Annotated in this window: 43 protein-coding genes (1 of these 43 running past the window's edge); 32 read left to right on the forward strand and 11 right to left on the reverse strand. The window is 74.1% G+C overall.

Annotation, left to right across the window (positions count from 1 at the left end):
* Nucleotides 1–25: 25 nt before the first annotated feature.
* On the forward strand, nucleotides 26–340 hold the full coding sequence (locus tag ACFCLZ_RS25390) for a hypothetical protein (protein WP_380279542.1): 315 nt from the start codon (nucleotides 26–28) through the stop codon (nucleotides 338–340).
* A 91-nt stretch (nucleotides 341–431) separates the two neighbouring features.
* Here the strand turns inward: ACFCLZ_RS25390 and ACFCLZ_RS25395 are convergent, their stop codons facing one another.
* The gene (locus tag ACFCLZ_RS25395) at nucleotides 432–5,105 is read right to left on the reverse strand and encodes an ATP-dependent helicase (protein WP_380279544.1); all 4,674 of its coding nucleotides are present in this window, start codon (nucleotides 5,103–5,105) and stop codon (nucleotides 432–434) included.
* A gap of 199 nt (nucleotides 5,106–5,304) precedes the next feature.
* Between ACFCLZ_RS25395 and ACFCLZ_RS25400 the strand changes: the two genes are divergently transcribed.
* The 7 genes from ACFCLZ_RS25400 to rny all read left to right on the forward strand — a co-directional run bounded on the left by ACFCLZ_RS25400 (nucleotide 5,305) and on the right by rny (nucleotide 13,134).
* Nucleotides 5,305–6,882, forward strand: coding sequence for a S8 family serine peptidase (locus tag ACFCLZ_RS25400; RefSeq protein WP_380279546.1), 1,578 nt, complete (start codon nucleotides 5,305–5,307; stop codon nucleotides 6,880–6,882).
* A 77-nt stretch (nucleotides 6,883–6,959) separates the two neighbouring features.
* A complete protein-coding gene (locus ACFCLZ_RS25405) occupies nucleotides 6,960–7,508 on the forward strand; it encodes a GNAT family N-acetyltransferase (protein ID WP_380279548.1) in 549 nt (182 codons plus the stop codon).
* 42 nt (nucleotides 7,509–7,550) lie between these two features.
* Complete coding sequence (locus ACFCLZ_RS25410; RefSeq protein ID WP_380279550.1) at nucleotides 7,551–7,745, forward strand: DUF3046 domain-containing protein; 195 nt, start codon at nucleotides 7,551–7,553, stop codon at nucleotides 7,743–7,745.
* Between the two features lie 78 nt (nucleotides 7,746–7,823).
* Nucleotides 7,824–9,125, forward strand: coding sequence for an AI-2E family transporter (locus ACFCLZ_RS25415; protein ID WP_380279552.1), 1,302 nt, complete (start codon nucleotides 7,824–7,826; stop codon nucleotides 9,123–9,125).
* 189 nt (nucleotides 9,126–9,314) lie between these two features.
* On the forward strand, nucleotides 9,315–10,433 hold the full coding sequence (gene recA / locus ACFCLZ_RS25420) for a recombinase RecA (protein WP_380279554.1): 1,119 nt from the start codon (nucleotides 9,315–9,317) through the stop codon (nucleotides 10,431–10,433).
* Nucleotides 10,434–10,680: 247 nt separating this feature from the next.
* Nucleotides 10,681–11,463, forward strand: a complete 783-nt coding sequence (gene recX / locus ACFCLZ_RS25425; RefSeq protein ID WP_380286282.1) for a recombination regulator RecX — start codon at nucleotides 10,681–10,683, stop codon at nucleotides 11,461–11,463.
* A gap of 219 nt (nucleotides 11,464–11,682) precedes the next feature.
* Entirely contained in the window at nucleotides 11,683–13,134 is a 1,452-nt protein-coding gene (gene rny, locus ACFCLZ_RS25430; RefSeq protein ID WP_380279556.1) for a ribonuclease Y, read from the forward strand.
* Here the strand turns inward: rny and ACFCLZ_RS25435 are convergent.
* From ACFCLZ_RS25435 to ACFCLZ_RS25455, 5 genes are all read right to left on the reverse strand, one after another.
* Entirely contained in the window at nucleotides 13,115–14,899 is a 1,785-nt protein-coding gene (locus tag ACFCLZ_RS25435; RefSeq protein ID WP_380279558.1) for an FAD-dependent monooxygenase, read from the reverse strand. The genes rny and ACFCLZ_RS25435 overlap by 20 nt on opposite strands.
* A gap of 146 nt (nucleotides 14,900–15,045) precedes the next feature.
* Complete coding sequence (locus ACFCLZ_RS25440) at nucleotides 15,046–15,897, reverse strand: amino acid ABC transporter permease (RefSeq protein WP_380279560.1); 852 nt, start codon at nucleotides 15,895–15,897, stop codon at nucleotides 15,046–15,048.
* Nucleotides 15,894–16,544, reverse strand: a complete 651-nt coding sequence (locus tag ACFCLZ_RS25445; RefSeq protein ID WP_380279562.1) for an amino acid ABC transporter permease — start codon at nucleotides 16,542–16,544, stop codon at nucleotides 15,894–15,896. Before ACFCLZ_RS25445 ends, ACFCLZ_RS25440 begins: the two co-directional genes overlap by 4 nt.
* Before the next feature lie 61 nt (nucleotides 16,545–16,605).
* Complete coding sequence (locus ACFCLZ_RS25450; RefSeq protein WP_380279564.1) at nucleotides 16,606–17,514, reverse strand: glutamate ABC transporter substrate-binding protein; 909 nt, start codon at nucleotides 17,512–17,514, stop codon at nucleotides 16,606–16,608.
* A 130-nt stretch (nucleotides 17,515–17,644) separates the two neighbouring features.
* A complete protein-coding gene (locus ACFCLZ_RS25455; protein ID WP_380279566.1) occupies nucleotides 17,645–18,418 on the reverse strand; it encodes an amino acid ABC transporter ATP-binding protein in 774 nt (257 codons plus the stop codon).
* Nucleotides 18,419–18,845: 427 nt separating this feature from the next.
* On the opposite strand from ACFCLZ_RS25455, the gene ACFCLZ_RS25460 reads away from it, so the two are divergent.
* Both ACFCLZ_RS25460 and ACFCLZ_RS25465 read left to right on the forward strand, forming a co-directional pair.
* On the forward strand, nucleotides 18,846–19,598 hold the full coding sequence (locus ACFCLZ_RS25460; RefSeq protein WP_380279568.1) for a response regulator transcription factor: 753 nt from the start codon (nucleotides 18,846–18,848) through the stop codon (nucleotides 19,596–19,598).
* Between the two features lie 6 nt (nucleotides 19,599–19,604).
* Complete coding sequence (locus tag ACFCLZ_RS25465) at nucleotides 19,605–21,077, forward strand: sensor histidine kinase (protein WP_380279569.1); 1,473 nt, start codon at nucleotides 19,605–19,607, stop codon at nucleotides 21,075–21,077.
* Here ACFCLZ_RS25465 and ACFCLZ_RS25470 read toward each other — a convergent pair.
* Entirely contained in the window at nucleotides 21,056–22,063 is a 1,008-nt protein-coding gene (locus tag ACFCLZ_RS25470) for a TAXI family TRAP transporter solute-binding subunit (protein WP_380279571.1), read from the reverse strand. The genes ACFCLZ_RS25465 and ACFCLZ_RS25470 overlap by 22 nt on opposite strands.
* A gap of 73 nt (nucleotides 22,064–22,136) precedes the next feature.
* Here ACFCLZ_RS25470 and miaB point away from each other — a divergent pair, with 73 nt between their 5' ends.
* Both miaB and ACFCLZ_RS25480 read left to right on the forward strand, forming a co-directional pair.
* Nucleotides 22,137–23,639: a tRNA (N6-isopentenyl adenosine(37)-C2)-methylthiotransferase MiaB gene (gene miaB, locus ACFCLZ_RS25475; RefSeq protein WP_380279573.1), complete on the forward strand. Its 1,503-nt coding sequence runs from the start codon at nucleotides 22,137–22,139 to the stop codon at nucleotides 23,637–23,639.
* An 82-nt stretch (nucleotides 23,640–23,721) separates the two neighbouring features.
* Nucleotides 23,722–24,420 (forward strand): class III extradiol dioxygenase subunit B-like domain-containing protein, encoded by a 699-nt coding sequence (locus ACFCLZ_RS25480; RefSeq protein ID WP_380279575.1) that lies wholly within the window; start codon nucleotides 23,722–23,724, stop codon nucleotides 24,418–24,420.
* Nucleotides 24,421–24,433: 13 nt separating this feature from the next.
* Here the strand turns inward: ACFCLZ_RS25480 and ACFCLZ_RS25485 are convergent, their stop codons facing one another.
* Nucleotides 24,434–24,709, reverse strand: coding sequence for an antitoxin (locus ACFCLZ_RS25485; RefSeq protein WP_380279576.1), 276 nt, complete (start codon nucleotides 24,707–24,709; stop codon nucleotides 24,434–24,436).
* 136 nt (nucleotides 24,710–24,845) lie between these two features.
* On the opposite strand from ACFCLZ_RS25485, the gene miaA reads away from it, so the two are divergent.
* From miaA to hflX, 5 genes are all read left to right on the forward strand, one after another.
* The gene (gene miaA, locus ACFCLZ_RS25490) at nucleotides 24,846–25,805 is read left to right on the forward strand and encodes a tRNA (adenosine(37)-N6)-dimethylallyltransferase MiaA (protein ID WP_380279578.1); all 960 of its coding nucleotides are present in this window, start codon (nucleotides 24,846–24,848) and stop codon (nucleotides 25,803–25,805) included.
* Between the two features lie 272 nt (nucleotides 25,806–26,077).
* The gene (locus ACFCLZ_RS25495) at nucleotides 26,078–26,581 is read left to right on the forward strand and encodes a hypothetical protein (protein ID WP_380279580.1); all 504 of its coding nucleotides are present in this window, start codon (nucleotides 26,078–26,080) and stop codon (nucleotides 26,579–26,581) included.
* A gap of 70 nt (nucleotides 26,582–26,651) precedes the next feature.
* A complete protein-coding gene (dapF, locus tag ACFCLZ_RS25500; RefSeq protein WP_380279581.1) occupies nucleotides 26,652–27,611 on the forward strand; it encodes a diaminopimelate epimerase in 960 nt (319 codons plus the stop codon).
* A gap of 204 nt (nucleotides 27,612–27,815) precedes the next feature.
* Nucleotides 27,816–30,185, forward strand: coding sequence for a RelA/SpoT family protein (locus ACFCLZ_RS25505; protein WP_380279583.1), 2,370 nt, complete (start codon nucleotides 27,816–27,818; stop codon nucleotides 30,183–30,185).
* An 85-nt stretch (nucleotides 30,186–30,270) separates the two neighbouring features.
* On the forward strand, nucleotides 30,271–31,779 hold the full coding sequence (hflX, locus tag ACFCLZ_RS25510) for a GTPase HflX (protein WP_380279585.1): 1,509 nt from the start codon (nucleotides 30,271–30,273) through the stop codon (nucleotides 31,777–31,779).
* A 70-nt stretch (nucleotides 31,780–31,849) separates the two neighbouring features.
* On the opposite strand, the gene ACFCLZ_RS25515 is transcribed toward hflX, so the two are convergent.
* Entirely contained in the window at nucleotides 31,850–33,034 is a 1,185-nt protein-coding gene (locus ACFCLZ_RS25515; RefSeq protein WP_380279587.1) for a trypsin-like serine peptidase, read from the reverse strand.
* A 327-nt stretch (nucleotides 33,035–33,361) separates the two neighbouring features.
* Here ACFCLZ_RS25515 and ACFCLZ_RS25520 point away from each other — a divergent pair, with 327 nt between their 5' ends.
* The 5 genes from ACFCLZ_RS25520 to ACFCLZ_RS25540 are packed head-to-tail and all read left to right on the forward strand — an operon-like array spanning nucleotide 33,362 to nucleotide 41,164.
* Nucleotides 33,362–35,209 carry an IucA/IucC family protein gene (locus tag ACFCLZ_RS25520; protein ID WP_380279589.1) on the forward strand — a complete coding sequence of 616 codons (1,848 nt, stop codon included), beginning with the start codon at nucleotides 33,362–33,364 and terminating at the stop codon, nucleotides 35,207–35,209.
* Nucleotides 35,101–35,802, forward strand: a complete 702-nt coding sequence (locus tag ACFCLZ_RS25525; RefSeq protein WP_380286283.1) for a GNAT family N-acetyltransferase — start codon at nucleotides 35,101–35,103, stop codon at nucleotides 35,800–35,802. The genes ACFCLZ_RS25520 and ACFCLZ_RS25525 overlap by 109 nt, the downstream gene beginning before the upstream one ends.
* 15 nt (nucleotides 35,803–35,817) lie before the next feature.
* On the forward strand, nucleotides 35,818–37,215 hold the full coding sequence (locus ACFCLZ_RS25530; RefSeq protein ID WP_380279590.1) for a lysine N(6)-hydroxylase/L-ornithine N(5)-oxygenase family protein: 1,398 nt from the start codon (nucleotides 35,818–35,820) through the stop codon (nucleotides 37,213–37,215).
* Nucleotides 37,193–39,019 (forward strand): IucA/IucC family protein, encoded by a 1,827-nt coding sequence (locus ACFCLZ_RS25535; RefSeq protein ID WP_380279592.1) that lies wholly within the window; start codon nucleotides 37,193–37,195, stop codon nucleotides 39,017–39,019. The genes ACFCLZ_RS25530 and ACFCLZ_RS25535 overlap by 23 nt, the downstream gene beginning before the upstream one ends.
* A gap of 12 nt (nucleotides 39,020–39,031) precedes the next feature.
* The gene (locus tag ACFCLZ_RS25540) at nucleotides 39,032–41,164 is read left to right on the forward strand and encodes an ATP-dependent DNA helicase (protein ID WP_380279594.1); all 2,133 of its coding nucleotides are present in this window, start codon (nucleotides 39,032–39,034) and stop codon (nucleotides 41,162–41,164) included.
* A 90-nt stretch (nucleotides 41,165–41,254) separates the two neighbouring features.
* On the opposite strand, the gene lexA is transcribed toward ACFCLZ_RS25540, so the two are convergent.
* The gene (lexA, locus tag ACFCLZ_RS25545; protein WP_380279596.1) at nucleotides 41,255–42,040 is read right to left on the reverse strand and encodes a transcriptional repressor LexA; all 786 of its coding nucleotides are present in this window, start codon (nucleotides 42,038–42,040) and stop codon (nucleotides 41,255–41,257) included.
* A 441-nt stretch (nucleotides 42,041–42,481) separates the two neighbouring features.
* On the opposite strand from lexA, the gene nrdR reads away from it, so the two are divergent.
* The 10 genes from nrdR (at nucleotide 42,482) to ACFCLZ_RS25595 (ending at nucleotide 56,211) form a co-directional block, all read left to right on the forward strand.
* Nucleotides 42,482–42,979 carry a transcriptional regulator NrdR gene (nrdR, locus tag ACFCLZ_RS25550; protein ID WP_380279598.1) on the forward strand — a complete coding sequence of 166 codons (498 nt, stop codon included), beginning with the start codon at nucleotides 42,482–42,484 and terminating at the stop codon, nucleotides 42,977–42,979.
* A gap of 214 nt (nucleotides 42,980–43,193) precedes the next feature.
* Nucleotides 43,194–46,091, forward strand: coding sequence for a vitamin B12-dependent ribonucleotide reductase (locus tag ACFCLZ_RS25555; protein WP_380279600.1), 2,898 nt, complete (start codon nucleotides 43,194–43,196; stop codon nucleotides 46,089–46,091).
* Nucleotides 46,092–46,223: 132 nt separating this feature from the next.
* A complete protein-coding gene (locus ACFCLZ_RS25560) occupies nucleotides 46,224–46,463 on the forward strand; it encodes an RNA polymerase subunit sigma-70 (RefSeq protein ID WP_380279602.1) in 240 nt (79 codons plus the stop codon).
* Between the two features lie 3 nt (nucleotides 46,464–46,466).
* Nucleotides 46,467–47,030 carry a Clp protease N-terminal domain-containing protein gene (locus tag ACFCLZ_RS25565; RefSeq protein ID WP_380279603.1) on the forward strand — a complete coding sequence of 188 codons (564 nt, stop codon included), beginning with the start codon at nucleotides 46,467–46,469 and terminating at the stop codon, nucleotides 47,028–47,030.
* Nucleotides 47,031–47,046: 16 nt separating this feature from the next.
* On the forward strand, nucleotides 47,047–47,199 hold the full coding sequence (locus ACFCLZ_RS25570; RefSeq protein WP_380279605.1) for a hypothetical protein: 153 nt from the start codon (nucleotides 47,047–47,049) through the stop codon (nucleotides 47,197–47,199).
* A gap of 251 nt (nucleotides 47,200–47,450) precedes the next feature.
* Nucleotides 47,451–48,887, forward strand: coding sequence for an ABC transporter substrate-binding protein (locus ACFCLZ_RS25575; RefSeq protein ID WP_380279607.1), 1,437 nt, complete (start codon nucleotides 47,451–47,453; stop codon nucleotides 48,885–48,887).
* A gap of 200 nt (nucleotides 48,888–49,087) precedes the next feature.
* A complete protein-coding gene (locus ACFCLZ_RS25580; protein WP_380279609.1) occupies nucleotides 49,088–50,080 on the forward strand; it encodes a carbohydrate ABC transporter permease in 993 nt (330 codons plus the stop codon).
* Nucleotides 50,077–50,994 carry a carbohydrate ABC transporter permease gene (locus tag ACFCLZ_RS25585; protein ID WP_380279611.1) on the forward strand — a complete coding sequence of 306 codons (918 nt, stop codon included), beginning with the start codon at nucleotides 50,077–50,079 and terminating at the stop codon, nucleotides 50,992–50,994. Before ACFCLZ_RS25580 ends, ACFCLZ_RS25585 begins: the two co-directional genes overlap by 4 nt.
* Nucleotides 50,995–51,147: 153 nt before the next feature.
* A complete protein-coding gene (locus tag ACFCLZ_RS25590; protein WP_380279613.1) occupies nucleotides 51,148–54,342 on the forward strand; it encodes an Ig-like domain-containing protein in 3,195 nt (1,064 codons plus the stop codon).
* A 231-nt stretch (nucleotides 54,343–54,573) separates the two neighbouring features.
* Nucleotides 54,574–56,211 carry a DUF4153 domain-containing protein gene (locus tag ACFCLZ_RS25595; RefSeq protein ID WP_380279615.1) on the forward strand — a complete coding sequence of 546 codons (1,638 nt, stop codon included), beginning with the start codon at nucleotides 54,574–54,576 and terminating at the stop codon, nucleotides 56,209–56,211.
* 113 nt (nucleotides 56,212–56,324) lie between these two features.
* On the opposite strand, the gene ACFCLZ_RS25600 is transcribed toward ACFCLZ_RS25595, so the two are convergent.
* A protein-coding gene (locus ACFCLZ_RS25600; RefSeq protein ID WP_380279617.1) for an MFS transporter crosses the window boundary here: on the reverse strand, nucleotides 56,325–57,671 show its 3' portion. Its footprint extends 201 nt past the window's final position; the window shows 1,347 of its 1,548 coding nt (coding positions 202–1,548); its start codon lies beyond the right edge, outside the window — the gene reads right to left on this strand; it ends in the stop codon at nucleotides 56,325–56,327.

The following is a 57,671-nucleotide window of genomic DNA, read 5'->3' on the forward strand; positions in this document are numbered from 1 at the left end:
CCCGCGTTGAGCGAAGGAGGCGGTCGTGCGCAGTGCGGCGGTGACGTGTGCCGGGGCCCGAATACGGCTCCGGCGGGTGCGGTTGTGGCCGTTCCGGCGGGGCCTTCCGATCCTGGTGGTCCTGGCCGGCGGGCTCGGCTGGTGGCTGTGGGCCCTGTGGACCGGCACCGGGCAACTGCCCGGCGGCGCGGTACCGGCCCTGCTGGCGGCCGGCGGCTGGGGGCTCGGGCTGATCCCGGTCCACGCCGACTGGCGGTCCACCGGGCCGGCGCGGCACCGGGCGGACCAGTCGCTGGCCCCGGTGGAGGCACGGTGGGAGGCCGGGCCTCCCGCGCGGTGACAGGACGCGGACGAGGGCCGTGGGACCGATCGGTCCCACGGCCCTCGTCGTGCTTCCGGCCGCCGGCCCCGGCTCGGGGAGCCGGCGGGCCTCAGGGGCGCAGCCGCAGACCGCGCGGGGTGGCGTGGAAGCCCGCCTGCTCCAGCGCGGTGCCGAGCGCCGACCCGAGGGCCGGCTCGCCGTTGGCCCGTTCGACGGTGACGCTGCCCAGCGCCCCCGCCCGGGCCGCCCCGGCCAGCGCGGCCGCCGCCGCGGCGAGGGTCGCCTCGTCCTGCGCCCAGGCCAGCAGCGACTTGCCGCCGCGCTCCACGTACAGGCACAGCTCGCCGTCGACCAGCACCACCAGGGCGCCGGCCTTCCGGCCGGGTCGGTGCGCCTTGCCCGCCGCCTCGGCGGACCCGGCGGGCGGCTCGGGCCAGGGCAGCGCGGCGCCGTAGGCGTTGGCCGGGTCGGCGGCGGCCAGCACCAGGGCCTGCGGCGGTTCGGTGATGGGGGCGGCCGGCCACTCGGCGCCCCGGGCCCGCTCCAGCCGCCCGCTGACCGAGCGCAGCCGGTCGGCCGCGCCCTCCATGGCGAACTGGGCGCCGCCCAGCCCCTCGACGAAGTAGCCCCGGCGGGTCCGGCCGCGCTCCTCCATGGCGGAGAGCACCCGGTAGACCCCGGCGAAGCCGCCCGGGATCCGCTCGGCGGCGACCGTGCCCCGGGTGAGCAGGCCGTGCCGGTCCAGCAGGTTCTGCGCCTGGGCGGTGGCCCGGACGGTCGGGTCGGCGGCGAACGGGGGCAGCAGCGACCAGCGGCCGCCGACCGTCGGGGGGCCGCTGCGCAGCGCGCCGCCGATCCGGCCGAACGGGCGCCCCGCGCCGCCGAAGCGGCCGCGCGGGGTGGCCCGGGGCGCCCGGTGGGCGGTGGCGCCGGCGGTCCGGCCGGAGCCGAGCAGGGCGCGCAGCGGGGCCAGGGTGTCGTTGCTGACGTACCCGGCCCAGACGAGGTCCCACAGGGCCTCGACGGCCTCCGGCTCGGGCGTCTGCGGGAGGTGGGCGACCAGTTGCCGGAAGAACAGGCCGTAGCCGCCGGTCAGCGCCTCCAGGAGCGCGGTGTGCACCGGGGTGACGGTGGGCGGCACCGGTTCGGGGCGCAGCAGGTGGGCGTTCTCGGCCAGGTGCAGGCTGATCCAGCCGTCCTTGCCGGGCAGTGCGCCGGCGCCGGCCCAGCCGACCTCGCCGGCCGCCATCAGTTCGTCGAGCAGTCCGGGGGAGTAGTCGGCGAGCCGGGCCGGGAGGATCAGCTTCTCCAGGGCGGAGGCGGGCAGGGCGGTGCCCTGGAGCTGTTCGACCACCCGGAGCAGGCCGTCCGGGCCGCGCAGCCGGTGGCCGGCCAGGTGCTGCCACTGCGGCAGGAAGGCGGCCAGGGCGCGCGGCGGGACGGGTTCGACCTCCTGGCGCAGGGCGGCCAGCGAGCGGCGGCGCAGCCGGCGCAGGACTTCCGCGTCGCACCACTCGACGGCGGCGGTGTGGCCCTCCACCGGCCTGAATTCGCCCTGGACCAGGCGGCCGGTGGCGGTGAGGCGGTGCAGGGTGCCGGTGACCACGGCGGTGCCCAGGCCGTAGCGGGCGGCGGCCTCGGCGGCGGTGAACGGGCCGTGGGTGCGGGCGTGCCGGGCGAGCAGGTCGCCCAGCGGGTCCTTGACCGGTTCGGTGAAGGCCTCGGGCACGCCGACGGGCAGCGGGGTGCCGAGGGCGTCGCGCAGCCGGCCGGCGTCCTCGATGGCGGCCCAGCGCTGCTCGCCGCCGATCCGGACCTGGATCACCCGGCGGGCGGCCTCCAGTTCGAGGGCCCAGAGCGGTTCGGCGCCGCGCGCGGTCAGCTCGGCCTCGCCGAGCGGGCCGAGCAGGCGCAGCGCGTCGGCGACGCCCTCGGCGTCCTTGATCCGGCGCTCGGGGGTGAGCCGTTGGAGTTCGGCCTCCAGTTCGGCGAGGACCTGGGGGTCGAGCAGTTCGCGCAGCTCGGCCTGGCCGAGGAGTTCGGACAGCAGCCGGGAGTCGAGGGAGAGGGCGGCGGCACGGCGTTCGGCGAGCGGGGAGTCGCCCTCGTAGAGGAACTGGGCGACGTAGCCGAAGAGCAGGGAGCGGGCGAACGGGGAGGGTTCGGGGGTGGTGACCTCGACCAGCCGTACGGCGCGGGATTCGAGGTCCCCCATCAGCTCGACCAGGCCGGGGACGTCGAAGACGTCCTGGAGGCACTCGCGGACGGCCTCCAGGACGATCGGGAAGGAGCCGTACTCGGCGGCGACCTCCAGCAGTTGGGCGGCGCGTCGGCGCTGCTGCCAGAGCGGGGTGCGCTTGCCGGGGTTGCGGCGGGGGAGCAGCAGGGCGCGGCCGGCGCACTCGCGGAAGCGGGAGGCGAACAGGGCGGAGCCGCCGACCTGGTCGGTGACCAGCTGTTCGATCTCCTGCGGGTCGAACAGGGCGGCGTCGGCGCCGACCGGGGCGTCGTCGGTGACCGGCTTGTCCGAGGGGAAGTCCAGCAGGTCGGCGTCCGGCAGGCGGAGCACGATGCCGTCGTCGGCGTGCATGACCTGCGGGTCGAGGCCGTGCTTCTCGCGCAGCCGGGCGGCGAGGGCGAGCGCCCAGGGGGCGTGCACCTGGGCGCCGAAGGGGGAGTGCACGACGATCCGCCAGTCGCCGAGCTCGTCGCGGAAGCGCTCGACCACGATGGTGCGGTCGTCGGGGAGGTGGCCGCAGGCGGCGCGCTGCTCGGCCAGGTAGTCGAGCAGGTTGCCGGCGGCCCAGTCGTCCAGGCCGGCCTGCTGCAGCCGGGCGGTGGCGGCCTGCGGGTCCAGCGCGCCGAGTTCGCGGGTGAAGGCGCCGAGCGCGCGGCCGAGTTCGAGCGGGCGGCCGAGGCTGTCGCCCTTCCAGAACGGGAGCCGGCCGGGGATGCCGGGGGCGGGGGTGACCATCACCTTGTCGTGGGTGATCTCCTCGATCCGCCAGGAGGTGGTGCCGAGGGTGAAGACGTCGCCGACCCGGGACTCGTAGACCATCTCCTCGTCGAGCTCTCCCACCCGGCCACCGCCCTTCTTCGGATCGGTGCCGACGATGAAGACGCCGAACAGGCCGCGGTCGGGGATGGTGCCGCCGGAGGTGACGGCGAGCCGCTGGGCGCCGGGGCGGCCGCTGACGGTGCCGGCCACCCGGTCCCAGACCAGGCGGGGGCGCAGTTCGGCGAAGGCGTCCGAGGGGTAGCGGCCGGCGAGCATGTCGAGCACCGCGTCGAAGGCGGACTGCGGGAGGGTGGCGAACGGTGCGGCCCGGCGGACCGCGGTGAGCAGCTCGTCGACCTGCCAGGTGTCCATCGAGGTCATCGCGACCAGCTGCTGGGCGAGCACGTCGAGCGGGTTGCGCGGGATGCGCAGCGCCTCGATCCGCCCGGCCCGCATCCGTTCGGTGACCACGGCGGACTGCACCAGGTCGCCCCGGTACTTGGGGAAGACGACGCCGGTGGAGACCGCGCCGACCTGGTGGCCGGCCCGGCCGACCCGCTGGAGGCCGGAGGCGACCGAGGGCGGGGACTCGACCTGGACCACCAGCTCGACGGCGCCCATGTCGATGCCGAGTTCCAGGCTGGAGGTGGCGACCACGGCGGGCAGCCGGCCGGCCTTGAGCTCCTCCTCGACCAGGGCGCGCTGCTCCTTGGAGACCGAGCCGTGGTGGGCGCGGGCGATCACCGGCGGGGCGCCCCTGGCGGCGCCGGCGTTGCCCATCAGCAGGGCGGGGGCGTGGTCCTCGGGCAGGGCGGTGCCGGTGGCGCGTTCGAGGGCGATCTCGTTCAGCCGGTTGCAGAGCCGCTCGGCGAGGCGGCGGGAGTTGGCGAAGACGATGGTCGAGCGGTGGGCCTGGACGAGGTCGACGATCCGTTCCTCGACGTGCGGCCAGATGGAGGCCTGGCGCTGCGGGTCGCTCTCGGCGGCGCCGCCGAGAGCGGGGGCGGCCGGCAGGTCGTCGAGGTCCGGGACCGGGACGACCACGGAGAGGTCGAACTCCTTGGCGGCGGGCGGCTGGACCACCTCGGCACCGCGCCCGGGGCTGAGGAAGCGGGCCACCTCCTCGACCGGCCGGACGGTGGCGGACAGGCCGATCCGGCGGGCCGGGCGGTCGAGCAGGTCGTCGAGCCGCTCCAGGGAGAGCGCGAGGTGGGCGCCGCGCTTGGTGCCCGCGACGGCGTGCACCTCGTCGAGGATCACCGTGTCGATGCCGCGCAGGGCGTCCCGGGAGGCGGAGGTGAGCAGCAGGAAGAGCGACTCGGGGGTGGTGATCAGGATGTCCGGCGGGTGGGTGGCGAAGCGGCGGCGGTCGGCGGAGGGGGTGTCGCCGGAGCGGATGCCGACCTGGATCTCCGGTTCGGGCAGGCCGAGCCGGACGGCGGCCTGGCGCAGGCCGGCCAGCGGGGCGCGGAGGTTGCGTTCGACGTCGACCGCGAGGGCCTTGAGCGGGGAGATGTAGAGGACCCGGCAGCGGCGCTTGGGCTCGGCGGGGGGCGGGGTGCTGCTGAGCCGGTCCAGGGCGGACAGGAAGGCCGCGAGGGTCTTGCCGGAGCCGGTGGGGGCGACCACCAGGACGTCGGTGCCCCGGGCGATGGCGCGCCAGGCCTCGGCCTGGGCGGTGGTGGGCGCGGAGAAGGCGCCGGCGAACCAGGCCCGGGTGGCGGGGGCGAAGCCGGCCAGCGGGTCGGCCGGGGACGGGGGCGGGGTCGGGTGCGCGGTCGCCATGCCCCCATGGTGCCGGGTGGCACCGACAAGGGAGGGGTGTTCGGCGGGGTGGTGGCCGTTCGGGGCAACCGGGAAGGCAGAACAGACAAACGGATCATATGGTGATGATTCAGTCGCTGTGATGCTCCTGTGAAGACCAGCCCTCCTGCGGCCGGCCGCCCCGGCGCGGCCGCCGGGACCGACGAGCGGAGACCGTGCCATGGCGCAGGCGGACCCGTCCGGCCGCGGTCCCGTCGCGCCGCCCGGCCGCGGTCCCGCTCCGGTGCCCGTCCGGATGGCCGGTCCGGGCGGGGCCGCCCGGCGCCGCGGCCGGGGGCCGTTGCGCGTCCTGCTCGCGATGCTGGTCACCGCGCTGGTCGCGGGCGGCGCCGTGCCGTACGTCGGGGGACCGGGGCGGGCGTACCTCAGCTACCTGGTCCTCGCGGAGCGGGCGGACGCCGACGGGGCCGACCGGGCGGCGGAGCGGACCCGCGCGGCCGGCGGGCAGGTCGTCCAGGAGTACCCGCAGATCGGGGCGGTGCTCGCGTACGCCGCCGAGGGCTTCGCGGAGAAGGTGCGCGGGCGGCCCGGGGTGGCCGCGGTCGGCGCCACCCGCACCTCGCCGGTGCCCGGCCCGCCCCGCTCGGTGGACGGTGCCGGGGACTTCCGGGCCGGGGCGGACGACGGGGGAGGCGGGGTGGACGGTGCGGACGGCACCACCGTCACGGTCCCCGACCCGGGCGAGCGCGACGCCTGGAACCTCGCGCTGCTCGGCGCCGCCCCCGGCGCGGGCGCGGACACCGCCCCGGGTCCGCCGCGCGGGCCGGCCGCCCCCGGCGCCGCCGCCCTGCGCGACGTGCTGGTCGCCGTCCTCGACTCCGGCGTCGACGACACCCACCCCGACCTGCGCGCCGCCGTCGACCCGAGGAGTTCCGTCTCCTGCGCCGACGGCCGGCCCGACGCCCGCACCGGCTCCTGGCGCCCCGAGGCCGGGGTCGGCGAGAGCGGCCACGGCACCCACGTCGCCGGGATCGTCGGCGCCGCCCGGGACGGCCGCGGCGTCAGCGGGGTCGCCCCCGGCGTGCGGATCGGCGCCGTCCGGCTGCTCGGCCCGCTCGGCCAGTACTACGCCGAGAACATCGTCTGCGGCCTGCTCTGGGCCGCCGACCACGGCGCCCGGGCGATCAACAACAGCTACTTCGCCGACCCGTGGAAGTACAACTGCCCCGAGGACCTGGACCAGGCCGCGCTGACCGCCGCCGTCGGCCGGGCCGTCGAGTACGCCCGCCGCCGGGGCGCGGTGGTGGTCGCCTCGGCCGGCAACGACGCCCAGGACCTCGGCGCCGCCCGCACCGACGAGCGCAGCCCCAACGACCGCAGCACCGGGCCCCCGCAGTCCCGCTCGCTCGGCCCCGAGTGCGTCCGGCTGCCCGGCGAACTGCCGGGTGTGGTCACGGTGACCGCCGTCGACCGGGACGGCCGCCCGTCCGTCTACACCAACCACGGGCGCGGCCGGGTCTCGCTGGCCGCCCCCGGCGGGGACCCGGACGGCGGTGCCCGGGGGGCGGTGGTCTCCGACTGGCCCGGCGGCCGGTACGCCGCGCTGGCCGGCACCTCGATGGCCGCCGCGCACGTCAGCGGCGCGGTCGCGGTGGCCGCCGCGCTGCACCCGGACTGGGACTCCGACCGGCTCGCCGCGCTGCTGGCCGCCACCGCGGACGCCGCCTGCCCGCCCGGGCCGCACGCCTGCGGCGACCGCGAGTACTACGGCGCCGGGGCGCTGGTCCTGCCGCGCTGAGCGGGTGGCCCGCAGCGCCGGGCGGGCGGCCGGGAAAACCGGGTGACGGGCGGGGGCGGACGGGCCAGGATCGGGGGATGGACGTCTTCCTCACCACCGAGCGGCTGGTGCTGCGCCGCTTCACCGCCGCCGACGTGGACGCGCTGGTCGAGCTGGACGCCGACCCGGAGGTCACCCGCTACCTCACCGGCGGGCGGGCCACCCCGCGCGAGGTCGTCGAGTCCAGCCTGCTGCCGCGCTACTTCGACCACTACCGCCGGTACGGCGACTTCGGCTGGTGGGCCGCCGAGGAGCGGGCGGGCGGGGCCTTCCTCGGCTGGTTCGAGTTCCGGCCGCCGGCCGGCCGCACCGAGGTCGAGCTGGGCTACCGGCTGCGCCGCCCGGCCTGGGGGCGCGGCTACGCCACCGAGGGCTCCCGGGCGCTGATCCGCCGGGGCTTCACCGGCCTCGGCGTCGAGCGGGTGGTGGCGTACACCATGGCGGTGAACCGCGGCTCACGGCGGGTGATGGAGAAGGCCGGGCTCTCGTACGTGCGGACCTTCCACGAGGACTACCCGGAGACGATCCCGGGCAGCGAGCACGGCGAGGTCGAGTACGCCCTGACGGCGGCCGACTGGCGCCCGTAGGGACCGCCCGGACCGCCCGGGCGGTCCGGGATACTGGTGGGCATGAGGCTGACGGAGTTCTGGCGGCGGATGTACGCGCACTTCGGCGAGGCGTACGCGGAGTCCTTCGCGAGCGACCACGTGATGAGCGAGCTCGGCGGGCGCACGGTCCGCCAGGCGCTGGAGGCGGGCCGGGAGGCCAAGGACGTCTGGCGGGTGGTCTGCGACACCCAGGGCGTCTCCTCGGTGCTCCGCTGACCCGGCCGCGCCCGGCGACCCTCGCCCGACCCTCGCCCGATGCTCGAACGCGCGTCGGGCATGGGTCAGACTGTGCGGGTGGCAAGCAGTGCAGAACAGCAGAATTCGGACAGGTCGGCGCAGGTCGCCGACGAGGCCGCGGGCCCTACGCCCGCCTCCCCGGCCTCCCCGGCCGCCCCGACTCCGGAGCCGGAGCCGGCGTCGGCCCGCAGTGCGGGGGGCGGGCTCTGGGGTTCCGGGATGCCGCGCTGGCTGCCCCGGGCGATGGTGCTGGCGCTGCTCATGGTGGGGCTGTTCCAGCTCGCCGACTGGGCCTTCCACGAGCTGATCGACCTCTTCGTGATGCTGCTGGTCTCCTTCTTCCTGTCGCTGGCGCTGGAGCCGGCGGTGGACCGGATGGCCGCCCGCGGGGTGCGCCGCGGGGTCGGCACCTTCCTGGTCTTCGTCGTGCTGGCGATCGCCGTCGGCGGCTTCCTGACGGCGCTCGGCACCCTGCTGGTCGACCAGGTGGCGAAGATCGCGAGTGACCTCCCGCACCTGCTCGACAACCTGATCGCCTGGATCAACCGCACCTTCCACCAGGAACTCTCGCTGGACGAGCTGCAGAAGAAGCTGCTCAAGGACTCGGGCGCGATCGAGAGCTACGCCCAGTCGGCCGCGGACAACGTCTGGGGCGTCTCCTCGACCCTGATCGGCGGGCTGTTCCAGGCCTTCACGGTCGGCCTCTTCACCTTCTACTTCACCGCCGACGGCCCCCGGGTGCGGCGGACCGTCTGCTCGATGCTGCCGCCCGCCAAGCAGGCCGAGGTGCTGCGCGCCTGGGAGATCGCGCTGGCCAAGACCGGCGGCTACCTCTACTCCCGGGCCCTGCTCGCGGTCGCCTCGGCGCTCGCGCACTGGGTGATGTTCGCGCTGCTGGACCTCCCGTACGCGGCGGCGCAGGCGGTCTGGGTCGGCGTCATGTCGCAGTTCGTGCCGACCATCGGCACCTATCTGGCGGGGGCGCTGCCGGTGCTGGTGGCGCTCACCACCGACGAGCCGGTGGACGCGCTCTGGGTGCTGGTCTTCGTGGTGGTCTACCAGCAGATCGAGAACTACCTGCTGCACCCGCGGATCACCGCGAAGACGGTGGACGTGCATCCGGCGGTGGCGTTCGGCTCGGTGCTCGCGGGCGCGGCGCTGCTCGGCGGGGTCGGCGCGCTGATCGCCATCCCGGCGGCGGCCACCCTGCAGGGCTTCGTCGGCACGTACGTCCGGCGCTACGAGGTGACCGACCCGCGGGTCGACCGCGGCGAGCAGCGCCGGCAGCGGCGGGAGCTGCGCCGGGAGGCGGCGCGCCGGCTGCGGCGGATGGTCGGCGGGGACTCGGGGCGGAGGTAGTCCGGGCGGCGGTCCGAACCCGGGGTCGATCATGGCTCGAACAGCTTAGGCTTGATTCGAACACGTGTTCTTTGTACTCTCCGGCGCAGAGTTCTCCCCAGGCAGAGCCCGGTCGGAGCCGATTGTCGGTGGGACGCGCTAGCGTCGAGGACGATGAAGCGCACAGCACAGAACCCGAGGGTGGAAGCCATGGCAGGTACGGACCGCGAGAAGGCGCTCGAGACGGCGCTCGCCCAGATCGAGCGGCAGTTCGGCAAGGGCTCGGTGATGCGCCTCGGCGAGAAGGCCAACGAGCCGATCGAGGTGATCTCCACCGGGTCCACCGCCCTGGACGTGGCTCTCGGGGTCGGCGGCATCCCGCGCGGCCGGGTGGTCGAGATCTACGGCCCCGAGTCCTCCGGCAAGACCACGCTGACCCTGCACCTGGCGGCCAACGCCCAGCGGGCCGGCGGCACGGTCGCCTTCGTCGACGCGGAGCACGCGCTCGATCCCGAGTACGCCAAGAAGCTCGGCGTGGACACCGACGCCCTGCTGGTCAGCCAGCCGGACACCGGCGAGCAGGCGCTGGAGATCACCGACATGCTGATCCGCTCCGGCGCGATCGACCTGGTGATCATCGACTCCGTGGCGGCGCTGGTCCCGCGCGCGGAGATCGAGGGCGAGATGGGCGACTCGCACGTCGGTCTGCAGGCCCGCCTGATGAGCCAGGCGCTGCGGAAGATCGCCGGTGCGCTGAACCAGTCGAACACCACCGCGGTCTTCATCAACCAGCTGCGCGAGAAGATCGGCGTGATGTTCGGCTCGCCGGAGACCACGACCGGTGGCCGGGCGCTGAAGTTCTACGCCTCGGTCCGCCTGGACATCCGCCGGATCGAGACCCTGAAGGACGGCACCGAGGCGGTCGGCAACCGCACCCGCGTCAAGGTCGTGAAGAACAAGGTCGCCGCGCCGTTCAAGCAGGCCGAGTTCGACATCCTCTACGGCGTGGGCATCAGCCGCGAGGGCGGCCTGATCGACATGGGCGTGGAGCACGGCTTCATCCGCAAGTCGGGCGCCTGGTACACCTACGAGGGCGACCAGCTCGGCCAGGGCAAGGAGAACGCCCGCAACTTCCTGCGGGACAACCCGCAGCTGGCCGACGAGATCGAGCGGAAGATCAAGGGCAAGCTGGGCATCGGCCCCAAGGTGGAGGAGCCGGCCGAGGCCGAGGCCGGGGCGGACGCCGCCGAGGGCGCGGCCAAGCCGATCACCGCGACCGCCGCCAAGACGGCCGCGGCGAAGAAGACGGCGGCGGCCGCCAAGGCCTGAGCCGTTGACGCAGCACAGTGGGCCGGTCGGCCCGGAGGACGACGATTACGGGCCGCCGGACTGGTTCGCGGCCGTGGCCGAACCGGAGCCCGAGTCCCGACCCGAGGCCGGACCCGAGCCCGAGCCGGGTCCCGGACGGCGACGCCGGTCCGCGCGGCGGTCCGCGGCACGCCCGGCGGACGTGGAGGAGCTCGGGCTGGTCTCCGCCTCCGAGCTGCCCTCGGGGCGGCGTCGGCGCCGCTCGGCGCTGGCGGCGGAGCAGCCCCCCGGCCGGTCGTCCGGTGAGGGTGCCGGGCACGACGGAGCGGGGGCGGCCGGTCACGGGGGTGCGGCCGCCCCCGCCCCGGCGTGCCCGGACGAGCGGCCGGTGCGGCGCTCCGGCCGCACCCGGCGCGGCGCGGCCCGAACGGGCGCCGACCACGAGGGCGGGTACGGCTCGGACGGTGCGGACGGCGCCGGTGCTCCGGAGCGGTCCGGTGGCGCGTCCCGGCGCGGCCGGGCCGAGGAGCCGGCCGACCCCGAGAGCCGGGCCCGGGACATCTGCCTGCGCCTGCTCACCGGCGCGGCCAAGACCCGCAAGCAGCTCGCCGACGCCCTGCGCAAGCGGGAGATCCCGGACGAGGTCGCCGAGGAGGTGCTGACCCGGCTGGAGGAGGTCGGGCTGATCGACGACGCGGCCTTCGCCCGTGCCTGGGTGGAGTCCCGGCACAGCGTCCGGGGCCTGTCCCGGCGCGCGCTCGCCCAGGAACTGCGGACCAAGGGGGTCGCCGGGGACCTCGCCGAGCAGGCCCTCGCCCAGGTCGACCCGGACGACGAGACCGAGGCGGCCCGCGCCCTGGTCGAGCGCCGGCTGCGGACCACCCGGGGCCTGGAGCGGCAGACCCGCACCCGTCGGCTGGTCGGGATGCTGGCCCGGCGCGGCTACTCCGAAGGGCTGGCCTTCCGGGTGGTCCGCGAGGCGCTGGACGAGGAGGAGGCCGGTGCCGGGGAGCAGGACGGGGCGTACGGGGACACGGCGTACGAGGACTGACGCCCGGGTCACCGGGGGTTACCCGAGGGTTGGTCAACTGCCTGGCCAGTCTTGACCGTTTCGTAACCCGCGCCTAGCCTCGCACTCAGTGCGGGAGCACGTCGATCATCCCTCGGCCACCCCCGGCCGCGCTCCCGGCCGTGCTTGCGACCGGGTGGTTCCGGGCCGGCCGCGCGACGGTCCGGGCGGCGTGCCGCGGCGGGACGGGGAGTGGGCAGCATGAGGACCGCGGTGAGCGCCGGATCGGCCGCCTCCCTGCTGGTGGCGGCCGTGTCGGCGGCCCTGGTGACGGCCTGGTTGCTGGCCCGGCGGTACCGGGGTGCGCAACGCCGGGCCGCCGCCGAGAGCGAGCGGACGCGGCGCCGGACCGAACTGCAGGCGGACCGGCTGCGCGCCGAACTCGACCGGCGCGAGGAGTGGTTGGCCGGGGAGCTCGACCGGTTGCGCACCCGTGAGGGCGAACTGGCCGAGCGGACGGCCGAGGTGGCGCGCGCCAGGGACGCCGCCGAGGAGCTGGTCCGGCACGGGGCGGCCGAGTTGGAGCGGACCGCCGGGCTCTCCGCCGCCGAGGCCCGCGCCGAACTCGTCCGCGCCGCCGAGGCGCGGGCCCGCCGGGAGGCGGCGGTCACCGTCCGGGAGATCGAGCGCGCCGCCCGCGAGGAGGGCGAGCAGCGGGCCCGGGGCATCGTGGCCGGGGCGATCCAGCGGCTGGCGGCCGAGCAGACCGCCGAGACCGCGGTGTCGGTGTTCCGGCTGCCCACCGAGGAGATGAAGGGCCGGGTGATCGGGCGCGAGGGCCGCAACATCAAGACCTTCGAGGCCGTCACCGGCGTCAATCTGATCATCGACGACACCCCGGCGGTGGTGCAGCTCTCCTGCTTCGACCCGGTCCGCCGGGAGACCGCCCGCCTCACCCTGGAACAGCTGGTCGAGGACGGCCGGATCCACCCGCTGCGGATCGAGCACGTCCACGCGCGCAGCCGCACGGAGGTGGAACGCCGCTGCGTGCGGGCCGGGGAGGACGCGCTGCTCGCCGTCCGGGTCGGCGCCATGCACCCGGAGCTGGTCCGCACCCTGGGGACCCTGCGCTACCGGGCCTCGTACGGGCAGAACGTGCTCGGCCACCTGGTGGAGTCGGCGCACCTGGCCGGGATGATGGCCGCCGAGCTCGGGGTGGACCCGGATCCGGTGCGGCGCGCGGCGCTGCTGCACGACATCGGCAAGGCGCTGACCCACGAGGTCGAGGGCAGCCACGCGGCGGTCGGCGCGGACTTCGCCCGGCGGCACGACGAGCCGGCGGACGTGGTGCACGCGATCGCGGCCCACCACGGCGAGGTGGAGCCGCAGACCGTGGAGGCGGTACTGGTCCAGGCCGCCGACGCCTGTTCGGGCGGGCGGCCGGGCGCGCGCAAGGAGTCGCTGCAGGCGTATGTGCGGCGGCTGGAGCGGCTGGAGGAGATCGCCCGGGCGCACGACGGCGTGGCCGACGTCTACGCGATGCAGGCCGGCCGGGAGGTCCGGGTGATGGTCCGTCCGGAGGTGGTGGACGACCTCGGGGCGCAGGTGATCGCCCGCGAGGTCGCCAAGCAGGTCGCCGAGGAGCTGACCTACCCGGGCCAGATCCGGGTCACGGTGGTCCGCGAGAGCCGGGTCACCGAGGTCGCGCGCTAGGTGTCCTGTCCGGTGAGGTCGGGGACGCGGCCGGCGGGCGGCTTGCCTGCGGGTGCGGCTCCGAGGGCTCCGAGGGCTGCGGGGGCTGCGGCTCGGACCCGCCGGTGAGCGAGGCCGGGCCGCCCCGGGCCCGGTCGGCCAGCGCCTGGAGGTCCTCGCCGTCGGCGCCCTGGGTGGTCCCGACCAGGTGGCCGTCGGGCCGGATCAGCAGCACGGTGTGCGGGCCGGCGCCCGGGTAGGCCTCGGTGACCAGGACCTCGGCCGGCACCGGCAGCGCGGCGGCGACCTCGGCCAGCCGGGGCATCAGCCCGGCGCCCAGCCAGTGCTCGGCGGACCAGACGGCGGTGCCGGGGGCGACCAGCAGCAGCAGGAAGCCGGCGCCGAGCCGGGCGTGCAACTGGTCCGGGGTGCCGTCGGTGGCCAGCACCGGCAGGTCCGGGACGAGCACTCCGGGCGCGGTGGCCGGCAGCAGCTCGCTGAGCGAGGTGGCGACGCCGCGCGTGCCGCGCTGGACCGGGACCCGCCCGGGCACGCCGGAGGGGGCGGCCGGGTAGGCGGGGGCGCCGCCGAACCGGCCGGTGCCGAGGTGCCCGTCGGCGAGCAGCGGCGCGTGCTTGCGGAAGGAGCCGGTGAACAGCGAGCGCCGGGTCTGCGCCCAGCCGCGCAGCGGGCGCAGCAGCGGCATGGACTGGTCGACGGCGCGCAGCCGGGCGCCGACCGCACCGCGCCGCTCGGCCTCGTAGCCGTCGAGCAGGGAGCCGCTGGGCTGCGGGCCGCCGGAGTGGAGGTGCCAGGCGAGGGCGAGCCGCCAGGCCAGGTTGTCGGCGTCGCGCAGGCCGTCGGTGAGGTTCTGCATGCCGAGCGCGCCGTGCAGGTGGGCGGCGTCGCCGGCCAGGAAGCAGCGGTCGACCCGGAACCGGGCGGCCAGCCGCTGCTGGGCGGTGTGGTCGGCGGCGGCGAGCAGGTCGAACGTCGGGAGCTCGCCGCACCAACCGGCGAGGGTGGCGGTGACCCGGGTGAGCAGGGTGTCGCCGGTGACGATGCCGGGCCAGGTGGCGTGCGGGTCGACCGGTTCGGTGACCGCGGGCCGGCCCGGGGGCAGCCGCCAGTCGAGCCGCCAGACGCCGTGCGGCAGCGGGCGGGCGGTGGCCTCGCGGTCGCCGCGCCACGGCGGCTCGCGGTGCAGCCGGGGCTCGGTGAACGGCAGGTCGACCCGGACGGTGGCGACGGCGCTGCGGTCGACGGCGGGCCGGCCGGGGAAGCGGATCTTCAGCAGTTTGCGGACGGCCGAGCGGGCGCCGTCGCAGCCGACCAGGTGGCTGCCGCGCCACCAGGTCTCGGTGCCGTCCTTCGGGTTGCGGGTGAGCACGCTGACGCCGTCGCGGTCCTGTTCGAGCCGGGTGACCCGGCTGAGCGGGACCAGCCTGACCAGCGGGGTGCCGGTGAGGGCGTCCTGCAGTCCGCGCTGGAGGCGGTGCTGGGGCAGGTGCAGGACGGGGGTGTCGGCGAGGTCGATCCGGAGCACCTCCTGGCGGCGGCGCCAGACGGTGAAGGCGTCCCAGCGGGCGGCGTCGGCGACGGCCCGGGGGTAGCCGATCCGGGTGAGCAGGGCGGCGGTGTCGGAGCCGAGGACGACGCTGCGCGGGCTCTCGGGGCAGAGCCCGGAGCCCTCGTCGAGGACGACGGTCGGCACCTCGTGCCGGGCGAGTGCGAGGGCCAGGGCCAGGCCGACCGGCCCGGCCCCGACCACGATCACCGGATCCATGCCGTCCCCTTCGGGCCCGGACGGTCCGCTGAGCCGCGGCCGTGGACCTCCGGGTGAGGGCAGGCCGTCGGGCCGCCGTCATATGCCGCGTGGATGCTCCCGGATGGTGTCACGAAGAGCAATGCAACAGTTCACCTGCGTGCCCGTCAAGCAGCAGGTGAAGTGCGCCGGTTCGCGCCGCCTCGTCCGCGTGCCTCGATCCAGCGGGCGAGCGCGGTGAGCACCAGGCACATCGCGATGTACAGGGGCCCGATCACCAGGACGACGGGGATGTAGGGGAAGCCGGCGGCGTTCAGCGGCTGGCTGGCGATGGCCTTACCGACGAAGAGCAGCTCGTGGTAGGTGATGATGAAGCCGAGCGAGGTGTCCTTGAGCGTGACGACCAGCTGGCCGATCATCGAGGGCAGCATCGAGCGGACCGCCTGCGGGACCAGGATGGTCGTCATCACCTGGGTCTTGCGCATGCCGAGCGCGTAGGCGGCCTCGCCCTGGCCGCGCGGCACGGCGTTCACACCGGTGCGGATGATCTCCGCCTGGACCGAGCCGTTGTAGAGGGTGAGCCCGAGCACCAGCGCCCACATCGGCTGCTTGGCGAAGAACGCGTAGTAGAGGGCGACGATCAGGATCAGCAGCGGCATCGCCCGGAAGAACTGGACGAAGACGGTGGCCGCCCAGCGGACCGGTTTGTGGTCGGAGAGCCGCCCGGCGGCGAGCAGCGCGCCCAGCGCGAGCGAGAACACCGCCGCCAGCCCGAAGGCCTCCAGGGTGGAGAGCAGGCCGTCGACGATCCGCTGCTGGACGGTCGTGTACTGGAACGCGTCCCAGAGGCCGGGGTCGAACTGGCCGTTGTCGGCCAGCGCGCTGACGGTGTACCAGAGCAGCCCGGCGACGCCGAGCAGCGCCAGCACCCCGAAGATCCGGTAGCGGGCGCGGGCCCGCGGGCCGGGGGCGTCGTAGAGGACGCCCGGCGCGGCGGAGCGGGTGAAGAGGGTGCTCATCGGGCCACCGCCAGTCGGTCTTCGAGGAAGCGGAACAGCAGGGAGACGGCGGCGCTGATCAGCAGGTAGGCGCAGGCCACCCAGAAGAAGATCGCGAAGATCGAGTAGCCGCGCTCGGAGAAGGTCTGCTGGGTGCTGTAGAGCTCGCTGACGCTGAACGCGCCAGCGATGGCGGAGTTCCTGGGCAGGGCGATGAAGACGCTGCTCATCGGCGCCAGCACGGTGCGGGCGGCCTGCGGCAGGACGACCAGGGTGAGCGTCTGGCCGAAGGTCATGCCCAGGCTGCGGGCCGCCTCGGCCTGGCCCAGTGGCACCGTGTTGATGCCGGAGCGCAGCACCTCGCAGACGAACGACGCGGTGTAGCCGCCGAGCGCCAGCACCGCGAAGGTGAGGTGGCTGAAGTGCACGCCGAGCGGCGGCAGGCCGAAGGTCACGGCGAAGAACAGCAGGGTCAGCGGGGTGTTGCGGAAGAGCGTGACCCAGGCGGTGCCGAAGGCCCGCAGGACCGGGATCGGGGAGACCCGGAAGGCCGCCAGCAGGGTGCCCAGCAGCAGGGCGAGCAGCGCGCTGAGCGCGCTCAGCTCGATCGTCTGCAGGAAGCCGTCGCGGAACAGCGCGAAGTTGCCGTCCTCGAACAGGAAGCCCATCCGGCGGCCCTCCTCTCAGGGGTTCGTCTCAGGGGGTCGGTCGCCCCGGGGAGCGGGTGGATCAGTAGCGGTCGAGGGCCGGCGGCTGCGGCGCGGTGGAGCCGGAGAGGCCGAGGGTGGCGTCGTAGGCCTTCTTCCAGTCGCCGTTGTCCTGGTGGGCCTTGATCGCGTCGCTGATCGCGTCGCGCAGCGCCTTGTCGTCCTTGTTCAGGCCGACGCCGTAGTTCTCCTTGGTGAAGGGCTGGCCGACCACCTTGAGCTTGGGCGCGTACTTCGAGGCGTAGCCCTTGAGGATGGCGTCGTCGGTGGTGACCGCGTCGACCTCGCCCGACATCAGCTTCTCGACGCAGGCCGAGTAGGTGTCGAACTGGGTGATCTTCGGCGAGTACTTCTCGATGTTCTTGATCGAGGTCGAGCCGGTGGCGGTGCAGACGTTCTTGCCGTTGAGCGAGTCCGGGCCGGTGATCGTGGTGTTGTCGGCCTTGACCAGCAGGTCCTGGCCGGCGATGTAGTACGGGCCGGCGAAGGAGACGGACTTCTTGCGCTCGTCGTTGATGCTGTAGGTGCCGACGTAGAAGTCGATCTGCCCCTTGGAGATGGCCGGCTCGCGCTGCGAGGAGACCAGGGTCTGCCACTTGATCTGCTGCGGGGTGAAGCCGAGGTCGGCGGCGACCATCTTGGCGATCTCGATGTCGAAGCCGCTGCGGTCGCCGGAGGCGAGGTCCTCGAAGCCGAGGAACGGCTGGTCGGCCTTGGCGCCGATGATCAGCTGACCGCGCTGCTTGGCGGCGGCCAGGATCGCCGAGTCCACCTTGACGTCGGTCTTCACGGTGTAGGTGGGCAGGGCCGGCGCGGCGCTGCCGCCGGACGCGGTGGCGGCGGCGCCGGGGGTGCCGTCCTTGCCGCAGGCGGCGGTGGCGGTGAGCGCGACGGCACAGAGCGCGACGGCGAAGGTGCGACGGGTCCTCATGAGGGTCTCCTCGGGCTGGGCCACGGGTCAACCGGGCTCTGGCGAAGGCAGGTCGGAACGGTCGGACGGGGCCGGGCGGGCGGGCGCGCGGCGGCGCCCTCGCCGCCGTCGGCCGGGATCGGCCCGGGGATCAGTGGTGCAGGATCTTGGAGAGGAAGTCCTTGGCGCGCTCGGAGCGCGGCGCGGTGAAGAAGGCCTCCGGGGTGTTCTGCTCGACGATCCGGCCGTCGGCCATGAACAGCACCCGGTTGGCGGCGGAGCGGGCGAAGCCCATCTCGTGGGTGACGACCACCATGGTCATGCCGTCGGCGGCCAACTGGCGCATGACCTCCAGCACTTCGTTGATCATCTCGGGGTCGAGGGCCGAGGTGGGCTCGTCGAAGAGCATCACCTTCGGGTTCATCGCCAGGGCCCGGGCGATCGCGACGCGCTGCTGCTGGCCGCCGGACAGCTGGGCCGGGTACTTCGCGGCCTGGGCGCCGACACCGACCCGGTCCAGCAGCTCGCGGGCGGTCGCCGCGGCCTTGTCCCTGGCGATGCCGCGGACCTTCACCTGGCCGAGGACCACGTTCTCCAGCACGGTCTTGTGGGCGAACAGGTTGAAGCTCTGGAAGACCATGCCGACCTCGGCCCGCAGCCGGGCCAGCTCCCGGCCCTCGGCGGGCAGCGGGCGGCCGTCGACGGTGATCGTCCCGGAGTCGATGGTCTCCAGCCGGTTGATCGTCCGGCACAGCGTGGACTTGCCCGAGCCGGACGGGCCGATCAGGACGACCACCTCGCCCTGCTGGATCTCCAGGTCGATGTCCTGGAGCACGTGCAGCGCACCGAAGTGCTTGTTCACGTTGCGCAGGACCACCAGTGGGGCGGCGTCGGCACGGGAGTCCTTGTCGAGGCTCGTGGTCATCGCGCCGGCTCCCTCGGGTCGGCCGCCGGGGGGTGAACTCCCTTGGGCGGCAATGGTGGTAGAAATCCGAGGACCGCAACCGGCGGAGTCGCGGCCCTCGGTGGGGTGACCATAGGAGCCCTGACGACGCCACGTCAGCCGATCTGAGCGGAACTTGAGGATCACGATCCGGCCACACGGTCGGCGGGTGCTGTTCACCGGGGGCCGATCCGGGCACAGTGGCAGCGTCCGAGGCCGCGCCGGGCGTGATCGCGGAGCCCCGGCGGGGCCGGGAGCCCCCACCGCCGCCGCCGGCGGAGCCTGGCGTCCGGGCCGTCCCTGGCCCATACTGCGCAGAACCGGGACCTACCCGGCAGGGGGAGCGGCCACGACGCGCGACGGCCGCAGGAGAGACCCCCGGAGAACCGTCCGGGAGAGGAGGAGACACATGCGACTGCTGCTCGTCGAGGACGACGAACGTGTGGCCGCCGCGCTGGTCGCGGTCCTGGGCCGGCACGGTTTCCAGGTCCGGCACGCCCGCAGCGGCCACGAGGCGCTGGACGCGCTGGTGCCGGACGGCAACGAGCCCTACCGGGTGGTCCTGCTCGACCTCGGCCTGCCCGACCGGGACGGCTTCGAGGTCTGCAGCCGGATCCGGGCCGGCAGCGGCGTCCCGGTGATCATGGTGACCGCGCGCGCCGACATACGCTCCCGGATCCACGGCCTCAACCTCGGCGCCGACGACTACGTGACCAAGCCCTACGACATGGGCGAGCTGCTCGCCCGGATCCACGCCGTGGCCCGTCGCGGCGCCGCCCCCGCCGCCGTCGGCGTGCCCGCCCCGGACGCCGTCCCGCAGCAGCGCGGCCCGTTGGAGTCCCGCGGCATCGTGATCGACCGCGAGCGCCGCCGGGTCAGCGTCGACGGCCGGGACGTCCCGCTCACCCGCAAGGAGTTCGACCTGCTGGCGCTGCTCGCCCAGAGCCCCGGCGTGGTCTACCGCCGCGAGCAGATCTTCAGCGAGGTCTGGCGCAGCGGCTGGGAGGGCAACGGCCGCACGCTGGAGGTGCACATCGGCTCGCTGCGCACCAAGCTCGCCCTGCCCGGCCTGGTCGAGGCCGTCCGGGGCGTCGGCTACCGCCTGATACCCGAGTGCCCGGCCGCCGCCGACACCGTGCCCCCGGCCCGCTCGGAGCACTGACCGCACGTGCGCACCCGCCTGCTCGGCATCCTGCTCGCGCTGATGCTCTGCGTGCTCGCCGCGCTCGGACTGCCGCTCGCGGCGGCGTTCGCGGCCGCCGAGCAGAGCCGGGTGGTCGTCGACCGGCTCGACGACGCGGCCCGGTTCGCCCAGGACCTGCCGACCTCCGGCGTCTCCGGCCTGGAGTCGGCGCTCAAGGGCGAGCCGCAGCCCGCCCCCGGCGACCGCAGCCGCCGGCACGCGCTGGACGCCGAGGTGGCGCGCTACCACGAGCTGTACGGGGTGCGGATCGGCATCTTCCAGCGCGACGGCATGCCGCTCGCGGTGGCGCCGGCCGACTGGCGGGTGCCCTCCGGGGGCTGGGCCGACCAGGCCTTCCAGGAGGCGCTGGACGGCCGGCGCAGCCACAACCCGCCGCAGGTGTGGCCGTGGACCCCGGACCGCACGCTCACCGTCGCCACCCCGGTGGTCCGCGACGGCGACGTGGTCGCCGTGGTGCTCAGCGAGTCCCCGACCGGTGCGCTGCGCACCCGGGTGGTGCGCAAGTGGCTGGTGATCGGGGCCGGCGAGGCCGCCGCGATGATCGTCGCGGTGCTGCTCGCCGCCCGGCTCACCGAATGGGTGCTGCGCCCGGTCCGCACCCTGGACCGGGCCACCCACGACATCGCCACCGGCCGGATGAACGCCCGGGTGGCGCCCGGCGGCGGGCCGCCCGAGCTGCAGCGGCTCGCCCGCTCGTTCAACGAGATGGCCGACCACGTGGTGCTCGCCCTGGACCAGCAGAAGGCCTTCGTCGCCGACGCCTCGCACCAGCTGCGCAACCCGCTGGCGGCGCTGCTGCTGCGGGTCGAGCTGCTGGGCCTGGAGCTGCCGGAGGGGCACGAGGAGGAGCTCGGCGGGGTCCGCGAGGAGGGCGTCCGGCTGGCCCGGGTGCTGGACGACCTGCTGGGGCTGGCCACCGCCGAGCACGCCCGACCCGAACCGGAGCCCACCGACCTGGCCGTGCTCGCCCTGGAGCGGGTGGACGCCTGGCGGCCGCTGGCCGGGCAGCGGGGGATCGAGCTGGCCTGGGAGGGCCCGGCGCTGGCGCTCGGCCTGGCCGACCCGATCGGCTTCGGCAGCGCGCTGGACGCGGTGCTCGACAACGCGCTGAAGTTCGGCCCGCAGGGGAGCCGGGTGCGGGTGCTGGTCGCCGTCCGGCGCGAGGAGGTCGCGGTGACCGTCTCCGACCAGGGCCCCGGCCTCACCGAGGAGGAGCTGGCCCGGGCCGGCGACCGCTTCTGGCGCAGCCAGCGCCACCAGAACGTGGACGGCTCGGGCCTCGGCCTGTCGATCGCCCGCACCCTGCTCGGGGCGGCCGGCGGCTCGCTCACCTTCGGCACCGCGACCCCGTGCGGCCTGGCCGTCACCCTCGCGGTGCCCCGGGCCGGCCGCAAGAAGGCCTGGTCAAGGCCTGGTCAGGGCTTCACCGAGCGGTAGTAGCGGGCGGCGCCCTCGTGCAGCGGGAGCGGGTCGGTGTAGACGGCGGTGCGCAGGTCGACCAGCTGGGCGGCGTGCACCTGGGCGCCGATCTGGTCGCGGCTGTCGATCACCGCCCGGGTCATGCCCTGGACCAGGTCGGCGTTCACATCGGCCCGGGTGATCAGCAGGTTGGGCACGGCGACGGTGGCGACCGTGTCCTGGGGCTCGGCGTTCGGATAGGTGCCCTTCGGCATGGTGGCCGCCCGGTAGGCGTCCGTCCCGCCGCCCTCGGCCAGGTGGATCGCCTCGGCGAGGTCGCCCAGCGGCACGATCCGGATCCGGACGTGCTCGGACAGCTCGGTGAGCGCGTTGGTCGGCAGGCCGCCGGACCAGAAGAACGCGTCCAGCCGGCCGGCCCGCAGCTCGTTCGCCGCGTCGCCGATGCCCAGGAAGGCCGGTTCGATGTCGCGGTCCGGATCCAGCCCGGCCGCCGCCAGCAGCCTGCGGGTCACCAGGTTCACGCCGGAGAGCGACTGGCCGACGCCGACCCGCAGGCCCTTGAGGTCGGCGGCGCGGTGGACCGGGGAGCCGGCCGGCACGACCAGCTGCAGGTAGTCGTCGTAGAGCCGGGCGATGGCCCGCAGCTTCTCCCGGCCGGGGCCGGTGTACTGGGCCACGGAGTCGGCGGTGGCGATCGCGAAGTCGTCCCGGCCCGAGGTGACCCGGGCCAGGTTGTCGATCGAGCCCTCGGAGTTGTCCAGCTCCAGCCGCACCCCCGGCATCGCCTTGGCGAGGTGGGCGTCCAGCAGCTGTCCGTAGCGGTCGTACACCCCCTGCCTGACGCCGGTGGCCAGCCTGGTCTCGCCGCGCGGGTGGCCGGTCGGCCCGCTCGCCGACAGCCACCAGCCGCCCAGGCCGGTGACCACCAGCACCAGCGCCAGCACGATCCGCCACAGCGGCCGGCGGGCCGCGGCGCGGAGGCGGGAGGGGGCGCTGGGGGTCATGCAAGGGATAGTGCCAGGCGCGTGCGGAGAACGGGAGGGAAAACCTCTTCCGGGGTGCCCGTACCCTGGTTGAGTGAGCGGTGACATCGGATCGAAGAGCTACAAGGTCGTCACGTACGGCTGCCAGATGAACGTCCACGACTCCGAGCGGCTCTCCGGGCTGCTGGAGGACGCGGGGTACGTCAAGGCGGGGCAGGACGGCGACCCCGACCTGGTGGTGTTCAACACCTGCGCGGTGCGGGAGAACGCCGACAACAAGCTGTACGGGAACCTCGGGCAGCTGGCCCCGGTCAAGACCCGCCACCGGGGCATGCAGATCGCCGTCGGCGGCTGCCTGGCCCAGAAGGACCGCGACACCATCGTCCGCAAGGCCCCCTGGGTCGACGTGGTCTTCGGCACCCACAACATCGGCCACCTGCCGGCCCTGCTGGAGCGCGCCGCGGTCGAGCGGAAGGCCCAGGTCGAGATCCTGGAGTCGCTGGAGACCTTCCCCTCCACGCTGCCCACCCGCCGGGAGTCCGCCTACGCCGCGTGGGTCGCGATCTCGGTCGGCTGCAACAACACCTGCACCTTCTGCATCGTCCCCGCGCTGCGCGGCAAGGAGGAGGACCGCCGTCCGGGCGACGTCCTCGCCGAGATCGAGGCGCTGGTCGACGAGGGCGTCATCGAGGTCACCCTGCTCGGCCAGAACGTCAACGCCTACGGCTCCGACCTGGGCGACCGCGAGGCCTTCTCCAAGCTGCTGCGCGCCGCCGGGCAGATCGAGGGCCTGGAGCGGATCCGCTTCACCTCGCCGCACCCGCGCGACTTCACCGACGACGTGATCGCCGCGATGGCCGAGACCCCGAGCGTGATGCACCAGCTGCACATGCCGCTGCAGTCCGGCTCCGACCGCGTCCTCAAGGCGATGCGCCGCTCCTATCGGCAGGAGCGCTTCCTCGGCATCATCCGCAAGGTGCGCGAGGCGATGCCGGACGCGGCCATCTCCACCGACATCATCGTCGGCTTCCCCGGCGAGACCGAGGAGGACTTCGAGGAGACCATGAAGGTCGTCCGCGAGGCCCGCTTCACCAACGCCTTCACCTTCCAGTACTCCAAGCGCCCGGGCACCCCCGCCGCCGAGATGGACGGCCAGATCCCGAAGGCGGTCGTCCAGGCCCGCTACGACCGGCTGATCGCCCTCCAGGAGGAGATCTCCTGGGAGGAGAACAAGAAGCAGGTCGGCCGCACCCTGGAGATCCTGGTCGCCGAGGGCGAGGGCAAGAAGGACGACCGCACCGACCGGCTCTCCGGCCGGGCGCCGGACAACCGGCTGGTGCACTTCACCCGGCCCGCCGAGCCGGTCCGGCCGGGCGACACGGTCACGGTGGAGATCACCTACGCCGCCCCGCACCACCTGCTGGCCGAGGGTGCGGCGCTCGCGGTGCGCCGCACCCGGGCGGGTGACGCCTGGGAGAAGCGCCAGGCCGGGCCCGCCGCCAAGCCGGCCGGCGTGATGCTGGGCCTGCCGTCCATCGGTGCCCCGGCGGCGCTGCCGCCGGCCGTCCCGGCCGGCGGCGCCTGCTGCGGGGACTGACCACCCCGTCGCCGCGTGAACGGCCCGGTGGGACCGTCCGGTCCCGCCGGGCCGTTCCGCGTTCTTCGTTAGAGTGATCCACATGCTGGTTGCCGCCGCCGTCTGCCCCTGTCCGCCGCTGCTCGTCCCGGAGGTCGCCGCCGGGGCGGCGGCCGAGCTGGAGCCGCTGCGCGCGGCCTGCGACGAGGCGCTCGGGGTGGTGCTCGCGGCCGCTCCGGAACTGCTCGTGGTGGTCGGCGCCGGGCCGCAGGCCGAGGTGTGGACCGAGGGCGGGGCCGGGTCGTTCCACCGCTACGGCGTGCCGCTGGTCGCCCCGCTGCCGGGCGGCCGGGCCGAGGGGCCGGAGCTGGCGCCCTCGCTGACCGTCGGCGCCTGGCTGCTCGGACGGGCCGGGGTCACGCTGCCGACGCACGCCTGCGCGGTGCCGGCCGACGCGCCCGCCGACCGGATGCTCGGGCTGGGCCAGGGGCTGGCCCAGCTGGCCGACCGGGTCGGACTGCTGGTGATGGGGGACGGCAGCGCCTGCCGGTCGCTGAAGGCGCCCGGCTACCTGGACGAGCGCGCCGAGGGCTTCGACGAGGCGCTCGCGCGGGCGCTGGGCTCGGCGGACACCGCGGCGCTGGCCGCGCTGGACGCGGGACTGGCCGCCGAGCTGAAGGCCGAGGGCCGGGCGCCCTGGCAGGTGCTGGCCGGCGCCGCCGAGGGCGCCGGCCTCACCGCGCGGCTGGGCTACCAGGACGCGCCGTACGGCGTGGGGTACCTGGTCGCCTCCTGGAGCTGAGCCGCCGGGCCGGTCAGGCGGGCGGGGTGCTGCCCGGCCCGGTGCCGGGAGCGGCGTCGGGGCCGGTGCCGGGGTCCTCGGGCTTGTGCGCGAAGTCGTCCACGGCGCCCTTGGCCTTGCTGGTGCCGTGCTCGATCTTCTCGGTGTACTTGCCCTTGGTGGCCTTGTCGATCGCGCCGCCGGCCTTCTCCACCGCGCTCCCGATCTGATCGCTGTGCTTGCCGGCGAACTCGCTGGCCTTGTCCTTGAGCTCCTCGGCCTTGCCCTTGAGGTTGTCCATCAGACCCATGACGCCTCACCGTTCCTCTCTGTCTCTCTCACAACGTCCGTCAGGGCGGAACCGTTCGCAACGGGACGGACCCGTGGAAACCGGGTGCAACCGGCCGGGCCGCCGGCGGGCCGGCGTTCCCTGGCAGACTTGACCGGTGAGCAGCTCCACCACCGCCCAGTCCGTCCGCCCCCGCGTCGTGTCGGTCGTCGGCGCGACCGCCGCCGGAAAGTCCGACCTGGCCGTCGCCCTGGCCCGCGCCCTCGACGGCGAGGTGATCAACACCGACTCGATGCAGCTCTACCGCGGCATGGACATCGGCACGGCCAAGCTCACCGAGGAGGAGCGCGGCGGCATCCCGCACCACCTGCTGGACATCTGGGACGTCACCGAGGCCGCCAGCGTGGCCGAGTACCAGCGGCTGGCCCGGGCCGGGATCGACCGCCTGCTCGCGGCCGGCCGCACCCCCGTCCTGGTCGGCGGCTCCGGGCTGTACGTCCGGGCGGCGATCGACGAGATGGAGTTCCCGGGCACCGACCCGGCGGTCCGGGCCCGGCTGGAGGAGGAGCTCGAGCAGGCCGGCCCGTACGCGCTGCACCGGCGGCTGGCGGAGCTGGACCCGGCGGCGGCCGAGGCGATCCTGACGAGCAACGGCCGGCGGATCGTCCGGGCGCTGGAGGTCATCGAGATCACCGGGCAGCCGTTCACCGCCAACCTGCCGAGCAACACCGCCGTGTACGACGCGGTGCAGATCGGCGTCGCGGTGCCGCGTCCCGAGCTGGACGAGCGGATCACCCTGCGGGTGGACCGGATGTGGCGGGACGGGCTGCTCGACGAGGTCCGGGAGCTGGAGAAGGTCGGGCTGCGCGAGGGGCGGACGGCCTCCCGGGCGCTCGGCTACCAGCAGGTGCTCGACCACTTCGCCGGTCTGTGCACGCAGGACGAGGCGCGCGCCGAGACGGTCCGGGCCACCAAGCGGTTCGCCCGCCGGCAGGAGTCCTGGTTCCGCCGGGACGACCGGATCCACTGGCTCGCGCGGCCGGCCGGCACCGACCCGGTGGAGCTGCTGGACCGCTCGCTGGAGCTGATCGACCGTCAGGAATCCGCCGTCCGGTAGGCGCTTTCCGGCCATCGGGCGGTGCAGTTGCGCGCGCAGACGGCCGTGCAGGACGGCATGGCGGTCACGGCCGGATCACGTGATGGCCACGGATCACCCGTCGGCCCCGGTCAGGCCCGGAACGCCACTCTGGACATGCCATCATCGGTGTCATAAGGGTCGGCCCGGGCGGGCCGACCGTGCCCGGCCGCGAGTCGCACTCGTGTCGAACTGTCAGGGGAGGCCGCGTGTCCACGGGTACCGGCCCCGATACCGGCCGGAGCGCCAGGTCCGTGAACGGGGCGCCCGGCGACGGTGGCGGCGCCACGGCGCGGGCCGGCGGACTCGACGCCTCGACGCTGCCCGACCTGCCGGTGCTGCCCGGTCTCGACGCGCCCACCTCCTACGCGGTCGCGCTGCCGGTCCTGGACACCAATGCCCCCTCCGGCGCGGTGCACGAGCGGGAGATCCGGCCGCGCCGCCGGCTCCGCTGGTGGCAGACCCTGCCGATCGCCCTGGTGGCCACCGCCGGCTCGCTGATGTTCGCCTTCCCGCTGGCCTTCGGCTCGGCCGGGGCGGGCTCGGCGATGATCGGCATGCTCGGCCTGCTGCTCACCGCGGCCTCGCTCGGCTGGGGCGCGATGGCGGCCCGGCACGCGGGGTACAAGTGGCCCGGCCTGCCGCGCCGCGGCACCGGCGAGCGGGCCGGGTGGAAGGCGATCGTGATCTACACGCTGATCGTGCTGGCCGCCTGCGCGCTGGCCCTGTACCGGGTCGTCCGGCTGTCCGGACGGTAGCCCGCCTCCGGGCCCTCCCGGCGCGGCCGGCCGGCCGCTGCTCCGGCTCCTGGTCCGGCCCGTCCGCGGGATGGAACCGGAGGGCGGGGGTCCGGTGCTCCTCGGTACCATCGGGAGGGTGACCGCATCCTCCGCGCAGCCCGCCGGCCTCCCCTTCCTCAAGGGGCACGGCACCCAGAACGACTTCGTCATCCTCCCCGACCCGGACGGCCGGCTGGCCATCGGCCCCGAGGCGGTGGCGGCGCTGTGCGACCGCCGGTCGGGCATCGGCGGCGACGGGCTGCTGCGCGTGGTGCGCTCCGCCGCCGACCCGGTGGCGGCCGACCAGGCCGACCGCGCCGAGTGGTTCATGGACTACCGCAACTCCGACGGCTCGATCGGCGAGATGTGCGGCAACGGCATCCGGGTCTTCGCCCGCTACCTGGTCGGGGCCGGGCTGGCGAAGCCGGGCGAGCTGCCGGTGGCCACCCGGGCCGGCCTGCGGACCGTGCGGGTCGCCGAGGACGCCGAGGACGGCACGCCCGGCGAGATCACCGTCGACATGGGGCGCGCCCTGCTGCCCGGTCCGGACGGGATCGAGGTGGCGGTCGGCGGGCGCAGCTGGCCGGCCCTGAACGTCAACATGGGCAATCCGCACGCGGTCGCGTTCGTCGAGAGCCTGGAGCACGCCGGCGAGCTGCGCACCGCGCCGCCGGTGAGCCCCGAGGGCGTCTACCCGCAGGGCGTCAACGTCGAGTTCGTGGTGGACCGCGGACCGCGGCACGTCGCGATGCGGGTGCACGAGCGCGGCTCCGGCGAGACCCGCTCCTGCGGCACCGGCGCGTGCGCCGTCGCGGTGGCCGCCGCCCGGCGGGACGGCGCGGACCCCGCGGTCACCGGCGAGGCCGTGACCTACGCGGTGGACGTGCTGGGCGGCCGGCTGACGATCACCGAGTACCCGGACGGCCGGGTGGAGAAGACCGGCCCGGCGGTCATCGTCGCCCGCGGCGAGCTGGACCCGGCCTGGTCGGCGCTGGTCCGGGGGGCCTGATCCGCCGTCACCCGGCGGTGTCCGCCCAGATGTGCGGGCCCGGTCGCGGCCGACCCGCGTTTCCCCCGTTCCTCCGGGATCGAATCCCCCCGTTCGGGTGATACCTATGACGGACGGGAAGCGGGGCCCCGCGGAACGTGCTCTGCTCGGTAGCATGGACCACCGGGTCGGCCCACGCCCCCGGTACCGCTGCCGGAGGTGCCGATGACCATCGAAGCCGGGCAGCCCCTGGCGGGGCAGCCGACGTCCGCACGGCAAGCCGGGCCCAGGCGCCCGCTCGGCGGGTTGGGCCGGGCCGCGCTCGGCCGCGCCGGGCGCGCCGCGCTGCTGGCCACCGGCCGCCCGCCGGTGCCGGACGCCCTCGAACCGCTGGTCCAGGCCCACCGCAGACACCACCCGCAGGCCGACCTCGGCCTGCTCGGGCGCGCGTACCGGCTGGCCGAGGAGAGCCACCGTGGCCAGAAGCGCAAGAGCGGCGAGCCGTACATCACCCACCCGCTGGCCGTCACCGTGATCCTGGCCCAACTCGGCGCCGGGACGACCACCTTGGTCGCCTCGCTGCTCCACGACACGGTCGAGGACACCGAGTTGACGCTGGACCAGGTGGCCGAGGGGTTCGGACCCGAAGTCGCCTATCTGGTCGACGGGGTGACGAAGCTGGAGAAGGTCGACTTCGGTGCGGCGGCCGAGGCGGAGACCTTCCGCAAGATGCTGGTCGCCACCGGGGACGACGTCCGGGTGATGGTCATCAAGCTCGCCGACCGGCTGCACAACATGCGCACCATCCGGCACATGAAGCCGGCCAGCCAGGTGCGGATCGCCAAGGTCACCCGGGACGTGCTGATCCCGCTGGCCGAACGGCTCGGCATCCAGGTGCTCAAGGCGGAGCTGGAGGACATCGTCTTCGCCACCCTGCACCCCGAGGAGCACACCCGCACCCGCGCCCTGCTCGGCCGGCACGAGACCGGGCCGGACACCCTGCTGGCGCCGTTCGCCCGGAGCCTGGCCCGCCAGCTCGCCGAGGCGGGGATCGCGGCCGAGGTCACCGTCCGCCCCCGGCACTGCGTCTCGCTGCACCGGGTGCTGCTCAAGCGGGCCGCCGCCCCCGGGCCGGACGGCAAGCCGCAGGGGCCGCAGCCGGCCGACTTCGGACGGCTGCTGGTGGTGGTCGAGGAGAACGCCGACTGCTACGCGGTGCTCGGCGAGCTGCACACCTGCTGGACCCCGCTGCCGGGGGAGTTCAAGGACTTCGTGGCCGCTCCGAAGTTCAACCTCTACCAGTCGCTGCACACCGCGGTGGCGCTGGCCGGCGGCGCGGTGGTCGAGGTGCTGGTGCGCACCCGCCGGATGCACGAGGTCGCCGAGACGGGGGTGGTCGCGCTCGGCGACCCGCGCCAGCCCGGGACCGGCGGCGACCAGGGCCGGGACGAGCTGGACCGCACCGACCCGGCCCGGCCCGGCTGGCTCTCCCGTCTGCTGGAGTGGCAGCAGGAGACCCCGGACCCGGACGCCTTCTGGTCCGCGCTCACCGCCGACCTGGCCGGGGACCGCGAGATCACCGTGGTCACCGAGCGTGGCGAAACGCTTCAGCTCCGGGCCGGCGCCACCTGTGTGGACGCCGCCTACCTGCTTGGCGAGGAGACCGGCCACCGCTGCATCGGGGCCCGGGTGAACGGTCGGCTGGCCGTGCTCTCCACCGTGCTCCACGACGGCGACCGGGTGGCCATCCTCACCGAGGAGGCCGCAGGACCGGCGCCCGAGTGGCTCGCGTACGCCCGCACCCCGGGCGCCCGGCTGGCCATCGAGCGCTGGCTGGCCGACCACGCGCCGCGCCGCCCGGTGGTGCGCACCGGCCCGTCCGCCGGGCAGCCCGCGCCGCCGGACCGCCCGGTCGCGGCCGGCCGGCCCGCCGCCCCGGTCACCGTGGAGGGCCGCCCCGGGGCGCCCGTCCGGCTGGCCCGCTGCTGCACCCCGGTTCCGCCGGACGAGATCGCCGGCTACCCGATCCGCGGCGGCGCGGTCGCCGTGCACCGGGCCGGCTGTCCGGCGGGGGAGCGGATGCGGGCCGACGGGCGCGCCGCCCTGGAGGTCCGCTGGCGCCCCGGCGGCGCCCCGGCGGCCGGCTACCGGGCCACCCTGCGGGCCGAGGCGCTGAACCGGCCCCGGCTGCTGGCCGACCTCACGGCGGCGATCTCGGCGGAGGGCGTCGGGATCGTCTCGGCCGAGGTGGAGCCGCCCCAGGAGCTGCGGGTGCGGCACACCTACACCGTCGAGCTGCCGGACCCGGCCGTGCTGGCCGCCGTGCTGCGGGCCATGCTGCGGGTGTCCGGGGTGTACGACGTGGAGCGCCCGCACGCCCCGGCGGGCGCCGGCCCGGGCCGCGCCCCGGCGGGCCGAGCGGCGCAGGACCCGGCGGCCGCACCCGCGCCGCCGGAGGAAAAGCGGATGACCCGCACGCCCCGGCGTGCGACCATCATGGGGAATTCACGGCCGGACCGCGGCGTTGCCCGGGCGGAGGAGTCTCAGCCCGACCCGCGGCCCCGAGGGGTAGCTCACACCTCGCCCGAGTGGTAGACGGGGCGGCAGCTGGGCAGACTCCGGGTACGACCGTCCGTACGGTCGTGCGCAGGCCACCCGTTTCCAGCAGCCAAAGGACAGAATGACCTCCACGTCCGACACCCGCGACCACGCCGACGCCCAGCGCCGCTTCGACGGTCTGCGGGCGGAAGCCCTCATGGACGAGGACCTCGCGGCCATCGACGAGGACCTCGGCCACCACTACGACGGCGACCAGTACGACCGCAGCGAGCGCGCCGCGCTCCGTCGTGTCGCCGGCCTCTCCACCGAACTCCAGGACGTCACCGAGGTCGAGTACCGCCAGCTCCGACTGGAGCGCGTGGTGCTCGTCGGCGTCTGGACCGACGGCACGCTGGAGGAGGCGGAGAACTCGATGGCCGAGCTCGCCGCACTGGCCGAGACGGCCGGCTCCGAGGTGCTGGACGGTGTCATCCAGCGCCGCGACAAGCCCGACGCGGCCACCTACATCGGCTCCGGCAAGGCGCAGGAGCTGCGCGACATCGTCGCCTCCACCGGTGCCGACACCGTGGTCTGCGACGGTGAGCTCACCCCGGGCCAGCTGATCCACCTCGAGGACGTGGTCAAGGTCAAGGTCGTCGACCGGACGGCCCTGATCCTGGACATCTTCGCCCAGCACGCCAAGTCCCGCGAGGGCAAGGCGCAGGTCTCGCTCGCCCAGATGCAGTACATGCTGCCGCGGCTGCGCGGCTGGGGCCAGTCGCTCTCCCGGCAGATGGGTGGTGGCGGCTCCGGCTCGTCCGGCGGCGGCATGGCCACCCGCGGTCCCGGTGAGACCAAGATCGAGACCGACCGGCGCCGGATCCGCGAGAAGATGGCGAAGCTCCGCAGGGAGATCGCCGACATGAAGAAGGGCCGCGACACCAAGCGCCAGGAGCGCAGGCGCCACCAGGTGCCGTCGGTGGCCATCGCCGGGTACACCAACGCCGGCAAGTCCTCCCTGCTCAACCGGCTCACCGGCGCGGGCGTGCTGGTGGAGAACGCGCTGTTCGCCACCCTCGACCCGACCGTGCGCCGGGCGCAGACCCCGAGCGGCCGGGTCTACACCCTGGCCGACACCGTCGGCTTCGTCCGGCACCTGCCGCACCACCTGGTGGAGGCGTTCCGCTCCACCATGGAGGAGGTCGGCGACGCGGACCTCATCCTGCACGTGGTGGACGGCTCGCACCCCGAGCCGGAGACGCAGCTGGCCGCCGTCCGCGAGGTCGTCGTCTCGGTCGACGCGCAGAACGTGCCGGAGATCGTGGTGATCAACAAGGCCGACGCCGCCGATCCGCACGTGCTGCAGCGCCTGCTGCGCCGCGAGCCGCACGCGATCGTGGTGTCGGCCCGCACCGGCGAGGGCATGGACGAGCTGCTCAAGCTCATCGACGACGAGCTGCCGCGCCCGGCCGTCGAGGTACACGCGCTCGTCCCGTACACCCAGGGCGCGCTGGTGTCCCGGGTGCACGCCGAGGGCGAGCTGCTCGGCGCCGAGCACACCGGCGAGGGCACCCTGCTGCATGCCAAGGTGCCGGCCGAGCTGGCCGCCGAGCTGGAGCACTTCGCGGTGGCGCTGACGCCGCAGGGCTGAGCCGCGCCGTGCGAACGGGCCCCGGTTCCCTCCCGCGAGGGGGAACCGGGGCCCGTCCCGTGTCCGGCGGCTACTTCTTCTTCGCGATCCAGTCCAGCGCCTGCTTGGCGACCGTCTCCAGGTACGGCCCGCTCAGCGAGGTGTGCTCCTGGGTGCCGATCGAGGTGTTGGAGACCAGCGCGAGCTTCCCGTCCGGCATCGGCGCGAACCAGCCGCCGCCGCTGGAGCCCTGGGTCATGTTGCAGCCGATGGTGAGCATCGAGGGGCGCTTCGGGTCGAAGGAGAGCCGGGTCGGCTTCCCGCCCTCGCACTTGTAGAGCTCCTGGCCGTCGAACGGCTTGTAGAGCGGGTAGCCGATCGCGGTGACGGCGATCTTGTCGCGCGGCGCGTCGAACCAGACCGGGACGGCCCCGCCGACCGTCTCCTCCAGCGACTTGCCGCTGTCGCTCTGGTTGCTCACCCGCATGATCGCGAAGTCGTACTGGTTCGCCGCGTCACCGGTGCCGCCGCCCTCGACCAGCCACTGCGGCGAGGTCACGACGTCCTTGGCCCACCAGGTGCCGAGCGGCGCCAGCTCGGCCAGCGGGGCCTTCTTGCCGCCGCTGGAGGCGCCCGAGTTGTTGTAGGCCGGGACGAAGACCAGGTCCTTGAAGTAGCTGCCGCCCTTGCCCGGGTGGACGCAGTGGCCGGCCGTCCAGACCAGGTTGCTCTTCCCCGGGTGCGCCGGGTCCTGGATCACGGTGGCCGAGCAGTTGCCGCGGCCGCCCTCGGCCGAGAAGAAGACCTTCCCGGAGGGCTGCTTGGTGTACGGGCGCGGCACCGGCACGGCCTTGACCGTCGGCGGCTCGGGGTCGGTGACCCCGGTGTCGTCGGCGGGCTTGGCGGTGGGCGGCGCCGGGTCGGCGGGCTTGGAGTCGCCCATCTTGTCCGGGTTCCAGAAGTCCTTGACGATCGGGTTGTTGAAGACGTGCTTGGACGCCCAGTTGTCCCAGTCCTCGAACTTCCACTTCGTCAGGTCGTCCCAGCTCTTCGGCAGGCCCTCCAACAGGCCGGTCGGCAGGCCCGAGGGCAGGGTGATGCCGCCGATCACGCCACTGCCGCCCCCCGCGGCGGTGGCGGAGGCGGTGGCGCCGCCGGAGGGCGGTGGCGCGGCGGTGCCGCCGCCCGAAGGCCCGTCCGGGCCGCAGGCGGTGACGGCGAACAGGGTCCCCGCGGCGAGGACCGCCGCCGCGGCTGACCGGTGGATCGCTGGCATGGTGCTGTCCCCCTGGTAGTTCGGTGTGGGCGGCGGACCGCCGTGCTGGAGTCTGCCACTGGTCATCTGGACGGCCCCGGGCGGCCCCGGGTTCCGGTCCCGGGCGAGGGTCACCGATCCGTGACGCGGGGACGGGCGGCCGGTCCGCGCGACGGCCCGTGTTCCCTCCGGGACGTGCACAATCACCGATCTTCACTCGGACGAGTGAGCGGTCCTTGTGATCACCCCTCAGGGATAGGTAACCCTTACCTGACGCGACGGTGCGAGCGCTCGCCAGTTCCCTCCACCCCCTGCGCGTCGGTACTCCACGCGCATCAAGGAGCAGCATTGAGCACCGCCCTGACCGGAGCCCCGCTCCACGTCCCGGCCCCCCGCCCCGCCCCCGCCCCCACCGCGACCGCCCCCACCGCGGGCCCGGCCCCGGCGCCGTCCGACCGGCTGCTCCACCCGGACCCGTCCGTCGCCGCCGAGCAGGCCGCCCTGGAGGCCCTGCTGCGCTGCTGGGCCCGCGAGACCGGCGCCGCCCCCGGCCCCGACGGGTACCTGCGGATCGCCGTCCTCGGCGGAGCCGCCCGGCTCTCCGCCCCGGTACGGCACTGGTCGCCGGCCGGCTGGCACCGCTTCGGCCCGGCCACCCTGGCGGCCGGCGAGGGGACCGCCGACGCCCCGGTGGACGCCGTCACCACCGCCGCCCTGCTCGCCGCCGCGGCCGCCGACCGGCCCGACCCCGGACAGGTCGCCGACCTCGCCGCCCGGGTCGCCGACTCGGTGGTCCGCACCGCCGACATCCTCGCCCACCACCGCGCCGCCACCGCCCCGCTGCCCGGCGGCCCCGAGCGCTCGGAGTTCCTCGCCGCCGAGCAGTCCCTGCTGCTCGGCCACCCGATGCACCCCACCCCGAAGAGCCGCGACGGCCTCGGCCCCGCCCAGAGCGCCGCCTACTCGCCCGAACTGCACGGCTCCTTCCAGCTGCACTGGTACGCCGTCGACCGCGACCTGCTCGCCGCCGGCTCCGCCGTCCCCGAGAGCGCCGACCGGATCACCGCCCGGCTGCTCGACGACCCCGCGCTGCTGCCGCCCGGCACCGCCGCCCTGCCGCTGCACCCCTGGCAGGCCCGCGAACTCGCCCACCGCCCGGCCGTCGCCGAGCTGCTCGCCGAGGGCCGGCTGCACGACCTCGGCCCGGCCGGCGACCCCTGGTACCCCACCTCCTCGGTGCGCACCGTCTACCGGCCCGGCACCCCCTGGATGCTCAAGCTCTCGCTGGGCCTGCGGATCACCAACTCCCGGCGGGAGAACCTCCGCAAGGAGCTCCACCGCGGCCTGGAGATGCACCGGCTGCTGGAGAGCGGCCTCGCCGACGAGTGGCGGGCCGCCCACCCCGGCTTCGACATCGTCCGCGACCCGGCCTGGATCGGCGTCGACCACCCCGGCCTCGGCGACCCGGGCGGCCTGGACACCGTGCTGCGCGCCCAGCCCTTCGCCCCGGGGGAGCGCGCCTACTGCGTGGCCGGCCTGGTCGCCGAACGGCCGCACGGCGCCCGCGGCGCAGACCCCGTCCCCTCCCGGCTCGGCGACCTGCTGCGCGCGCTCGCCGCCCGCACCGGCCGCCCGCTGCCGACGGTGACGGCCGAATGGTTCCTGCGCTACCTGGACGCCGTCGTGCTGCCCGTCCTCTGGCTGGACGGCGTGGCCGGCATCGCCCTGGAGGCCCACCAGCAGAACAGCCTGGTGCTGCTGGACGCCGCCGGCTGGCCGGAGGGCGGCCGCTACCGCGACAACCAGGGCTACTACTACCGGCTCGGCGCCGCCGACCGGCTCACCGCCCGGCTGCCCGGCCTCGGCGCGCGCAGCGACACCTTCCTCGACGACCCGGTGATCGACCACCATTTCGCCTACTACCTGGGCATCAACCACGTGCTCGGGCTGGTCGGCGCACTCGGCTCCCAGCAGCTCGCCGACGAGGCCGTCCTGCTGGCCGCGCTCCGGCGCTTCCTGACCGGGCCCGCCGTCACCGCCACCGGCTCCGCGCTGCCCGGCCTGCTGCTGGACGCGCCGACCCTGCCCTGCAAGGCCAATCTGCTCACCCGGATCCAGGGCCTGGACGAACTGGTCGGCCCGGTCGCCACCCAGTCCGTGTACGTCGACATCCCCAACCCGGTGGCCGGCGCGTGAGCGGCCCCGGGGGCACGGCCGCGCCGGGCACGGGCGAGGACCCGGCCCGGTGGGGCGCCATGCCCACCGCCGCCGGGGAGTTCCGGCTGCGCGGCGTCCGGCTCCCGGCCGACCTCGGGCTGCTCACCGGCTGGATGAACGACCCCGAGGTCGCCGCCTTCTGGGAGCTGGCCGGCCCGCCCGCCGTCACCGAGCGGCACCTGCGCGGCCGACTCGACGGCGACGCTCACAGCCTGCCCTGCCTCGGCCTGCTCGACGACACCCCGATGAGCTACTGGGAGGTCTACCGCGCCGACCTCGACCCGCTCGCCGCCCACTACCCGGCCCGGCCCCACGACACCGGCCTCCACCTGCTGCTCGGCCCCGCCACCAGCCGCGGCCGGGGTCTCGGCGCCGCCCTGCTCGCCGCCCTGGCCGACCGCGTCCTGCGTGAACGGCCGCGCTGCGAACGGGTGGTCGCCGAACCCGACGTCCGCAACCGGCGCTCCGTCCGCGCCTTCCGCCGGGCCGGCTTCCGGCTCGCCGCCGAACTCGACCTGCCCGGCAAGCGGGCCGCCCTGATGGTCCGCGACCGCACCCCGCACCCCGCCTAGGACTGCACCCGCCCCATGGACACCTCAGCACCCCCGCCCGGGCCGTACGACCTGCTCGGCGTCGGCATCGGCCCGTTCAACCTCTCGCTCGCCGCGCTCGCCGAGCCCGTCCCCGGCCTGCGCACCCTCTTCTGCGACCGGCGCCCCGAGTTCCGCTGGCACCCCGGGATGCTCGTCGACGGCGCCCGGATGCAGGTGCCGTTCCTCGCCGACCTGGTCTCCCTGGTCGACCCGACCAACCCGTGGTCCTTCCTCAACCACCTGCGCGAGCAGGACCGGCTGTTCCCGTTCTACTTCACCGAACGCTTCCAGCTCACCCGCCGCGAGTACGACCACTACTGCCGCTGGGCCGCCGAGCGGCTCGCCAACTGCCGCTTCGGCACCGAGGTCACCGCCCTGCACTGGGCCGGCGACCGGTACCGCGCCGAACTGCGGGCGAGCGCCACCGGGCGGGTGCGCACCGTCGAGGCGCGCAACGTCGTCCTCGGCGTCGGCACCCTGCCCGTGCGGCCCGCGGCCTTCGCCGCCCTCGACGGCCACCCGCGGGTCTTCCACTCGGCCGACTACCTCGACCGGCGCGACGGCCTGGCCGGGGCCCGGGACATCACCGTCGTCGGCAGCGGGCAGTCCGGCGCCGAGATCTTCCTCGACCTGCTGCGCCGCCACGACGGCGACGGCGTCCGGCTGCGCTGGCTCACCCGCACCCGGGCGCTCGCGCCGATGGAGTACTCCAAGCTCGGCCTGGAGCACTTCACCCCCGACTACACCCGGTACTTCCACGGCCTGCCCGGGGGCGTGCGCGACCGCCTGGTCGAGGCCCAGTGGCAGCTGCACAAGGCCGCCTCCGCCGAGACCCTCGCCGAGATCCACGACCACCTCTACGCCCGCACCGTCGGCCGGCCGGTCGGCGACGCACCGGTCGAGATCACCCCCGGCACCGCCGTCACCGACGCCCGCTCCGGCCCCTGCGGCGGGTTCGAACTCGACTGCCGGCACACCGACTCCGCGACCGAGCACGTGCTGCGCACCGACGCCGTCGTGCTCGCCACCGGCTACCGCGCCGCCCGCCCGGCCGCCCTGGAACCGCTCGCCCACCTCGTCGACTGGGACGCCGCCGGCCGCTACCGGGTCGACCTCGACCACCGGGTGGCCACCCTGCCGGAGGTCACCGGCGGGCTGTACGTGCAGAACGGCGAGCTGCACACCCACGGGGTGGGCGCCCCCGACCTCGGCCTCGGTGCCCACCGGGCCGCGGTGATCCTCAACGCCGTCACCGGGCGGACCGTCCACCGGCTGCCGGAGCGCACCGCCTGGACCGGCTTCGCGCCGCCGCCGCCCGCCCCCGTCCCCGCACCCGCACCCGCCCGTCCCCGACCCCAGGAGCCGACCCGTGCCGCAACCGCCGGCCGCTGAACCGCCGCTGTACCTGCCGCCGCAGCTCACCGCCGGGCACTGGCAGCGGGCCGGCCGCGCGCTGCTGGCCAAGATGCTCGGCGAGTTCGCCTACGAGGAGCTCGTCACCCCCGTCGAGACCGGCGCCCCCGGTGCGTACGTGCTCAAGCTGCCCGGGGCCGAGTACCGCTTCACCGCCCGGCGCGGCGCCTACGACAGCTGGCTCGTCGACCCCGGCTCGGTCGGCTGCGACGCGCCCGGGGGGGCCGACCCGCTGCGCTTCCTCGCCCACGCCCGGCACACCCTCGGCCTGCGCGGCGACACCACCGGCCACCTGCTGCGCGAACTCACCGCCACGCTGACCGCCGACGCCCACCTGCTCGCCACCGGGCTCACCGCCGCCGAGCTGGCCGACCTCGGCCACACCGAGCTGGAGGGCCGGCAGGGCGGCCACCCGTGGATCGTCCCCAACAAGGGCCGGATCGGCTTCTCCGCCGCCGACGCCGCCCGCTGGGCGCCCGAGGCCCGCACCCCGCGCGCGCTGCCCTGGATCGCCGTCCACCGCCGGCTCGCCGAGTACCGGGGCGTGGCCCGCCTCGCCGACCCCGCGCAGCTGTACCGCCGCGAGCTCGACGACCCGGACGCGCTGCGTGCCCCGCTCGGCGCCGCCGCCGCCGACTACCTGCTGCTGCCGGTGCACCCCTGGCAGTGGGACGAGACGGTGCTGCCGCTGTTCGCCCCGTGGATCGCCTCCGGCGAGATCGTGCCGCTCGGCACCGACGGCGACCTCCGGCTGCCCCAGCAGTCGATCCGCTCGTTCTTCAACGAGAGCCGCCCGGAGCGCTGCACCGTCAAGCTGCCGCTCGCCATCCTCAACACCCTGGTCTGGCGCGGCCTGCCCACCGAGCGCACCCTGGCCGCGCCCGCCGTCACCGCCTGGATCCACGGGCTGCGCGACGCCGACCCGTTCCTGCGCGACGAGTGCCGGGTGGTGCTGCTCGGCGAGATCGCCTCCGTCACCGTCGACCACCCGCTCTACCGCGAGCTGCCGGAGGCCCCGTACCAGTACAAGGAACTGCTCGGGGCGATCTGGCGCGAGCCGCTCGGCCCCGCCCTGGCACCCGGCGAGCGCGCCCGCACCCTGGCCGCCCTGCTGCAGACCGGCCGCGACGGGCGGCCGCTCGCCGCCGAGCTGATCGCCCGCTCCGGGCTCGCCCCCGCCGAGTGGACCGCCCGGCTGTTCGCCGCGATGCTGCCGCCGCTGCTGCACTTCCTCTACCGGTACGGGCTGGTCTTCTCCCCGCACGGCGAGAACGCCATCGTCGTCTTCGACGAGCGGGACGTGCCGGTCCGGCTGGCGGTCAAGGACTTCGTCGACGACGTCAACCTCAGCGACCGGGACCTGCCGGAGCTGCGCGGCCTGCCCGCCGAGGTGGACGCGGTGCTGCTGCGCGAGGACCCGCAGGGCCTGTGCCAGTTCCTGCACTCCGGGCTCTTCATCGGCGTGTACCGCTTCCTGGCGCCACTGCTGGAGGCACGGACCGGGCTGGCGGAGGCGCAGTTCTGGGCGCTGCTGCGCGCCGAGGTGCTGCGCCACCAGGCGCGCTTCCCGGAACTCGCCGACCGCTTCGCGCTGTTCGACCTGTTCCGGCCACGGATCGACCGGCTCTGCCTGAACCGCAACCGGCTGCTGCTGGACGGCTACGGGGACCGCCCGCACCGCCCGCACGCCGCCCGGCACGGCACCGTGCCCAATCCGCTCGCCGCGGACGGGACGGCGCCGCTGTCCGGACGGCGGGACCGGATTGTCACCCCTGCCCCGTAGGCTGGGAGGGTCATGACGAACGACTCCGAATCCCAGCTCCCCGCCGAGGACGCCGACCCGGCCGGGAGTGCCGCGGACGCCCCGGTCGAGGCCGTCCCCCGCTCCCGCGTCCCCGAGCTGCTGCACGCCGCGGTCGCGGCCGTCGGCGGCGTCGAGCGCCCCGGCCAGCTCCGGATGGCCGAGGCCGTCGCCGACGCCGTCGACCACGACGAGCACCTGCTGGTGCAGGCCGGCACGGGCACCGGAAAGTCCCTCGCCTACCTGGTGCCGGCACTCGCCCACGGCGACCGCGTGGTGGTCGCCACCGCCACCCTGGCGCTCCAACGCCAGCTCGTCGAGCGGGACTTGCCGCGCACCGTGGAGGCGCTCCATCCGGTGCTGCGCCGCCGCCCGCTGTACGCGATGCTCAAGGGCCGCTCCAACTACCTGTGCCTGCACCGGGCCAACGAGGGCACCCCGAGCGACGAGGGCGAGGGCCTGTTCGACCCGGTCGAGGCGATGGGCGGGCCGGCCGGCAAGCTCGGCCAGGAGGTGCTCCGGCTGCGCGACTGGGCGGACGAGACGGAGACCGGCGACCGGGACGACATGACCCCGGGCGTCTCCGACAGGGCCTGGGCCCAGCTCTCGGTCACCTCCAAGGAGTGCCTGGGCGCCAGCCGCTGCGCGTACGGGCAGGAGTGCTTCGCCGAGAAGGCGCGCGAGCGGGCCAAGCTCGCCGACGTGGTGGTCACCAACCACGCGATGCTCGCGATCGACGCGATCGAGGGCGCGCCGGTGCTGCCCGAGCACGGGCTGCTGATCATCGACGAGGCCCATGAGCTGGTGAACCGGGTCACCGGCGCGGCCACCGCCGAGCTGACCGTCGGCGCCGTGAACCGGGCGGTCAAGCGGGCCGCCCGGCTCGCCAACGAGAAGGCCGTGGACGCGCTGCAGGCCGCCGCCGAGAACTACCACGGCCTGATGGAGACCGCCCAGCCCGGCCGGGTCGAGGAGCTCCCCGAGTACCTCGGGTACGCCGTCACCGCGATCCGGGACGCCGCCCGGCAGGTGATCACCTCGCTCGGCGAGACCAGGGACAAGGGGCTCAGCGACGAGGACGCCGTCCGCAAGCAGGCGATGGCCTCCGCCGAGGCCCTGCACGAGACCGCCGACCGGCTGCTCCAGGACTCCGAGTACGACGTGGTCTGGATCGAGCGCAGCGACCGCTACGGGCTGGGCACCGCCTCGCTGCGGGTCGCCCCGCTGAGCGTCTCCGGGCTGCTGCGCGAGGGCCTGTACAAGGAGCGCTCGGTGGTGCTCACCTCGGCCACCCTCAAGCTCGGCGGGGACTTCAACGGCGTGGCCGCCTCGGTCGGCCTGCCGTCCGAGGCCCGGCTGCCGGACGTCCGCACCCCGGGCGACAACCCGGAGGCGGCGGGCGCGGGCTTCGGCGACGAGCCGGTGCCGCACTGGCGCGGGATCGACGTCGGCTCGCCGTTCAAGTACCCCAAGCAGGGCATCCTGTACGTCGCCAGGCATCTGGCCGATCCCGGGCGGGACCCCGAACGGCCGGACATGCTGGACGAGTTGGCCGAGCTGATCGGCGCGGCCGGCGGGCGGACGCTCGGCCTGTTCTCCTCGATGCGCGGCGCCCGGACGGCCGCCGAGGCGATGCGGGAGCGGCTGGACAACCGGATCCTGCTCCAGGGGGAGGACACCCTGGGCGAGTTGATCCGCGAGTTCGCCTCGGACGCGACCACCTGCCTGTTCGGCACGCTGTCGCTCTGGCAGGGCGTGGACGTGCCCGGTTCGGCCTGCCAGCTGGTGGTGATGGACCGGATCCCGTTCCCGCGTCCGGACGACCCGCTGATGAGCGCCCGGCAGAAGGACGTCGAACAGCGCGGCGGGAACGGCTTCATGGCCGTCGCGGCCACCCATGCGGCGCTGCTGATGGCACAGGGCGCGGGCCGGCTGGTGCGCGCCGCGGAGGACCGGGGCGTGGTGGCGGTGCTCGACCCGCGGGTGGAGACCAAGCGGTACGGCGGCTTCTTCCGCTCCTCGATGCCGGAGTTCTGGTACACCACGGACCGCAACCAGGTGCGCCGCTCACTGGCGGCGATCGACGCCTCGGCGGCGCCGTTGCGACCGGTGGTGAAGCGGGGCTGAGCCGGGCCGGAGGGGCTCCGCGCGGTGAGCGGGGAGCCCCTTCCTGTAGGCGGAGGTCCGGTGGGCTGCCGGGGCGGGTGCCGGCGGGCGTCAGAGGCGGCGCAGGACGGCGACGACCTTGCCCAGGATGGTCGCGTTGTCGCCGTTGATCGGCTCGTAGGCCGGGTTGTGCGGCATCAGCCAGATCCGGCCGTCCTCGCGCTTGAGGCGCTTGACGGTGGCCTCGCCGTCGATCATCGCGGCCACGATGTCGCCGTTCTCGGCGACCGGCTGGCGGCGGACGGTCACCCAGTCGCCGTCGCAGATGGCCGCCTCGATCATCGAGTCGCCGCGCACGGTGAGCGCGAACAGCTCGCCCTCGCCGACCAGCTGGCGCGGCAGCGGGAAGACGTCCTCGACGGTCTGCTCGGCCAGGATCGGCCCGCCGGCGGCGATCCGGCCGACCAGCGGCACGTACGAGGTGGAGGGGCGGCCGGCGGTCTCGGCGGTGTTCGGCCGGGCCACCTCGACGCCGCGGACCTCGTAGGCGCGCGGGCGGTGCGGGTCCCGGCGCAGGAAGCCCTTGCGCTCCAGCGCCATCAGCTGGTGGGCCACCGAGGAGGTGCTGGACAGGCCGACGGCCTGGCCGATCTCGCGCATGGACGGCGGGTAGCCGCGCCGCTGGACCGAATCCCGGATGACCTCGATCACCCGGCGCTGGCGCTCGGTGAGCCCGGCCTCGTCGGTGCGGATGCCGGGCGGCCGACCGGGCGCCGAGCGGGTCGGTGCGGGGTGGGCGTCGTCCAGCACGGGGGAGTGCTCGATGGGCTGGTCCGGAACGCGGCCGACGCCGGAAAGGCCCGGGCCCGGAGGGCGGTGGTCTTCGCTACGGTCCATGCTGACATCCACACTCTGCTGATTCGTGGTGCGCTGCCCCACCTTGAGCTGGGAGTGTTCCTGCACCGGGATGGTGTTGCTTTCGACGGTGTTCACGGCGGCCCCTCTCGACGGCTGTCCTCTCCTTTTTCCAGCCCAACGCACCTCGTATCGAAAGGTTGCGCCAAACACACGTTCGAGTGAATTATTCGGGAGTCGGCTGACTCGATCAAGGCTTTGTTGTACATCGATTAAATGTTCGATCCGAAGGCCTCCCCGGAATCTTAGTCCGGCGCCGACACGCCCGTGCCTCTACTTCCGCCGCAGACCTAGATGTAGTGGCTACAGTCCTCTCCGTGGCCCAGTACTTGTGGTCGAGGCCTCAAGATCGGGTTGCTACCAGTGCCCCGGGATCGCATAGACTCGACCAGTCCGCACGTCCTGCCAGGGAGGGATCCTCAGGTGCACTGCCCCTTCTGCCGGCACTCCGACAGCCGTGTCGTCGACAGCCGGACCACCGAGGACGGCAGCTGCATCCGCCGCCGCCGGCAGTGCCCGGACTGCGGCCGCCGCTTCACCACGGTGGAGACGGCCGCCCTGATGGTCGTCAAGCGCAGCGGCGTCACCGAGCCGTTCTCCCGGGAGAAGGTCATCTCCGGGGTCCGCAAGGCCTGTCAGGGCCGCCCGGTCACCGAGGACGCCCTCGCCCAGCTCGGCCAGCGGGTCGAGGAGTGCGTGCGGGCCACCGGCAACGCCGAGCTCACCACGCACGACGTCGGGCTGGCCATACTCGGCCCGCTCAAGGAGCTCGACGTGGTCGCGTTCCTGCGCTTCGCCAGCGTCTACCAGGCGTACGACGGACTGGAAGACTTCGAGGCCGCCATCGCGGAACTCCGCGCCGAGCGGCCGATCCCCGAGGCGGACGGCACCCCCGTGTCCGCCGCCGCAGCCGCGCCCTAACCGGCCCGGCCCCTTCACCGGCCCCTTCCGGGGTCGGCAGCATCCCCGGCCCTCTCAAGGGCCGACGTGTGCCCGAAAACGGCGCACAGACCATGACAAACCGTGCGTGGTCGGCGAGGACTCCCGCCTGCCCGCACACCGGAAGAGCGAACCAGTCGTGCCCGGATTTTTCGGGGCACTCCGGGCGTTTGCCCAACCAGGAGGAGGAACAGAAGTGACAGACACCACGAGCGGTTCCGCACGCGGGTCGAAGTCCGACAGGTCGGCGGCCAAGGGCGGCGCCGGCAAGGCCCCCAAGGGCGGCCTTCGGATCGGGCGCATCTACACCACTCCTGGCGTTCATCCGTACGACGAGGTCCGCTGGGAGCGGCGTGACGTCGTGATGACCAACTGGCGCGACGGTTCGATCAACTTCGAGCAGCGCGGCGTCGAGTTCCCCGACTTCTGGTCGGTGAACGCCGTCAACATCGTCACGTCCAAGTACTTCCGCGGCGCCGTCGGCACCCCGCAGCGCGAGTGGAGCCTCAAGCAGATCATCGACCGCGTGGTGCTCACCTACCGCGCCGCCGGTGAGAAGAACGGCTACTTCGCCACCCCGGACGACGCCGAGGTGTTCGAGCACGAGCTGACCCACGCCCTCCTCCACCAGGTGTTCAGCTTCAACTCGCCGGTCTGGTTCAACGTCGGCACCAAGCAGCCCCAGCAGGTCTCCGCCTGCTTCATCCTGTCCGTCGACGACTCCATGGAGTCGATCCTCGACTGGTACAAGGAAGAGGGCATGATCTTCAAGGGCGGCTCCGGCGCCGGCCTCAACCTCTCCCGGATCCGCTCCAGCAAGGAACTGCTGTCCTCCGGCGGCAACGCCTCCGGCCCGGTCTCCTTCATGCGCGGCGCCGACGCCTCCGCCGGCACCATCAAGTCCGGCGGCGCCACCCGCCGCGCGGCCAAGATGGTCGTCCTCGACGTCGACCACCCGGACGTCGAGGCCTTCATCGAGACCAAGGTGAAGGAGGAGGAGAAGATCCGCGCCCTGCGTGACGCGGGCTTCGACATGGACCTCGGCGGGGACGACATCACCTCCGTCCAGTACCAGAACGCCAACAACTCGGTCCGGGTCAGCGACGAATTCATGACCGCCGTCGAGAACGGCACCGAATTCGGCCTGCGCGCCCGGATGACCGGCGAGGTCATCGAGACCGTCGACGCGAAGAAGCTCTTCCGCAAGATGGCCGAGGCCGCCTGGGCCTGCGCCGACCCCGGTATCCAGTACGACTCCGTCATCAACCACTGGCACACCTGCCCGGAGTCCGGCCGGATCAACGCGTCCAACCCCTGCTCCGAGTACATGCACCTGGACAACTCCAGCTGCAACCTCGCCTCGCTCAACCTCATGAAGTTCCTCCGCGACGACGACTCCTTCGACGCCCAGACCTTCGCCAAGGTCGTCGAGCTGGTCATCACCGCGATGGACATCTCCATCTGCTTCGCGGACTTCCCGACCCAGAAGATCGGCGAGACCACCCGCGCCTACCGCCAGCTGGGCATCGGCTACGCCAACCTCGGCGCCCTGCTGATGGCCACCGGCCACGCCTACGACAGCGAGGGCGGCCGCGCCCTGGCCGGCGCCATCACCTCGCTGATGACCGGCACCGCCTACCGCCGCGGCGCCGAGCTCGCCGGCGTCGTCGGCCCGTACGACGGCTACGCCCGCAACGCCGCCCCGCACCAGCGGGTCATGAAGCAGCACGCGGACGCCTCGAAGGCCGCCGTCTCCTTCCACGACCTGGACGCCCCGGTCTGGGCCGCGGCCACCGAGACCTGGAACGACGTGCTCCGGGTCGGCGCGCAGAACGGTTTCCGCAACGCCCAGGCCTCGGTGCTCGCCCCGACCGGCACCATCGGCCTGATGATGGACTGCGACACCACCGGCGTGGAGCCGGACCTCGCGCTGGTCAAGTTCAAGAAGCTGGTCGGCGGCGGCTCGATGCAGATCGTCAACGGCACCGTCCCGCGCGCCCTCAAGCGCCTCGGCTACCAGGACGAGCAGATCGAGGCGGTCGTCGCCCACATCGCCGAGCACGGCAACGTGGTCGACGCTCCCGGCCTGAAGGCCGAGCACTACGAGGTCTTCGACTGCGCCATGGGCGAGCGCTCCATCTCCCCGATGGGCCACGTCCGGATGATGGCCGCGATCCAGCCGTGGATCTCCGGCGCCATCTCCAAGACGGTCAACATGCCGGCCTCCGCGACCGTCGAGGACGTCGAGGAGATCTACTTCGAGGCGTGGAAGACGGGCGTCAAGGCGCTCGCGATCTACCGCGAGAACTCGAAGGTCGGCCAGCCGCTCTCGGCCAAGAAGAAGGACGAGAAGGTCGAGGAGGCCCCGGCCGCCCCGGCCGCCGCGGTCGTCGAGTACCGCCCGGTCCGCAAGCGCCTGCCCAAGGGCCGTCCGGGCATCACCACCTCCTTCACGGTCGGTGGCGCCGAGGGCTACATGACCGCCAACTCCTACCCGGACGACGGCCTCGGCGAGGTCTTCCTGAAGATGTCCAAGCAGGGCTCGACCCTCGCGGGCATGATGGACGCCTTCTCCATCGCCGTCTCGGTCGGCCTCCAGTACGGCGTGCCGCTGGAGACCTACGTCGCGAAGTTCACCAACATGCGCTTCGAGCCGGCCGGTCTGACCGACGACCCGGACGTGCGGATGGCGCAGTCGATCGTCGACTACATCTTCCGCCGCCTGGCGCTGGACTTCCTGCCGTTCGAGACCCGCTCGGCGCTCGGCATCCACTCCGTCGAGGAGCGCCAGCGTCACCTGGAGACCGGGTCCTACGAGCCGCTGGAGGCCGAGGAGCTGGACACCGAGACGCTGGCCCAGTCCGCCCCGGTGGCCCCCGTCGCCAAGCCGGCCGCCGCTGCGGCCCCGGCCCCGAAGGCCGCCCCGGCCCCGAAGGCGACCCCGGCCCAGGCCCACAACTCGACCGAGCTGATCGAGATCCAGCTGGGTCTGAACGCCGACGCGCCGCTCTGCTTCTCCTGCGGCACCAAGATGCGCCGCGCCGGTAGCTGCTACCTCTGCGAGGGCTGCGGCTCCACCAGCGGCTGCAGCTGAGCGAGGCCCGCACCTCCCCGCCGAGGTGAGCCACTGCTGAAGGCGGGGCGAGGACACGACGTCCTCGCCCCGCCTTCCGCTTTTTCGTCAACTCGGGTTGACGGCAGGGCGGTGTCAACCTAGGTTGACGGCATGAGCGAGAGCGGAGAGCTGGCGGCGGCGGCCGGCGGCCGGGATCCGGCGGTGGGGCTCCGGGCCGTCCGGGCCCTGCGGGACCTGGCGGACCGGCTGGAGGGTCTGCAGGTCGCGAACGCGCGGGAGCAGGGCTGGTCGTGGCAGTCCATTGCGGCCTGCCTGGGAGTGACCAGGCAGGCGGTGCACAAGAAGTACGCGAAGCGCGGGCTCGGCGGAAGCGGGAAGGGCGGGGACTGAGCGATGTTCGAGCGATTCACCGAGGAGGCCCGGCGGGTGGTCGGCCGGGCCGGGCAGGAGTCGGCGGAGCTGCGGCACGGCCACGTCGGCACCGAGCACCTGCTGCTGGCGATCCTGGCCGAGCCGGAGGATCCGGCCGCGCGGGTGCTGATCGAGGCGGGGCTCGATCACGCCACGGCCCGGCAGTCCGTCCGGAGGCTGCTGGGGGAGGGCGACGACGCGCGGGCGCTGGCCGCGATCGGGGTGGACCTGGACGCCGTGCGCGAGGCGGTGGAGTCCGTGTTCGGGGCCGGAGCCCTGGACGCGCCGTCGAAGGAGGAGCCGCGGCGGCGCGGGTGGCTCCGGTCCGAGGGCCGGGCGGGCCGCGGTCCGTTCACCCCGCGGGGGAGGAAGGTGCTGGAGCTGTCGCTGCGCGAGTCGCTGCGGCTGAAGTCCGGTCGCATCGCGGTGGGCCACCTGCTGCTCGGTCTGCTCCGCGAGGGCGAGGGGCTGGGGGCGCGGGTGATCGCCGGGCACGGCCTGGACTTCGCCGCCGTGCGGCGTGCGGTGGAGGCGGTGACGGGGTGAAGGCGGACGGACGCCGTTGCGCCGCACCGCCGACGACGTGCTCAAGATCGTCGTGGTGATCTGCTCGCGGTTCCCGGGGCTGTCGCTCGCGGTGCTGGCCGAGGAGCTGCGGCCGAGCGGCTCGCTGGTGGTGAACGCGCTGAAGGAGCGTCAGGTCCGGCTGTTCTGAAAAAGAATCGTTTCTCCATGCGGCTGTTCGGCCCCGCCCGGTTCCCTTCGGGTGGGGCCGAACAGCGTCCGGGTCACAACTGGGGCACGCGGGAGTGAAGGGCGCGTTCGGACCTTGGCGGCAGGTGGCCGCTGCGTTACCGTCGTCAGATCGGCCGGCCGCCGCGTCCATGTCGAACGTCGAACTCCGGTACAGCGCAATGTCGTTCTGTCGTACAGCCGAGCGTTCGCGCTCCGGCGAGGAGGACCGCATTGACTCCCACCCCGACCGAGCCGTCCCCGACCGAGCCGCCCCTGACCGCGCCGTCGCCGCTGCCCGCCGCGCCCCGGCGCAGGCGCCGCCCGCTCGCCGCGGTGGCCCTGCTGGCCGCCGCGGCCCTGACCGCTGCCTGCTCCAACAGCTCGGACAGCTCCGGCAGTTCGGGAGGGTCGGGCGGCGGCCAGACCCTGTCCGGTGACTGCGCCACGTACCAGCCGTACGCCGGGCACGGGGGCAAGACCGTGACGGTCTTCGCCTCGATCCTCAGTCCCGAGTCGGACAACCTGGAGAAGTCCTGGGCGGACTTCAGCAAGTGCACCGGTATCAAGATCAGCTACGAGGGCAGCAACGACTTCGAGTCCCAGCTGCCGGTGCGGGTGGGCGGCGGCAACGCCCCGGACTTCGCGATCATCCCGCAGCCCGGTCTGCTGGCGCAGATGGTCAAGAGCGGCAAGGTGGTCAAGCCGCCGGCGCAGACCGTGGCCAACCAGGACAAGTGGAGCCCGGTCTGGAAGACCTACGGCTCGGTCAACGGCACCTTCTACGCCGCGCCGATGAGCGCCAACATGAAGTCCCTGGTCTGGTACTCGCCGAAGGCGTTCAAACAGGCCGGCTACAGCGTCCCCAAGACCTGGGCCGAGCTGACGGCGCTCAGCGACACGATCGCCAAGGCGGGCGGCGGGAAGCCCTGGTGCGGCGGCATCGCCTCCGGCACGGCCACCGGCTGGCCGGCCACCGACTGGCTGGAGGAGGTGGTCCTCGGGTCGTACGGCGGTGAGGTGTACGACCAGTGGGTGAGCCACCAGGTGAAGTTCTCCGACCCGAAGATCACCGCGGCGATGAAGACGGTCGCCGACTGGATGCAGAACCCGGCCTGGGTCAACGGCGGCTACGGCGACGTGAAGTCGATCGCCACCACGACCTTCCAGGACGCGGGCGCGCCGATCCTCACCGGCAAGTGCTTCATGCTCCAGCAGGCCTCCTTCTACAAGGCGCAGTGGCCGAAGGACACCAGGATCGGGCCGGAGGGCGACATCTCCGCCTTCCGCCTCCCCGCGGTGGACCCGTCGGTGCCCAGCCCGGTGGAGGGCGGCGGGGAGTTCCTCGCCGCGTTCGCGAGCCGGCCCGAGGTGCAGGCGGTGCAGAACTACCTGTCCAGCTCCGACTGGGCGAGCAGCCGGGTGCGGACCGCGACCGGCTGGGTTTCGGCCAACCAGGGCGTGGACAAGAGCCTGTACACCGATCCGATCGACCGGCTCTCCGCCGACGCGCTCACCGACCCGTCGGCGACGTTCCGGTTCGACGGTTCGGACCTGATGCCGGCCGCGGTCGGTGCCGGGCAGGAGTGGAAGTCGCTCACCGCCTGGTTCGCCGAGGGGCAGTCGGTCCAGAAGACCGCCGCGGACATCGACGCCGCCTGGCCGCAGTAGCGGCGCGCGGCGCGCAACCACCTGCCGAAGGGCGGTGCGGGGCCACCCACCCGCACCGCCCGCCCCTCCACGGCGGCCCTCCATGGCGGCCCGCCGCGCCCCCGGTCCCGTGTTCCGCCCCGCTCCTCCGGTTCGGCTTCCCCCGCTCGGTTCTCGGTTCCCTCCCCGTTCCGCCCTCCGTTGGGAAAGGACGTCCCGCCATGTCCCTCTCCGCCGGCGCCTGGGGCGACGCGATGGTCAAGTTCGGCAACAGCTTCGGAGCGATCGCCGGCTTCCTCGGCATCCTGTTGCTGGTCTTCCTGGTCGCCGGACGCGCCTCCGGCCGGATCGCCCGCCCGCTGGCCGTGCTGGTCCTGCTCGGCCCCGCGGTGGTGCTGCTGCTGGTCGGCCTGGTCGCGCCGCTGGTCCGCACGGTCTACCTGAGCCTGTACAGCGACGACAGCAGCCGGTTCGTCGGCGGCGAGAACTTCGGCTGGGCGTTCACCAGCGACTCGGTGCGCGACGTGCTGGTCAACACCCTGCTCTGGCTGGTGGTCGCGCCGCTGGCGGCCACCGGGCTCGGCCTCGTGCTGGCCCTGCTGGTGGACCGGATGCGCGGCCAGGCCGTCTACAAGTCGCTGATCTTCATGCCGATGGCGATCTCGCTGGTCGGCGCCTCGATCATCTTCAAGTTCGTCTACGAGTCGCGCGATCCCTCGCAGCAGCAGATCGGCCTGCTCAGCCAGGTGGCGATCGCCCTCGGCTGGGACGATCCGCCGAACTGGATGCTCTCCCAACCGCTCAACACCTTCCTGCTGATGGCCGTCATGGTGTGGGTGCAGACCGGCTTCGCGATGGTCGTCCTGTCGGCGGCCATCAAGGCGATCCCGGACGACGTCACCGAGGCGGCCCGGCTGGACGGCGCCCAGGGCGTGCGGCTGTTCTGGTACGTCACCGTGCCGATGATCCGCACCACGGTGGTGGTGGTGCTGACCACGGTGATGATCACCACGCTGAAGGCCTTCGACATCGTCCGCACCATGACCGGGGGCAACTTCGGCACCCAGGTGCTGGCCAACGAGATGTACTCGCAGTCCTTCGTCCAGTTCAACACCGGGCGGGGCAGCGCGCTGGCGGTGATCCTCTTCCTCGCGGTGCTGCCACTGGTCGCCTACAACATCCTCCAGCTGCGCAAGGAGCGTGCGGTCCGATGAGCGTACGGCGCGACGGCAACGCCGTCCGGAAGGCCTTCTCCTCCCCGCTCGCCTCGGTCTTCGTGATCGCGGTGACGGTGCTGTGGACCGTTCCCACCGTCGGGCTGCTGGTCACCTCGCTGCGTCCCAAGCAGGACGTCACCGCCGACGGCTGGTGGAATGCCCTGCTCCATCCGGACCTCGGCCTGGACAACTACCACACGGTGCTGTTCGAGGGCGGCTCCGGCGTCTCCACGGGGCTGATGCCCTTCCTGGTCAACTCGCTGGCGATCAGCGTGCCGGCCACCCTCTTCCCGCTGGTGCTGGCGGCGATGGCCGCGTACGCGCTGGCCTGGGTGCGGTTCAAGGGCAGCGACACGCTGTTCTTCGTGGTGTTCGCGCTCCAGGTGGTGCCGCTGCAGATGGCGCTGCTCCCGCTGCTCCAGCTGTTCTCCGGCGGGGCCCACCTGGGTCCGCTGACCGTCCTGCCGGCGCTGGACCTCAAGGGCACCTACGCGCCGGTCTGGCTGGCGCACACCATGTTCGCGCTGCCGCTGGCGATCTTCCTGCTGCACAACTTCATCGCCCAGCTGCCGCGCGACCTGATGGAGGCGGCGGTGGTGGACGGCGCCTCGCACTTCAAGATCTTCCGCTCCATCGTGCTGCCGCTCTGCACCCCCGCGCTGGCCTCGTTCGCGATCTTCCAGTTCCTCTGGGTCTGGAACGACCTGCTGGTGGCGCTCACCTTCGCCGGCGGCACGCCGGAGGTGGCACCGATGACGGTCCGGCTGGCGCAGCTGTCCGGCTCCTTCGGCGGGCGGTGGGAACTGCTCACGGCGGGGGCGTTCCTGTCGATCGTGATCCCGCTGGGGGTGTTCTTCGCGCTCCAGCGGTACTTCGTGCGCGGCCTGCTGGCCGGGTCGGTCAAGGGGTGACCCCGATCCGCCCAAGGCCCGGCGAGGCCTTGCCCAAGGGGACGTCAGGGTTCACGCCGTCCGATGGCGAATGTGGCGATTTCGTGGACACGGCCGACGGGCAACCGGTACACCGTTAAGGGGAGTTGGCCGAGGTGACACAGGGGGGCGGTCATGGCGGACGCGGGTACCGGCATACGCGCACGGGCGGGGACGGGCGCGGGCGGGGGCGGCGCGTGGTGGCGACGGACCGTGGGCCTGCTGGCGGCGCTCGCCACGGCGGCGGCGCTGGCCGCCGGGCCGGGCGCGGCCCCGGCGGCGGCCGCCACCGCCACGCTGGGCACGACCGAGGTCGGCGCCGCCGTCGACACCGCGGACTCCCACTACCTCAACGCCTCGCGCTATGTGACCGGTTCGTCCGGCGGCACGGTCAGCAGCATCTCGGTGTACGTGGACAGCGTGGATGCCGCGCCCGACAACTCCTTCCAGACGGCGATCTACCAGGACAACGGCGGCAGCCCGGGGGCCCTGCTGGCGAGCAGCGCCACCGCGACCCTCACCGGGCCGGGCTGGAACAGCGTCCCGGTGGCGGCCACCCTGGCCGCCAACACCCCCTACTGGCTGGCCTACAACACCAACGGCTCCGGCCCGTCCGTCAACAACCTGCGCTACCGCCCCGGCGGCACCAGCGCCTACGGCAACGGCGGGCAGCCGTTCGGCAGTTGGCCGTCCACCGCGGGCCCGGTCACCACCGGCGCCACCAGCTTCTCGATCTACGCCGCGTACACCGCCGAGGTGGCCCCGCCGCCCCCGGCCCCGGGCGCCGGGCCGGGCGCTGAGGGGCCGGTCCTGCTGGTCACCAGCCAGGCCAACCCCTACACCCGCTACCTGGCGGAGATCCTCAAGGCGGAGGGCCTGAACGCCTACCGCCAGGTGGACATCTCCGCCGTCACCAGCGCCGTGCTGGCCTCCGCCGACGTGGTGCTGCTCGGCGAGACGCCGCTCACCGCGGCCCAGGCCAACCTGTTCACCAGCTGGACCAACGGTGGCGGGCAGCTGGTGGCGATGCGCCCCGACAAGCAGCTCGCGCCGCTGTTCGGGCTCACCCCGACGGCCGGCACCCGCGCCGACGCCTACCTCAAGGTGAACACCGGCGCCGCGCCCGGTGCCGGGATCACCGGCGACACCATGGGCTACCACGGCGCCGCCGACCTCTACACGCTGAACGGGGCCACCGCCGTCGCCACCCTGTACGCCGACGCGGCCGGCGCCACCGCCAACCCGGCGGTCACCCTGCGCGCGGCCGGCGGCGGCCGGGCCGCCGCGTTCAGCTACGACCTGGCCAAGTCGGTGGTGCTGACCCGCCAGGGCAACCCCGCCTGGGCCGGCCAGCAGCGCGACGGCGTCGACGGCTACGAGGCCAGCGAGATGTTCTTCGGCACGGGCGGCCAGCCGGACTGGAACGACCTGGACAAGGCGCTGATCCCGATCGCCGACGAGCAGCAGCGGCTGCTCGCCAACCTGCTCACCCAGCTCGCGTCCGGCGACAAACCACTGCCCCGGTTCTGGTACTTCCCGCGCGACGTCAAGGCCGTCGTGGTGATGACCGGGGACGACCACGGCGTCGGCGGCACGGCCGGCCGCTGGGACGGCTACCTCGCGCAGAGCCCGCCCGGCTGCTCCGTCGCCGACTGGGAGTGCGTCCGCGCCTCCTCGTACATCTACACGGACGACCCGCTCACCCCGGCCCAGGCCAAGGCGTACAGCGACCAGGGCTTCGAGATCGGGGTGCACGTCACCACCAACTGCCGGCCCTGGGGCAGCAGCTCGGCCCTGCAGGGCTACTACCGCGACCAGTTGGCCGCCTGGCGGGCCAAGTACCCGAACCTGCCGAACCCGTCGAGCAGCCGGACGCACTGCGTGGAGTGGGACGACTGGGCCACCCAGGCGAAGACCAAGCTGGCCAACGGGATCCGGCTGGACACCGACTACTACTTCTACCCGTCGAACTTCACCCAGGACCGGCCCGGCTACTTCAACGGCACGGCCCAGATCATGCGCTTCGCCGACACCGACGGCAGCGTGATCGACGAGTACCAGGCGACCACCCAGCTCACCGACGAGTCCGGCCAGTCGTACCCGGGCACCGTCACCACCCTGCTCGACGCCGCGTACGGCGCCCAGGGCTACTACGCGGCGCTGACCGCCAACCTCCACACCGACTTCGCCGCCTCCGCCGCCTCGGACGCGGTCGTCGCCGCCGCCAGGGCGCGGGGCGTGCCGGTGGTGTCCGGCCGGCAGATGCTCACCTGGCTGGACGGGCGCAACGGCTCGGCGTTCACCAGGCTGGCATGGCACCCGAGCGCGTCGGGCGGGGGCTCGCTGACCTTCGACATCACCGGCGGGGCCACCGGGCTGCGCGCCATGCTGCCGTTCAACGCGGCCGCCGGCACGCTCACCGGCATCACCTCCGGGGGCCGCCAGGTGCCGTACCGGGTCGAGACGGTCAAGGGCGTGGCGTACGCGTTCTTCGACGGCGCGGTGGGCTCGTACACGGCCGACTACGGCCACGACGACACCGCGCCGACGGTGCTCGGCACCACCCCGGCGGCCGGTGCGAGCGGTGTGGCGCCGGGCACGGCGGTGCGGTTCTCCTTCGGCGAGCCGCTGGACCCGGCGAGCGTGACCGGCGGGTCCGTCACCCTGCGGCCCGCGGCGGGCGGCGCGGCCGTCGCCGGGACGGTCGGCTACGACGCGGCGGCGGCCGGCGTGGTGTTCACCCCGGGCGCCCCGCTGGCGCTGACCACCGGGTACACCGCGACCGTCCAGGGCGTCCGGGACCTCGCGGGGAACGCGTTGGCCGGGCCGTACAGCTTCTCGTTCACCACCGGGGGAGCGGAGCCGCGGACGATCGGGAACCCGGCGGTGGGCTCGCTGATCGACGACACCGACTCCAACCACCTGAACGGCAGCCGGGTGACGACCGGCGCCGAGCCGGTGGCGCTCACCTCGCTGAGCGTGCACGTCGGTCCGGTCGGAGCGGCGCCCGGCAACCAGTACCAGCTGGCCGTCTACACCGACGAGGGCGGCTCCCCGGGGGCGCTGGTCGCCCGTACGGGGACCGGCACGCTGACCGCCAACGCGTGGAACTCGCTGCCGGTGGACCTCACGCTGAGCGCCGGCACCTCGTACTGGTTCGTCTACAACAGCAACGGGGCGAGCTCCACGGTCAACAACATGAACTACTCGACGGGCGCCACCGGGCAGGGCGCGTACAGCAACACCGTGGTGCCGTTCGGGACGTGGCCGGCGGACTTCGGGCCCTCGGTGAAGGACTCGTTCCAGTACTCGCTGTACGGGACGTACTGACCGCGGAGCGGGGCTGACCGGCGCTCAGGGGAGCGGCGGGACGCCGGACCCGGCTCTGTCACAGGGGTGCGACAGAGCCGGGTCCCGGTATTTTTGAACTTGTTCAGAATGGTCTACAGTCGGCTACGGCCGCGGTGCCCGGCGCCTTCACCGGTGTGGTTCCGCGTGTCCGTCGGCGGACCGCCCGGAGGGTGGCTTCCGCACGTCCACCCGACCATCGAGGGGGAAGCCATGTCCGGATTCAGCACGCCCGCGGCGGACGGAGCGCCGCCCGGCGGCGCCGCCGGGGTCGGCCCCGGTGCCGCGCCCGGTGCCGGTGCCGCCGCCGGGCCGTACCGGGCGCCCGGGGTGCCCGTGCCGCAGCCGTTCGCGTGGTTGGGGCCCGGCGACCCGGACCGCAAGGCCCCGGCCACCGGCCGGACGGTGCTGGCGGCGGTGCTGACCGGCGTGCTCGCGTCCTGGCTCCTGACGGACGGACTCGGCGTCAACCTGCTGCTCTGCGCCGCGCTCACCGCCGTCGGCGCGGGCATCGCCGCCCGCACGGTCGGCCGCCGGCTCCGCGTCTGGACCGTCGTGTGGAGCGTGCTCGCGCTCGCCCTGCTCGCCGTCCCGGCGCTGTACGAGGCCGGCTGGCCGGTGCTGCTGAGCACGGTCTGGGCCGTCGGCCTGGCCTCGCTCGCGCTGCACGGCGGGCGGCGCTGGAGCGGCGTCCTGCTCGCCCTGCCGGGCCTGCTCTGGCAGCTCGTGCCGGCCCTGGGGTGGGCCCGCAGGGCCGTGCGCGGCCGCGGTGCGGCGGGCCGCGACCGGGTGGTGCCGGTGCTCAAGGGGGGCCTGGTGGCGGCCGTGCTGCTGGCCGTGTTCGGCGCCCTGTTCGCCAGCGCCGACGCGGCCATGGCCGACGTCCTCGGGAGCCTGGTGCCCAGCCTCGACCTCGGCGAACTCCCCGCCCGTGCGGCCCTGTTCGTGCTCGGCCTGGCGACCGCGCTGGGCTTCGCCCACATCGCGGCCGGCCCGCGCCGCTGGGACCGCACGCCGGTCCTGCCGGGCCGTGCCAGGGGCCGGCTGGAGTGGGCGCTGCCGCTGGCCGCGCTGAACCTGATGTTCGGCGCCTTCGCGGTGGTCCAGGCGATGGTGGTGCTCGGCGGCGGGGAGTCGGTGCTGCAGCGCACCGGGATGAGCCGCTCCGAGTACGCCCGGCAGGGCTTCTGGCAGCTGCTGGTGGTCACCGTGCTGACCCTGGTGGTCGTGGCGGTCGCCAAGCGCTGGGCGCCGCGCGCGACGGAGGCCGACCGCCGGCTCGCGCGGCTGCTGCTGGGGGCGCTCTGCCTGCTCACCCTGGTGGTGGTGGCCTCGGCGCTCGGGCGGATGTGGTTCTACGTGGACGCGTCCGGGCTGACCACGCTGCGGCTCTGGGTGCTGGCCGTCGAGTTGTGGCTGGGCGTGGTCTTCCTGCTGCTGATCGCGGCGGGCCTGACCCCGTCGGCCGACTGGCTGCCGCGGGCGGTGGTGCTCAGCGCGGCGCTGGCCGCCGCCGGGTACGGGCTGATCGGCCCGGACGCGCTGGTCGCGGAACAGAACGTGGCCCGCTTCGAGCGGACCGGGCAGATCGACCTGCGCAACGTCCGCGACCTCTCGGCGGACGCCGTCCCGGCCCTGGACCGGCTGCCGGGCGACTACCGGACCTGCGCGCTGAACGTCGTCGCCGCCGAGCTGGAGCAGGCCGGGCCCACCCCCTGGTACGCCGCCAGCCTGGCCGGGGCGCGGGCCCGGGACATCCTCGCCGAGCGCCCGGCGGCCGACCGCCTCGTGGGCGAGGAGTACGCCTGCGACCGGATCGGGTTCCACCACGGCTACGGCTTCGGGGGCTGAGCCCGGTCGGGGGATCGTCGGGCCGGAGGGGGACGGCCAGGGGCCGGTCGGGAGCGCGCTGCTCCCGACCGGCCCCTGCCTGTGCGGTCCGCCTCCCCCGGGCGGGCGGCCGCTCAGTGCATCGCGACGCCGGAGGTGTCCGACGGCAGGTCGGCGGCCTTGGCCTTGACCACGACGGCGGCGACCACGAAGGCGATGCCCGCCATCACGGCGCCCACGATGAAGCCGTGCGAGATGCCCTGTGCGAGCACCTCGTTGGCCGCGGTGGTCCCCTTGGGGAACTCCTGCTTCTCCACCAGCCAGGCCTTCTGCTCCGGCGTGGCGGTGGCCATGAAGCCGGGCAGCTGAACCTTGGCCTCGCTGGTCGCGTAGTGCGCGAACACCGTGGTCAGGATCGACAGGCCGAGCGAACCGCCGATCTGCTGCATGGAGTTCAGCAGGCCGGAGGCGGCGCCGGTCTCCTGGCCGGACACGCCCGCGACCGAGAGCAGCATCACCGGGACGAAGATCAGGCCCATGCCGAAGCCGAAGACCACCGTGGGGCCGAGGATGCCGTCCACGTAGCCGCTGTCCGCGTTCATGAAGGTCAGCCAGGAGAGTCCGATGGTGACCAGCAGTGCGCCACCCGCCATGAACGGCTTCGGGCCGTACTTGACCTGCAGGCTGGAGGCGAGCTGGGCGGCCACGATGATGGCCGCGCTGATCGGCATGAACGCGAAGCCGGCCTTCAGCGGGCTGTAGTCGAGCGGTCCCTGCACGAAGAGGGTGATGTAGAAGAAGATGCCGAACATGGCGGCGGCCACGCAGAGCATCATCACCAGGCCGCCGGTGCGGTTCCGGTCGGCGAACAGCTTCAGCGGGGTGATCGGCTGCTCGGTACGGGTCTCGATGACCACGAACGCGGCCAGCAGGATCAGACCGGCGGCGAAGGAGCCGATCGTCAGCCCGTCCGACCAGCCGTCCGACGCCGCGCGGATGAAGCCGTAGACCAGGCCGACCAGGCCGAGCGTCGAGGTGAGCGCTCCGGGCAGGTCGAAGCGGCCCGGGTGGCGCTCCGACTCGGCGATGTAGCGCGGCGCGGCGACGGCGATCAGCACGGCGATTGGCACGTTGACGAAGAAGACCCAGCGCCAGTCGAGGTACTCGGTGAGCACACCGCCGGCGAGCAGGCCGATCGCGGCGCCCGAACCGGCCACCGCGGAGAACACGCCGAAGGCCCGGTTGCGTTCGGGCCCCTCGTCGAAGTTGGTGGCGATCAGGGCGAAGGCGGTCGGCGAGCAGATCGCCCCGCCGATGCCCTGGAGCGCGCGGGCGGCCAGCAGCATGCCGCCGTCCTGCGCGAAGCCGCCGAGCAGCGAGGCCAGGCCGAACAGCAGCGTGCCCGCGATGAAGACCCGGCGCCGGCCGAGGATGTCGCCCGCGCGCCCGCCGAGCAGCAGCAGGCCGCCGAAGGTCAGCGT

This window comes from Kitasatospora purpeofusca, from assembly GCF_042691725.1.
Classification (GTDB): domain Bacteria; phylum Actinomycetota; class Actinomycetes; order Streptomycetales; family Streptomycetaceae; genus Kitasatospora; species Kitasatospora purpeofusca_B.

Excerpts from the sequence above, each read along its gene's own strand:
- ACFCLZ_RS25395 (WP_380279544.1), bottom strand. The coding sequence starts at position 5,105 with ATGGCGACCGCGCACCCGACCCCGCCCCCGTCCCCGGCCGACCCGCTG.
- ACFCLZ_RS25400 (WP_380279546.1), top strand. The coding sequence starts at position 5,305 with ATGGCGCAGGCGGACCCGTCCGGCCGCGGTCCCGTCGCGCCGCCCGGC.
- ACFCLZ_RS25405 (WP_380279548.1), top strand. The coding sequence starts at position 6,960 with ATGGACGTCTTCCTCACCACCGAGCGGCTGGTGCTGCGCCGCTTCACC.
- ACFCLZ_RS25410 (WP_380279550.1), top strand. The coding sequence starts at position 7,551 with ATGAGGCTGACGGAGTTCTGGCGGCGGATGTACGCGCACTTCGGCGAG.
- recA (WP_380279554.1), top strand. The coding sequence starts at position 9,315 with ATGGCAGGTACGGACCGCGAGAAGGCGCTCGAGACGGCGCTCGCCCAG.
- rny (WP_380279556.1), top strand. The coding sequence starts at position 11,683 with ATGAGGACCGCGGTGAGCGCCGGATCGGCCGCCTCCCTGCTGGTGGCG.
- ACFCLZ_RS25435 (WP_380279558.1), bottom strand. The coding sequence starts at position 14,899 with ATGGATCCGGTGATCGTGGTCGGGGCCGGGCCGGTCGGCCTGGCCCTG.
- ACFCLZ_RS25440 (WP_380279560.1), bottom strand. The coding sequence starts at position 15,897 with ATGAGCACCCTCTTCACCCGCTCCGCCGCGCCGGGCGTCCTCTACGAC.
- ACFCLZ_RS25445 (WP_380279562.1), bottom strand. The coding sequence starts at position 16,544 with ATGGGCTTCCTGTTCGAGGACGGCAACTTCGCGCTGTTCCGCGACGGC.
- ACFCLZ_RS25450 (WP_380279564.1), bottom strand. The coding sequence starts at position 17,514 with ATGAGGACCCGTCGCACCTTCGCCGTCGCGCTCTGTGCCGTCGCGCTC.
- ACFCLZ_RS25455 (WP_380279566.1), bottom strand. The coding sequence starts at position 18,418 with ATGACCACGAGCCTCGACAAGGACTCCCGTGCCGACGCCGCCCCACTG.
- ACFCLZ_RS25460 (WP_380279568.1), top strand. The coding sequence starts at position 18,846 with ATGCGACTGCTGCTCGTCGAGGACGACGAACGTGTGGCCGCCGCGCTG.
- ACFCLZ_RS25470 (WP_380279571.1), bottom strand. The coding sequence starts at position 22,063 with ATGACCCCCAGCGCCCCCTCCCGCCTCCGCGCCGCGGCCCGCCGGCCG.
- ACFCLZ_RS25480 (WP_380279575.1), top strand. The coding sequence starts at position 23,722 with ATGCTGGTTGCCGCCGCCGTCTGCCCCTGTCCGCCGCTGCTCGTCCCG.
- ACFCLZ_RS25485 (WP_380279576.1), bottom strand. The coding sequence starts at position 24,709 with ATGGGTCTGATGGACAACCTCAAGGGCAAGGCCGAGGAGCTCAAGGAC.
- dapF (WP_380279581.1), top strand. The coding sequence starts at position 26,652 with ATGGAACCGGAGGGCGGGGGTCCGGTGCTCCTCGGTACCATCGGGAGG.
- ACFCLZ_RS25505 (WP_380279583.1), top strand. The coding sequence starts at position 27,816 with ATGACCATCGAAGCCGGGCAGCCCCTGGCGGGGCAGCCGACGTCCGCA.
- hflX (WP_380279585.1), top strand. The coding sequence starts at position 30,271 with ATGACCTCCACGTCCGACACCCGCGACCACGCCGACGCCCAGCGCCGC.
- ACFCLZ_RS25515 (WP_380279587.1), bottom strand. The coding sequence starts at position 33,034 with ATGCCAGCGATCCACCGGTCAGCCGCGGCGGCGGTCCTCGCCGCGGGG.
- ACFCLZ_RS25530 (WP_380279590.1), top strand. The coding sequence starts at position 35,818 with ATGGACACCTCAGCACCCCCGCCCGGGCCGTACGACCTGCTCGGCGTC.
- ACFCLZ_RS25540 (WP_380279594.1), top strand. The coding sequence starts at position 39,032 with ATGACGAACGACTCCGAATCCCAGCTCCCCGCCGAGGACGCCGACCCG.
- lexA (WP_380279596.1), bottom strand. The coding sequence starts at position 42,040 with ATGGACCGTAGCGAAGACCACCGCCCTCCGGGCCCGGGCCTTTCCGGC.
- ACFCLZ_RS25560 (WP_380279602.1), top strand. The coding sequence starts at position 46,224 with ATGAGCGAGAGCGGAGAGCTGGCGGCGGCGGCCGGCGGCCGGGATCCG.
- ACFCLZ_RS25565 (WP_380279603.1), top strand. The coding sequence starts at position 46,467 with ATGTTCGAGCGATTCACCGAGGAGGCCCGGCGGGTGGTCGGCCGGGCC.
- ACFCLZ_RS25580 (WP_380279609.1), top strand. The coding sequence starts at position 49,088 with ATGTCCCTCTCCGCCGGCGCCTGGGGCGACGCGATGGTCAAGTTCGGC.
- ACFCLZ_RS25585 (WP_380279611.1), top strand. The coding sequence starts at position 50,077 with ATGAGCGTACGGCGCGACGGCAACGCCGTCCGGAAGGCCTTCTCCTCC.
- ACFCLZ_RS25590 (WP_380279613.1), top strand. The coding sequence starts at position 51,148 with ATGGCGGACGCGGGTACCGGCATACGCGCACGGGCGGGGACGGGCGCG.
- ACFCLZ_RS25595 (WP_380279615.1), top strand. The coding sequence starts at position 54,574 with ATGTCCGGATTCAGCACGCCCGCGGCGGACGGAGCGCCGCCCGGCGGC.